Source organism: Streptomyces coacervatus (assembly GCF_029223485.1).
Classification (GTDB): Bacteria; Actinomycetota; Actinomycetes; order Streptomycetales; family Streptomycetaceae; genus Streptomyces; species Streptomyces coacervatus.
Genome location: NZ_JARHTP010000006.1, coordinates 172248 through 228300, shown reverse-complemented (window position 1 = coordinate 228300; position 56053 = coordinate 172248). Strand labels below are relative to the sequence as shown.

Here is a 56053-nt window from a genome sequence, read left to right as displayed (position 1 = left end):
GTCCACCGACGACATGCGCCAGATGCAGCTGGACAACAGCAGTGAGATCGCCAGGCTGCTCGTGCCCGCGCTGCTGAAGATCGACATCAAGGACAAGGACACCAGCGGAGCGAAGGCCGTCCGCGAGGCGCAGGAGCTCCTGGAGGGCTGGGACTACACCCAGGACGCCGACTCGGCGGCGGCCGCCTACTTCAACTCGGTCTGGCGCAACATCCTCAAGCTCGCCTTCGGCAACAAGCTGCCAAAGGAGCTGCGGGTCGAGGGCCAGTGCCTGTGGGTGGACCCCATCAACACCACCGGGCCCGCGGACGAGACCAACAAGGTGCGCGAGTGCGGCCAGCGCGACGCCGACCAGGCACAGCCGGACGGCGGCGACCGCTGGTTCGAGGTCGTCCGGGGGCTCATGGACAACCCGAAGAGCGACTGGTGGTCCACGCCCAAGTCGCTCACCCGGCCGGGCGCGAGCGACAACCGCGACGACCTGTTCAAGCGCGCCATGATCGACGCCCGCTGGGAGCTGACCGCCAAGCTCGGCAAGGACATCGACACCTGGAGCTGGGGCCGGCTGCACCGCCTGTTCCTGAAGAACCAGACCCTCGGCACCGACGGCCCCGGTTTCCTGAAGTACGTCCTCAACCGCGGCCCCTGGAAGCTCAGCGGCGGCGAGGCGACGGTCAACGCCACCGGCTGGAACGCCGCCGGCGGATACGGCGTCGTCTGGGTGCCGTCGATGCGCATGGTGGTCAACCTCGGCGACCTCGACAAGTCGAAGTGGATCAACCTCACCGGTGCTTCGGGGCACGCCTACAGCGCGCACTACACCGACCAGACGAGCAAGTGGGTCAAGGGCGAACTGCTCGACTGGAACTTCTCGGACAAGGCCGTCGACAAGAACACGAGCGACGCCCTGGTGCTGAAGCCATGAACCACCGGCCATAGGTCATCGGCCACGGAAAGTGCCCTCCACGCGCGCGTGGAGGGCACTTCTCATGTGAACCGCCGTACCGCCGACGGTGTCACCACCGCCTGCACCGGCCGGTCATGGGCCTCCTCAGGGACGTGCCCGACGACCTCCGAGTCGTACAGGAGCACCACCAGCGCGGGGTGGGCGTCCGCGCGCTCCAGGCGGGCGAGGACACGGTCGTACGACCCCCCGCCGCGCCCCAGCCGCATCCCGCGCGCGTCGACCGCAAGACCGGGCAGCAGCACGACATCGGCCCCGGTCACGGCGTCCGGGCCGAGACGTTCGCCGAGGGGCTCGAAGAGGGCCATTTTTCCGCCGTGTTGGACGCGCGCGAGGGAGCCCTCCCCGTCGTAGGCGCCCCAGTCGAGATCGTTGTCCGCGAGGAGCGCCGGCAGCAGGACGCGCACGCCCCGCGCATGCAGCACATCCAGCAGCGCGAGCGTCCCCGGCTCGCTCCCCACCGAGACGTACGCCGCCACCGTGCGCGCGTGCGCCAGTTCGGGCAGTTCGAGCGCGCGCCCGGCCAGCGCGGCCGCGGCTTCCCGCACGTCATCGGCCGTCAATCTGTTTCTCACCGCGAGGAACTCTCGCCGCAACATTCGCTTGTCAGGCTCGGCCGCACGTCCGATGTGACTCACAGGTCGCACCCGTACCCTTCCTTATGCGCTCATATGAGAGCCAATTAACCGGAGCTACAGATTCCCTGCAAAGGCACCGGATAAGGTTGCGGCCATGACCCAGTCGCACCCCAGGATCAGCAAGGCTGTCATCCCCGCAGCAGGCCTCGGCACCCGGTTCCTGCCGGCCACCAAAGCCACTCCCAAGGAGATGCTGCCGGTCGTCGACAAGCCGGCGATTCAATACGTGGTCGAAGAGGCCGTGTCGGCGGGCCTCGACGACGTCCTCATGATCACGGGCCGCAACAAGCGCCCCCTGGAGGACCACTTCGACCGCAACTACGAGCTCGAGTCCGCCCTCCAGAAGAAGGGCGACGCGGGTCGGCTCGCCAAGGTCCAGGAGTCCAGCGACCTCGCGACCATGCACTATGTGCGCCAGGGCGACCCCAGGGGCCTCGGCCACGCGGTGCTGTGCGCCGCCCCGCACGTCGGCCACGAGCCCTTCGCCGTCCTCCTCGGCGACGACCTGATCGACCCGCGCGACCCGCTCCTCGCCCGCATGGTCGAGGTCCAGGAGCAGCGCGGCGGCAGCGTCATCGCGCTCATGGAGGTCGCACCCGAGCAGATCCACCTCTACGGCTGCGCTGCCGTCGACCCCACCGACGACGCCGATGTGGTCAAGGTCCACGACCTGGTCGAGAAGCCGGCCGCGGCGGACGCTCCGTCGAACTACGCGATCATCGGCCGCTATGTCCTCGACCCGCACATCTTCGACATACTGCGCAAGACCGAGCCGGGCCGCGGCAACGAGATCCAGCTCACCGACGCCCTGCAGCAGCTCGCCGCGGACGAGAAGGTCGGCGGCCCCGTGCACGGCGTCGTCTTCAAGGGCCGCCGCTATGACACCGGCGACCGCGGCGACTACCTGCGTGCCATTGTCAGACTCGCATGCGAACGTGAAGACCTGGGCCCGGACTTCCGGACCTGGCTTCGCAGTTACGTAGCCGAGGAGATGTAGCAACGTTGAGCAGCGCCGCGCCCCGCACCACCGGCCGGGACCACCTGTGGTCGGTGGACGAACACCTGGAGGACATCCTCACGACCGTCCGCCCCCTGGAACCCATCGAGCTGCAGCTCCTCGACGCCCAGGGCTGCGTCCTGGTCGAGGACGTCACGGTGCCCCTCTCACTGCCGCCGTTCGACAACAGCTCCATGGACGGGTACGCGGTGCGGGTCGCGGATGTCGCGGGCGCGAGCGAGGAGTTCCCCGCCGTCCTGGACGTGGTCGGGGACGTCGCGGCGGGCCAGGCCGAACTGCTCCATGTGGGCCCCGGCCAGGCCGCCCGCATCATGACCGGCGCTCCGCTGCCGCCCGGCGCGGAGACCGTCGTCCCCGTCGAGTGGACCGACGGAGGCCTGGGCGAGGGCCCGGTGACCGGGATGCGCGCCCGAGCCCTGGCCCCCGAGGGCGCCGAGGGGCACGTGCGCGTGCACCGCCCGGCCGAGGCACGCGCGCATGTACGCGCTAAGGGCAGCGATGTGAAGGCCGGGGACCGCGCCCTCGAGGCCGGTACGGTCCTCGGCCCGCCGCAGATCGCCCTGCTCGCCGCGATCGGCCGCGGCACGGTACGGGTGCGCCCGCGCCCGCGTGTGGTCGTCATGTCCACCGGCAGCGAACTCGTCCAGCCCGACGAGGAACTGGGCAGCGGCCAGATCTACGACTCCAACAGCTTCGCCCTCACCGCCGCCGCCCGCGACGCCGGCGCCATCGCCTACCGCGTGGGCGCCGTCGCCGACGACGCGGAAACCCTCCGCAACACCATCGAGGACCAGCTCGTCCGCGCCGACCTCATGGTCACCACGGGCGGCGTGAGCGTCGGGGCGTACGACGTCGTCAAGGAGGCGCTGTCCTACGTCGGCGACGAGGACGAGCCGGGCAGCGGCATCGACTTCCGCAAGCTCGCCATGCAGCCCGGCAAGCCCCAGGGCTTCGGCTCCATCGGCCCGGACCACACCCCGCTGCTGGCACTCCCCGGCAACCCGGTGTCGTCGTACGTCTCCTTCGAGCTCTTCGTCCGCCCCGCGATCCGCACCCTCATGGGGCTCGACGACGTCCACCGGCCGCGCACCCGCGCGACCCTCACCGCCAGCAAGGCGCTGACCTCGCCGAAGGGCCGCAGACAGTTCCTGCGGGGGGCGTACGCCGACGGCTCCGTGACCCCGGTCGGCGGCGCCGGATCCCACCTGGTGGCGGCCCTCGCACAGGCCGACGCGCTGATCGTCGTCCCCGAGGACGTGGAGTCCGTCGAGCCCGGCACCGAGGTCGAGGTCGTCCTGCTCGGCTGAGCGCCCCTGGCCCGCGATACCGTGTCGCGCACAACAACCCCACGCACCGCACCGCGAGGGGCCCGGACCGGGAGCGCCACACAACCAATGAGTACGGACGATCGACTGACGCACATCGACGACGCGGGCGCCGCCCGCATGGTCGACGTGTCCGGCAAGGACGTGACCGCGCGCACCGCCCGCGCCAGCGGACGCGTCCTGGTCTCGCCCCGAGTGGTCGAGCTGCTGCGCGGTGAGGGAGTCCCCAAGGGCGACGCCCTCGCCACCGCGCGCATCGCGGGCATCATGGGCGCCAAGCGCACCCCGGACCTCATCCCGCTGTGCCACCCGTTGTCGGTGACCGGTGTGAAACTGGATCTGTCGGTCGCGGACGACGCCGTCGAGATCCTGGCCACCGTCAGGACCACGGACCGCACGGGCGTCGAGATGGAGGCCCTCACAGCCGTCTCCGTCGCCGCGCTCACCGTGATCGACATGGTCAAGGCGGTCGACAAGGGAGCGGTCATCACGGACGTACGGGTGGAGGAGAAGACGGGCGGCAAGTCGGGCGACTGGAGCCGGACATGACCTATCGCGCTCTGGTGGTCACCGCCTCCAACCGTGCTGCCGCGGGCGTCTACGAGGACAAGGGCGGCCCGCTGATCGCCGACGGCCTGAGGGGCTTCGGCTTCGCCGTGGACGGACCGCAGGTCGTCCCCGACGGCGACCCCGTGGAGGCCGCCCTGCGGACCGGGGCCGAGGCTGGGTACGACGTGATCGTGACCACCGGAGGCACCGGCATCTCACCGACCGACCGCACACCCGAGGCCACACGCAAGGTGATCGACTACGAGGTGCCGGGCATCGCGGAGGCCATCAGGGCGTTCGGACGGGAGAAGGTGCCCACCGCCGCGCTCTCCCGGGGCCTGGCCGGAGTGGCGGGAGGGACACTGATCGTCAATCTGCCGGGTTCCACCGGTGGGGTGCGGGACGGACTGGCCGTCCTGGAGCCCGTCCTGATCCACGCCGTCGAGCAGATCCGCGGCGGCGACCACCCCAGACCCGGCGCCACCAGTGGGGGTGCGAGCTGAACAGCCCATCCTGGCCCGTCGTGCTGACGGACGGCGACATCGTCCTGAGGCCGATAAAGCTGCGCGACCAGCGGGCCTGGCGCGAGGTCAACCGGCGCAACCGGGACTGGCTGCGTCCCTGGGAGGCGACCATTCCGCCGCCCACCCCGAGCGGGCCGATCGCGCACCGGCCGACGTATCGCCAGATGGTCCGGCACCTTCGCTCCGAGGCCGGCTCCGGCCGGATGCTGCCGTTCGTCATCGAGTACCAGGGGCGGCTGGTCGGGCAGCTGACGGTCGCCGGAATCACCTGGGGCTCCATGTGCTCTGGCCACATCGGCTACTGGGTGGACGAGTCGGTGGCCGGACGTGGTGTGATGCCGACCTCCGTGGCACTTGTCGTGGACCACTGTTTCCGGGCCGTCGGACTGCACCGCATCGAGGTCTGCATTCGCCCCGAGAACGGGCCCAGCCGCCGGGTCGTGGAGAAACTCGGATTCCGTGAGGAGGGCCTCAGGCCGCGTTATCTCCACATCGACGGAGCCTGGCGCGACCACCTCGTCTTCGCGCTCACTGCGGAAGAGGTGCCCGACGGGTTGCTCAACCGCTGGCAGCGGGCACGTACTCGGGGTAATCCCGCATAGTCCGGCAGTCCCGGTAAATTGAATATGTGTTCGAAATTGATCGCGCAGCGACCACCTCAAGGCGCTAAATTCACGCCCTCGGTGGGGTGCTGATCGCATCGGTCACAAAAAAAGTTCGAAATATCAGCCAGATCGTGCGACACACCGGCTCAATTGGCAGATGGCCTCACGCAAACCCCTCTACCGTGTGAGGCGTGAGCAGCAGCGGCCTCATCTACGCAGTCATTGTCGGGGCCTGGGCCGCCTACTTGGTGCCGATGTGGCTCCGTAGGCAGGACGAGCTGAACGAGGCCCGTCCGACGGAACGCTTCAGCACCGCCATCCGGCTGCTGTCCGGACGGGCGGGTATGGAGCGCCGATACGCCAAGGACCTGCAGGCGCGCTCCACCGAGGAGGGGGAGTCCAGCGCCGGTCGTCCGGACGCCGTCACCGACTCGGTGGACGTCCGGGCCTTCGCCATGCCTCCGGCCCGCCCTCAGGTGCGCGCGGACGTACCGGCGCAGCCGGAAGGGCGGGCACAACCGGCACGAGAACAGGCGTCGGCCCGAGATCATGCGCCGGCCCGGGAGCAGGCGCCGGCTCGGGAGCAGGCGCCGGCCCGGGAGAAGGCGGAAGCCCCGGCACCCGCACCGGCCCCCGCCCCGGCACGGAAGCGCGTGCCCGTGCCGCGGCGCACGCCCGCGGAGGAAGCGGCGGTGGCGCGCGCTCGGCGCACGAAGGCGCTCGCGCGGCGTCGGCGCACCACCGTGATGCTCTTCGTCGCGTTCACGCTCGGCACGGTCGTCGCCGCGGTCGGGGGGCTCGCGTTCCTCTGGGCGCCCGGCGTGCCCGCCGTGCTGCTCAGCGCGTACATCGTGTACCTGCGCTCCCAGGAGCGACGCCGCTTCGCCTTCCAGATGGACCGGCGCCGCGCCGAGGTCGCCGCCGAGCGGCTCCGGGAGCGCGCCCGCCAGCCGCGTCGGCGCACGGCCGCCACCGAAGCGGACGCCGACGAATCGGACGGCGGACCAGGACAGGACACCGACCCCGGACTGTCCGCGCTCGCCGCCGACCGGCGTGCCCTCGTCGAGCAGACCGACCACGCCGAGTGGGTGGACCAGCAGCGCGAGCGGCAGCGGCGGCCCGGACACGGCGACAGCTGGGATCCGGTGCCGGTGCCGCTGCCGACGTACGTGACCGCCCCGGTCGCTCCGCGGGCCACCTCGGACGTCGACCTCGGAGCGCCCGACGCATGGAGCTCGGCACGGTCGAGTTCCGTGGCCCGGGACCAGGAGACACCGGCCGCCGACGCCGCGGCACCGGACGCGGCAGCCCCCGCGGAGGACAGGGCGGACGACGACGGGCGCAGTGACGCCCGCCGTGCGGCTTCCGCGCGGCGGGCCCGGGAGCGGGGGCGTACGCCGCTGTTCGACCAGTACGAGGACGGCGAGCGGCCGCGGGCCGCCAACGAGTAGCACCCCGCCCACCTGTGCCGCTGCCTCCGCGGCGGGGCGGGAACGGATTTCCAAGCACGCGGATCGGGGTGCTAGAGTTTCACTCGTTGCAAGGGCCTGTGGCGCAGTCCGGTAGCGCACCTCGTTCGCATCGAGGGGGCCAGGGGTTCAAATCCCCTCAGGTCCACCGCAACAACTAACCCGAGGAGACTCGGGGGAGTTGGAAAGATCCCGTCCGATCGGTTGATCGGGCGGGATCTTTGCGTTGTTCCCCGTCCCGCGCCACCGGCGTGTACCGCAGGCCGAGTTGGGACGGCCGCTCGTCAGGAACCGAGCGGCTTCGCGAAGCAGCGGCTGTCGTCGTACGAGCGGTAGTAGCCGAACTTCTCGCAGGGCTCGTATCCGCTGGAGGTGTAAAGGGCTATGGCCTCCGGCTGCTTGGTGCCCGTCTCCAGGACCATCCGTATCCGGCCGGCCGCGCGGGCGTCCTCCTCCAGGGCGGCCAGGATGCGCCGGGCGAGGCCGCGGCCACGGGCCGCCTCCACCACGTACATTCGCTTGAGCTCGGCGTCCCCGTCGACGTTGCCCTCGCCGTTCGTGTCCTGGCTGCGCCAGCCGCCGGTGGCCACGGGGCTGTCGTTCTCGTCGTATGCGATGAAGTACACGCCGTTCGGCGGGTCGAAGTCCGCCGGGTCCAGGGACGTGGCGTCCCCGCCGTCGCCGTAGCGCTCGTGGTATTCGGCCTGGACCTGGTCGTTCAGCTTGACGGCGTCCGGGTGGTCGAAGGAGACACGGCGTATATTCATGTCGAAGATCGTACACCTATGCAGACGGCGGGTCGGGGCTCCGTCCAGTGTGCCGGTATCGTGCCCGCGTGCTCACTGTGACCTCCGTCAATGTCAATGGACTGCGTGCCGCCGCGAAGAAGGGCTTCGTGGAGTGGCTCGCCGGCACCTCCGCCGATGTGCTCTGCCTGCAGGAGGTGCGCGCCGAGCCGCAGCAGCTGCCCGAGCATGTGCGCACGCCCGACGGCTGGCATGTCGTGCACGCGCCCGCCGCCGCCAAGGGCCGCGCCGGTGTCTCCCTCTACACCCGCCGGGAGCCCGACCGCATCCAAGTCGGCTTCGGGGCTGCCGAGTTCGAGACCAGCGGGCGGTACGTCGAGGTCGACCTGCCGGGTGTCACGGTCGCCTCCCTGTACCTGCCCTCCGGCGAGGTCGGCACCGAGCGCCAGGACGAGAAGATCCGCTTCATGGGCGACTTCCTCGTGCATCTGAAAGCGCTGCGGGAGCGGGCCGCCGCCGACGGGCGCGAGGTGGTCGTCTGCGGCGACTGGAACATCGCCCACCAGCAGGCCGACCTCAAGAACTGGCGGGGGAACCAGAAGAACTCCGGGTTCCTGCCGGAGGAGCGGGAGTGGCTGGGGCGGGTCTTCGATGCGGAGGACGGGGGGTACGTCGATGTCGTACGAGCCCTGCATCCCGATGCGGAGGGGCCGTACTCGTGGTGGTCGTACCGGGGGCGGGCCTTCGACAATGACAGCGGCTGGCGCATCGACTACCACGTCTCGACGCCCCGGCTGGCCGCCAAGGCCGTCAAGGGCTACGTCGAGCGGGCCGCCACGCATGAGGAGCGGTGGTCGGACCATGCGCCTGTGACGGTGGTGTACGACCTCTAGTCCGTCCTCTGGTCCGTCCTCTGGTCCGTCTTCTGGTTCTGCTTTCGCAGGCGCCGGTCCAGTGCCAGCGAAAGTTCCGCCTCCACCACGCTCCGCGCCAGTGGCCGCAGCCGCTGCAGGTCCTCCTCGGCGGCGTGGCGCAGGACCAGTTCGGCGAACATCTCCGCCAGGTCGTCCACGTGTTCCCGTACCTGTTTGGCTGCTGCCAGGACCTCCGCGAGGGGGATGCCCTCGCGGACCAGGGCCGAGGAGACGTCCAGGAGGCGGCGGCTGATGTGGACGATCTCGTCGCCGTCGGTGCCGAGGTAGCCGAGGTCCATGGCGGCCCCGAGGTTCTCGGGGGTGACCTCGCCCTCGAAGCGGGCGGCGAGTTCCTCGGGGGTGAGGCGGACCGGTTCCTCCTCCGTCGGTGTCACGCCGAGGACGTCGGCGACGTCGCGGCCGTGGTCGAGGGCCTCCGCCAGTTCCGCGATGCCGCTGAGGGTGTGGCCGCGTTCCAGGAGTGCCGAGATCGTGTGCAGGCGGGCCAGGTGGTGGTCGTCGTACCAGGCGATACGGCCCTCTCGGCGGGGCGGCGGGATCAGTTTGCGTTCGCGGTAGAAGCGCAGGGTGCGCACCGTGATGCCGGCCAGCCGGGCCACTTCCTCCATGCGGTACTCGCGCTTCTCGGTCACGGTCGCAGCCTATGTTGTACCAGCGGTAACTTTCCTTGCCTCCGCCCCCTACCCATCGGTACGGAGCTGCTCTACGCTCCCCATTGCGCCAGTGTTCACTGGCAGAGTCCGAAGAGTGAGGCGTGGAGGCTACGGGATGGCCGAGCACGAACACGAGCATGTGCGGGTGGCGGTGATCGGGTCCGGGTTCGGCGGGCTGGGCGCCGCCGTGCGGCTGCGGCGCGAAGGGGTCACCGACTTCGTCGTACTGGAACGGGCCGACAGTGTGGGCGGTACCTGGCGCGACAACAGTTATCCCGGGTGTGCGTGCGACGTGCCCTCGCACCTGTACTCGTTCTCCTTCGCGCCCAATCCCGACTGGCCGCGCACCTTCTCCGGGCAGGAGCACATCCGTGCCTACCTGGAGCACGTCACGGATGTCTTCCATCTGCGGCCCCACATCCGCTTCGACTCCGAAGTGAAGATGATGACCTGGGACAGCGAGAAGCTGCGGTGGGAGATCGAGACCAGTAGCGGTTCGCTCTCCGCGGACATCGTCGTTTCCGCGACCGGGCCGCTGTCCGACCCGAAGATCCCCGAGATCCCCGGGCTCGACTCCTTTCCCGGTCAGATCTTCCACTCCGCCCGCTGGGACCACGACTACGACCTGCGCGGCAAGCGCGTCGCGATGGTGGGGACGGGCGCGTCGGCCATCCAGATCGTGCCCGCCCTTCAGCCGCAGGTCGACCGGCTCACGCTCTTCCAGCGCACCCCGCCGTGGGTCATGCCCCGCGTCGACCGCGCCATCTCCGGCGCCGAGCGGGCGCTGCACCGCGCGCTGCCCTTCACCACGCAAGCCCGCCGCGGACTGCTGTGGGGGATGCGGGAGTTGCAGGTCCAGGCATTCACCAAGCACCCCGACGAGCTCGGTTTCGTGGAGCAGTTGGCCAAGCGGAACATGGCGCGGGCCATCAAGGACCCGGCCCTGCGCGCCAAGCTCACCCCCGACTACCGCATCGGCTGCAAGCGGATCCTGCTGAGCAGCACCTACTATCCGGCGCTCGCCCGGCCCAATGTGGATGTCGTGGCCAGTGGGTTGAGTGAGATCCGCGGGTCCACCGTCGTCGCCGCCGACGGGAGCGAGGCCGAGGTCGACGCGATCATCTTCGGTACGGGGTTCCATGTCACCGACATGCCGATCGCCGAGCGGGTGGTCGGGGCGGAGGGCAAGACCCTCGCCGAGGCCTGGAAGGGCGGGATGGAGTCGCTGCGGGGCGCGTCCGCGGCCGGGTTCCCCAACTGGATGACCATCATCGGGCCCAACACCGGGCTCGGGAACTCGTCCATGATTTTGATGATCGAGTCGCAGCTCAACTACATGGCCGATTTTGTACGGCAACTCAACGTCCTGGGTGGTCGGGCGGCCCTCGACGCCCGGCCCGGCGCCGTCGCCGCATGGAATGCGCGCGTCCAGGAGCGCATGAAGCGCACCGTGTGGAACACCGGCGGCTGCACCAGCTGGTACCTCGACCCGAGCGGCCGTAACACCACCATCTGGCCCGGTACGACCACCGAGTTCCGGCGGGCCACGCGGCGGGTGGACCTCGCCGAGTACGAACTCCTCCGAGTGCCTGCCGAGAGTGCGGACAAGGTGGACAAGAGCGTGGAGGTGGACGCGTGAGCCGGCTCATGCACGTCAAGTCCGGGCCCTACGCCCCGCCCGCCCCCGTCCGCGAACTCGTCGCCGTCTCGGCCGACGGCGCCCGGCTGCACGTCGAGGTGCACGGGCCCGAGAGCGCGCCCGCCGTGGTCCTCGCCCACGGCTGGACCTGCTCCACCGCCTTCTGGGCCGCGCAGATACGGGACCTGGCCGCCGACCACCGTGTCATCGCCTACGACCAGCGCGGCCACGGACGCAGTCCGGCGGGCCCGGCCTACGGTACGGACGCTCTCGCCGACGACCTCGAAGCCGTACTGGAGGCGACCCTCGCGCCGGGCGAGAAGGCAGTGATCGCCGGGCACTCCATGGGTGGCATGACGGTGATGGCGGCGGCCGAGCGGCCCGGCTTCCGGGAGCATGCGGTGGCCGTACTGCTGTGCAGCACCGGCTCGTCGCGGCTGGTCGCCGAGTCGACCGTCGTACCCCTCGGGCCCGGGCGGCTGCGGACCTGGCTGACCGGGCACATCCTCGGGGCGCGGGCGCCGCTCGGGCCGGTCACGCCCGTTGCGCGGCGGATTCTCAAGTACGGGACGATGGGGCCGGGTTCGGCGCCGCACATGGTGGAGGCGTGCGCGCGGATCGTGCACGCGTGTCCGCGCAAGGTGCGGCACGCCTGGTCGCAGGTGCTCGCTCTGCTCGATCTCGACCATGGCGTACGGGAGTTGAGGGTGCCGACGGCCGTCGTCGTCGGTACGGCGGACCGGCTCACGCCGCCCGTGCAGGCGCGGGCGCTGATCGCCGCGCTGCCGAACTGTGTGGGCGCGACCGAGCTGCCGGGGCTCGGCCATATGACCCCGGTCGAGGCGCCCGAGCTGGTCAGCGGCCGGATCCGGGAGCTCGTGGCGACGTACACAACGATCGGCACGATCAAGGAGGGTGCATGAGCAAGGTCAGCCTCGAAGGACAGGTCGCCGTCGTCACGGGCGCCGCACGCGGGGTCGGTGAGCTGCTGGCGCGGAAGCTGTCGGCGCGGGGAGCCAAGGTGGCGCTGGTGGGGCTGGAGCCGGACGCCCTCAAGCAGGTCTCGGAGCGGCTGCACAGCGACAGTGACCACTGGTACGCCGATGTGACGGACCATCAGGCGATGGCCCGGGTGGCGCGGGAGGTCAAGGAGCGGTTCGGGAAGGTCGACATCGTCGTCGCCAATGCGGGTGTGGCGACGGGCGGGCCTTTCGTGGACTCCGATCCGGAGGCCTGGCGGCGCGTCATCGAGGTGAATCTGATCGGGTCCGCGGTAACTGCCCGTGCTTTCCTGCCTGTTCTGATGGAGAGCCGGGGGTATCTGCTGCAGATCGCCTCCCTCGCCGCGATGACTCCGGCGCCGATGATGAGCGCGTACTGCGCCTCCAAGTCCGGTGTGGAGGCGTACGCGCACAGTCTGCGGGCCGAGGTCGGGTACAAGGGCGTACGGGTCGGGGTCGGTTATCTGTCGTGGACCGACACCGACATGGTGCGGGGTGCCGATCAGGACGAGGTCATGCGGGAGCTGCGGCAGCGGCTGCCGTGGCCGTCCAACAAGACGTATCCGCTGGGGCCGGCCGTCGACCGGATCGTGGCCGGGATCGAGCGGCGCTCCAGCCATGTGTACGGGCAGTGGTGGCTGCGCGGGATGCAGGGCGTGCGGGGGTATCTGCCGGGGCTCATCGGGACGGTGGGGCAACGGGAGATGCAGCGCTTCGGGGCACGCTTGGAGGGCATGCGGTCGGGGCTCGTCGGTGCAGGTGGGGCGGCGGACGAGGAGTCCCGCGCTACGCACCGTAGTTGATCGAAATGCGCGCCGTGGTGGGCCGTGTGAATCTGGGTCGGGGCCCGGTCGAGGGCCTTCCCCCCACCCACTACGGGAGTGAACCCACATGGGTATGAAGGACAAGTTCCAGGACGAGTCGCAGAAGCGGCAGGAGCAGGCCAGGCAGAAGGCCCAGCAGGGTCGTGAGCAGGGTCAGCAGCGTGGCCGGCAGGGCCAGGAGCGGATGGATGAGGAGACGCGGCGGCTCCAGCAGGAGGAGCAGGACCGGTTTGACCAGGACTATGACGCGTAGCCGCTGCGCTTGGCTTTAGCCGGTGAGAGTGGGGTGCCCTGTGTTTTGGGGCACCCCACTTTTGCGTTGACGATTTTTGGGTGCGTTTTCGGGTGCGGGTTTGTGGGGGCTTGTCGCGCAGTTCCCCGCGCCCCTTAAGAGGGGGTTGCCCTCGGCGGGAGTTTGGGACGTGAACGGTCCGGGACATTGCTGTAATCCGGCGGTGTGGCCGGAGGGTTGGTCTCCAGGAGGTCCACTGCCAACTGGACTGCGTCGTCGAGTTGGGCGTGTCTGCCCTCTGCCCAGTCCAGGGGGGTGCGGAGGATCTCCAAATCCGGTGTCACGCCGTGGTTCTCGACGCCCCAGCCGTATGCGTCGAACCAGGCCGCGTTCATGGGGACCGTGATGATCGTGCCGTCGCCGAGGCGGTGGCGGCCGGTCATGCCGACCACTCCGCCCCAGGTGCGCTGGCCGATCACGGGGCCCAGTTTGAGGAGTTTGAAGGCTGCTGTGATCATGTCGCCGTCGGAGGATGTCGCCTCGTCTGCGAGCGCAACTACCGGGCCTCGTGGGGCATTTGAGGCGTACGACACCGGCTGGGCGTTTCTCGTCAGGTCCCAGCCGAGGATCGTGCGGGTCAGTTTTTCCACGACCAGTTCGCTGATGTGGCCGCCTGCGTTGCCGCGTACGTCGACGATGAGGGCGGGTCTCGACACCTCCATGCGCAGGTCCCTGTTGAACTGGGCCCAGCCCGAGCCGCCCATGTCCGGGATGTGTAGATAGCCGCAGCGGCCGCCGCTCAACTCCCTTACGACAGCGCGGCGTTTGGCCACCCAGTCCTGGTAGCGGAGGGGGCGTTCGTCGGTCAGGGGGACCACGGCGACGCGGCGGGAGCGGCCCGCCTCGCCCTCCGCCGGGGTGAAGGTGAGCTCGACCGTGGTGCCGCCCGCACCTGCCAGGAGAGGGTACGGGCCGGTCAGCGGGTCCACCGGGCGGCCGTCGACGTGGGTCAGTACGGCGCCCTCCCTGATGCCCGTGCCGGCCAGCGGTGAGCGCGCCTTGGAGTCCGAGGACTCGCCCGGGAGGATCCGCTTGACCACCCAACCCTCCTCCCTGTGTACGAAGTTGGCGCCCAGCAGGCCCTGCAGGCGCTGGTAGTGGGGCGGGCCCTCGTTGCGGCGGGCGGCGGTGACGTAGGCGTGGGAGGTGCCCAGTTCGCCCACCACTTCGCGCAGGAGGTCCGCGAACTCGTCGGGGGACGCGACCCGTTCGACCAGCGGGCGGTACTGGTCGAGCACCGCGTCCCAGTCGATGCCGCACATCCCCGGCTCCCAGAAGTAGGCGCGGATGAGACGGCCGGCCTCCTCGTACGACTGGCGCCACTCGGCGGCCGGGTCGACCTCGTGCAGGATGCGGCGCAGGTCGATCCAGACGGTCGTGTCGCCGTCGCCGGATTCGGAGGAGGGGACGGCTCGCAGGTCGCCTTCGTCGACCACGACCAGGCGAGTGCCGTCGCCGCTGAGTGCGAACCAGTCCAGGTGCTCCAGGAGTTCGGACTTTTTCGCCTTGCTGATGTTGAAGTGTTCGAGGGTCGGGCGGCCGGTGGTGTCGTCCGGGTTGGCGAACGTCTCGCCGAGCGCCCCCGAGATCGGCCAGCGCAGCCAGACCAGGCCGCCGCCCGCCACCGGGTACAGCGCCGAGTACTTGGAGGCGGCGACCGGGAAGGGGGTGACCCGGTTCTCCAGCCCTTCGACCTCGACGGTCACCGCGCTGTCGCCCTCCTCTTCCTCCACCGGGTCGAGGCCTCCGGCGGCCGGGCGGCCCTCCGGGGTCAGTGCGAAGGGGGAGGGGGTCGCCGAGGACAGGGGGACCAGGTACGGGCGGCAGCCGAGCGGGAAGGACAGGTCGCCGGTGTGGACGTCGTAGACCGGGTCGAAGCCCCGCCAGGACAGGAAGGCGAGATAGCGGCCGTCCCTCGTGAACACCGGGTTCTCGTCCTCGAAGCGGCCGTTGGTCACATCGACGATCAGACGGTCCGCACTTCCCTTCGGGGAAATACGGGCCATCTTGATCTGGCGGAGGGAGCGGCCGATGCCCGGATGGGACCACGTCAGCCACGCCCCGTCCGGCGAGAAGGCCAGGTCCCGCACCGGGCCGTTCGTCGAGTGGATCAGTTCGGTGACCTCGCCGTTGGAGTCCTCGGTTGCGTCGATGAGCAGCAGCCGTCCGTCGTGCGCGGCGATGGCGAGGCGTTCGCCCTGCGGGTCCGACACCAGTTCCAGGACCCGTCCGAGTTCGCCCGAGGCGAGCCTCCTCGGCTCGCGATCGCCGGTCGCGCGCGGTAGGTAGGCGATCTCGACCGCGTCCTCGCCCTCCGCGTCCGTCACATAGGCGACCTGGCCGACGGAGCCGAGCATCTCCGGGAGCCGGACCCGTACACCGGCCGTGTCGGTGATCGTGCGGGCCGGGCCGTCCCGGTGGGTGAGCCAGTACAGGCTGCCGCGTACGACGACGGCGCTCGCGCGGCCCGTCTCGTCCACCGAGATGCCGTCCACGTGCTGGGCGGCCGGGACCTGGTACGTGCGGCGGCCTGCGCGCGGCCCGCTCAGCCGTACGTCCAGGCGGCGCGGTTCGGAGTCGGCGGCCAGGTCGTCGACGATCCACAGGTCGCCGGCGCACTGGTACACCACCCGGGTGCCGTCACTCGCGGCATGGCGGGCGTAGAAGGCGTCGTGGTCGGTGTGGCGCCGCAGGTCGGAGCCGTCGTAGGCGCAGGAGTAGAGGTTGCCGATGCCTTCGTGGTCGGAGAGGAAGGCGATACGGCCGCCGACGAACATGGGGGAATGGAGGTGGCCCTCCAGGTCGGCGAGGAGTCGTTCGCCGTGGAGCCACAGCCTCCCCGTCGCGCCGCCGCGGTACCGCTTCCAGGCGGCCGGTTCGTGCGGCGGGGTGCCCGTGAGCAGGAGGGTCCTGCGTTCCCCGTCGATCTCGGCGACCTGGATGTCGGAGACCGGGCCCCAGGGGAGCTTGCGGCCCGGGTCGCCGTCGGTGGAGACCTTGTAGGCCCAGGTGAAGTAGGAGAAGGGCTCGCCGTGGGAGGCGACGGCGAGGATCGTGCCCCCTTTGTCTCCCTGAGAGGGTGTCCAGCCGCAGACCTGGGTGTCGGCGGAACCCCAGTGGGTGAGCTGTCTGCCCGGGCCGCCGTCCACCGGCACGACATGGATCTCGGGGACCAGACTCCGCCAGCTCGTGTACGCGATCGTGTCGCCGTCCGGCGAGAAACGGGGGTGGCCGATCTTCGTACGGTCGACGGTGAGGCGCCAGGCGCGGCCCGGGCCGTCGAGAGGGGAGAGCCAGAGGTCGTCCTCGGCCACGAAGCACAACAGGTCACCGCTCAGGTGCGGCAGGCGCAGATAGCTCACCTCCCCATGCTTTTCCGGCAAATGGGCCCCAGCAACTTATGTCTCGTTCACCTTCGTGAGCCAAGACACGTACGAAACGGTTTCGTTTCGCTCGTACTCAGGGTATCTTCATGGAGTACGAAGAGGATGCACCCCGAGCGGGAAGGTGAGTCGCATGACTGAGGTCGCAACGGCGCGTCGCAGTCGGATCACGCCCGAGCGTGAGGCCGAGCTGTACGGGGCCGTGCTCGACCTGCTCCGGGAAGTCGGCTACGACGCCCTGACCATGGACGCCGTGGCCGCCCGCACCAAGTCCAGCAAGGCGACGCTCTACCGCCAGTGGGGCGGCAAGGCCGAGCTGGTCGCGAAGGCGGTGCGGCACAACAAGCCGGGTCCCTCGCTGGAGGAGATCGACACCGGGTCGCTCAAGGGCGACCTGCATTCCCTCACGCGGCGTTCGGACGACTGCGATCTGGAGGCGAACTCCGCGCTGATGCGGGGTCTGGCCATGGCGATCCATGGCAACCCGGACCTCCTCAAGGCGTTCCGGGAGCATCTGATCGAGCCGGAGATGGCCGAGTTCCGCCGGGTGCTGCAGCGGGCGATCGACCGGGGTGAGGTCCGTGCGGACAATCCGGCGCTCGACTACATGATCCACATGATGATCGGCGGGTTCGCCGCGCGCTCGATCATCGACGAGCAGCCGCCGACGCAGGACTTCCTTCTTTCGTACATCGACGCAGTGGTCCTCCCTGCCCTCTGCGCCTGATCAATCCCCGCATCTCTCTTACTGCCTGACGTCACCGCTCAAGTCGTCGGGACGGTCACCCCTGCCTCCCCGCCGGGTGATCACCCCTGCCCTGAAATACCCCACGACCTGACCGGGAGTACGCCTCCGTGGCCACGTTCCTCTACAAACTCGGCCGGTTCGCCTTCAGGCGACGGCATTTCGTCGCCCTGTTCTGGGTGGCCCTGCTGACCCTCGCGGGAGTCGGCGCGGCCTCCGCGCCCGCCGCGGGCTCCACCTCCTTCTCGATCCCCGGCACCGAAGCGCAGAAAGCTTTCGACCTGCTGGAACAGCGCTTCCCCGGGATGAGCGCCGACGGCGCGACCGGACGCGTGGTCTTCAAGGCGCCGGCCGGCGAGAAGATGACCGACGCCGACAACAAGGCGACCGTCGAGAAGACGGTGAAGGAGCTGGCCGACGGCTCCGAGGTCGTCTCCGTCGCCGACCCCTACCAGGCGCACGCCGTCAGCAAGGACGGCACGGTCGCCTATGCGTCGGTGAAGTACAAGGTCTCCGGCATGGAGCTCAAGGACGCCTCCCGGGATGCCCTGAAGGCTGCCGCGCAGGACGCCCGCCACGCCGGGCTGAAGGTGGAAATAGGCGGTGACGCGCTGCAGGCCGGGGCCGAGCCGGGAGCGGCCGGCGAGGTCGTCGGCCTCGCCATCGCTGCGGTCGTCCTGGTCATCACGCTGGGCTCGCTGGTCGCGGCCGGACTGCCGCTGCTGACGGCGCTCATCGGCGTCGGGATCGGCGTCTCCACCATCACGGTCCTCGCCAAGTCGCTCGACCTCGGTGACACGACGTCCACGCTGGCGCTGATGATCGGTCTCGCGGTCGGCATCGACTACGCGCTGTTCATCGTCTCCCGCTACCGCAGCGAGCTGGCCGAGGGGCGCGACCGCGAGGAGGCGGTCGGTCGGGCCGCCGGTACGGCCGGTTCGGCGGTGGTCTTCGCGGGCCTCACGGTCGTGATCGCGCTGGCGGGCCTCTCGGTCGTCAACGTACCGATGCTGACGAAGATGGGTCTCGCGGCGGCGGGCACGGTCGTCGTCGCCGTCCTCATCGCGCTGACCATGATTCCGGCACTGCTCGGGTACGCGGGCCGGAAGGTCAAGGCGGCGGGCGAGAAGCGCCGCAAGGGCAGCACCGGTGGATCGGAGAAGCCCGGCCTGGGCGCCCGTTGGGCGAGCTTCGTCATCCGCCGTCCGGCCGCCGTGCTGCTGCTCGGCGTGGTCGGCCTCGGCACGATCGCCGTCCCGGCCACCCAGCTGGAGCTGGGCCTGCCCGACGACGGTTCGCAGCCGACGTCCACGACGCAGCGCCGCGCCTACGACCTCCTCTCGGAGGGCTTCGGCCCCGGCTTCAACGGCCCGTTGATGATCGTGGTCGACGCCAAGGACAGTGCCGCCCCCAAGGCGGCGGCCGCCCAGGTGGCCGACGGCATCAAGGGCCTCAAGGACGTCACGACGGTGACCCCGGCGGTCTTCAACAAGGCCGGCGACACCGCGACGATCACCGTGATCCCGGGTTCCAAGCCGTCCTCGACGCAGACCGAGGACCTGGTGCACGCCATCCGTGACCAGAGCGCCGGCATCAAGGCCGACACGGGCGCGAAGGTACTGGTCACCGGCACCACCGCGATGAACATCGACTTCTCGCAGAAGCTGAACGATGCGCTGATCCCGTATCTGGGCTTGGTGGTGGGCCTGGCCTTCCTGCTCCTGATCGCGGTCTTCCGCTCGATCCTCGTCCCGCTGAAGGCGGCCCTCGGCTTCCTGCTCAGCGTGCTCGCCGCGCTCGGCGCCGTGGTCGCGGTCTTCCAGTGGGGCTGGCTCGGCGGGCTGCTGGGCGTCGAGCAGACCGGCCCGATCATGTCGATGATGCCGATCTTCATGGTGGGCGTGGTCTTCGGTCTCGCGATGGACTACGAGGTGTTCCTCGTGACCCGGATGCGCGAGGCGTACGTCCACGGCGAGACGCCCGGCCAGGCCATCGTGACCGGCTTCCGGCACAGCGCCCGGGTCGTGGCGGCCGCGGCGGCCATCATGATCGCCGTCTTCGGAGGGTTCATCACCTCCAGCGAGTCCATGATCAAGATGATCGGCTTCGGGCTTGCGATCGCGGTGTTCTTCGACGCGTTCATCGTGCGGATGGCGATCGTCCCGGCGGTGCTGGGGCTGCTCGGGAAGCGGGCGTGGTGGCTGCCGAAGTGGCTGGACCGGGCGGTGCCCAATGTGGACGTCGAGGGCGAGGGGCTGAAGACCCTCGGTGACGGTCCCGGTTCCAAGGACGGCGACCCGGACGAGGACCGGGAGCTGGTGCGGGTCTGACGGACCTGACGGTCCGTACTCACTCCTGGGACTACGGGCGGCCTTCCGAGCTGCATGGTGTAGCGCGCTACACCATGGGTTCGGGAGGCCGCTCCCTCGTTGCGGGAGGCGCCGGACGGGATCGTTGAGGGCAGATCGCGGGACTTCCCCGCCGCCTCCTCCCTAAGGAAAACGCCATGCGCTCCCCTTTCGCTGCCGTCAAGAAGTTCGTCACCGACCTCGTCCTGTGGATCTGCTTCGCCGGCGGTCTCACCGCGAGTGCGGGCGCGGGGGCCGTCATCGACGACAACACCCAGAAGAACATCGCCACCGGCGTCGGAGCGGTCGTCGCGCTCCTCGCGGGTGCACGCATCGCGAAGAAGCCGAAGATCAAGGCGTTCCTGGGGCGGCCCGGCACGCTGTGGTTCCTGTTCCTGTTCAACGGCGGGACGGCGGTGGCCATGTACCTCACCATGGACGGCATCAAGGGCATCCTCGCCGCCGCGATGATGGGCGTGGTGTCCCTGGGGGCGGCGGGCGGGCTGGTCGCCGGGCGCCGGAAGCGGGCCGAGGCGGAGCCGATTGTCAGTGGCCGGGTCTAGCCTGCAGGACATGACCACACTGCCTGCACGACCCAACACCGCCCTGCTGGTGATCGACGTCCAGCAGGGCGTCGTGGCGTCCGCGCACGAACGCGACGCCGTCGTGGCAAACATCGGAACGCTGGTCGAGCAGGCCCGCGCGGCTGGGACACCGGTCGTCTGGGTCCAGCACTCCGACGACCACCTCGCGAAGGGCACCGAGGCCTGGCAGTACGTCCCCGAGCTGCCGCGCCGCGAGTCGGAACCGCTGGTGCACAAGAACTACGGCGACTCCTTCGAGGGCACCGATCTGGAGGCGGTTCTCGCCAGGACGGGGATCGGCCATCTCGTCGTCGCGGGTGCGGAGACGGACGCGTGCATACGGTCCACGATCCACGGGGCGTTCGTACGGGGCTACGACGTGACCCTCGTCGCCGACGCGCACACGACGAACGACAACAGCAAGTGGGGTGCGCCGCCGCCGGACAAGGTCATCACCCACACGAATCTGTACTGGCAGTACCACAGGGGGCCGGGGCGGACGGCCGGGGTGGTGGAGACGAAGGACGTGGAGTTCTCCTGAGTCGTCAGGTGTCGTAGACGGTGGAACGGTGTCCGATGTGAACGACCCAGACCACAAGTTCTCCGTTGTCGATCGTGTAGATGACTCGGTAGTCGCCCACGCGGAGACGGCGCCGGTCCGGCTGCGAGACAAGTGCGGTCGTGCTGAAGCCGAGCGGGTCGGTCTCGAGCTCCGTGAGCTTGACCAGGATGCGGAGCGCCATGTCCCGGGGGATCTTGCGAAGCTCGGCCTGAGCCTCCGGCCGGAAGACGGTGCGGTACTTACTCACTGCGCTCCAGCGTCTCCCTCATGACGTCCTCGATCGGGACCCCGGCTGCTGGATTCGCCATGCGTTCGTCGATGATCCGGTTGATTTCGCGCTCTTCCCATTCCTGGTACTTGCGTAGGACCTCGATCGACACGACTGCGGCGACCTGCTTGCCTCGACGAGTGATGACCGTGGGCGTGTCGTCGCGGTCGGCTCGCTCGACCACCTCGGCCAGGTGGGCGCGCACGTCACGGATGGACTCTATGGGCATCTGACTCATGCACCAAGGGTACATCTTGGCTCATGTGTACACCCGGCACACTTCGGCCCAGATCGTCTTGCGCGGATACGGACCCGCTGCCACGCCCCACCTGTCCGCGAGGGCGTTCACCAGCAGTAGGCCCCGGCCCGACTCGGCGTCGGGGTCGCCCTGTGTGAGGTGAGGGAGGGTGTCGGCGCGGGTGTCCGTCACCTCGATGCGGAGGGTGTCGGCGACGACGTAGAGGGTGAGGCGGAAGTCCCGTCCCTGCACGCGGCCGTGTGTTGCCGCGTTGGCCGCCAGCTCGGCGACGATCTGGGTCGCCTTCTCCAACGGGAGCTCCCAGGTGCGGAGTTGCTCCGCGGTGAGGAGGCGGGCGAGGCGGGCGCCGCGGGGGGTGGGGGACAGGAGGACCGTGAAGTTGCGGATGGGGTTGTCGAGTTGGGGGTGGGGCGCGACGGTTTCTTGATTCATGTCACTCAGAGTGGTCCCTTCTGTTTCCCTGGGTGAGTGATCGCGCCCGTGCGTAGCGTGACTGTCTCGGGTTTGTCTCGTGCTGTCTTGGCTGTCTCGGGGGTTGGTACGGGTACGACAGCGCGGTGGAGGTGGGACATGAACGAAGGTGCGGATGAGGCCGGTTGGGATGTGCAGCCGGGGGACGAGATTGCACCGTTGGTGGAGGCCGTGGGGCGCTTGCTCAAAGTCTGCCGGGAGGCTGCGGGGATGCGGGCGGCGGACTTCGGCGACGTCATGGGCTACGGCGAGGACATGATCCGCAAGATGGAACGGGGGCAACGGATTCCCCGGCCGGAGTTCCTGGACAGGGCGGACACGGTGCTCAAGGCGCAGGGGCATCTCAGGGCGTTCATGGAGGACATGAGGAAGGCCCAGTACCCGAAGAAGGTACGAGAGTTGGCAGATCTGGAGGGGCGTGCGGTCGAGTTGTTGATGTACGGCAACCACAACATCCATGGGCTGTTGCAGACGCCGGAGTACGCGACGGCGCTGTTCGAGATGACGCAGCCTCCGCTCTCCCCGAGCGTGATCGAGAGGGAGGTCGGCGCGCGGATGGCTCGCAAGTCGATCTTCGAGCGAGACCCCGCCCCGGCGCTCAGCTTCGTTCAGGAGCAGGTGACGCTGGAGCGTCCGTACGGTGGGGAGGCCGTGCTGCGCCGACAGCTTGAAAACCTCTTGCGAGTAGGGCAGTTGAGGAACGTGACGATCCAAGTCATGCCGACCCAGCGTAGAGAGCACGCCGGAACCCAGGGCTTGATCCAGATGCTGAAGTTCGTTGACGGCACGGGGATCGGGCGTTCCGACGGTGCATTCAATGGCCGCCCGGTTTCAACTCCCCGTGATCTTCGTATCCTGGAACTGCGATATGGGATGATCCGGGCCCAAGCCCTCCCACCGGGAGAGTCGCTGGCCTTCATCGAGCAAGTACTGGGGAGACTATGAGCGCCACCGAACTCCACTGGTTCAAGAGCAGTTACAGCGACAGCGGCGAACCCGGCGAGTGCGTCGAGGTTGCCGTAGCCCGCGCCACGATCCACATCCGCGACTCCAAGACCCCCAACACCCCCCATCTCACCGTCGCCCCCGCCACCTGGTCGGCCTTCCTCACCGGCGCTTGCGCTCAAGTGCACTCCAACTCCTAGCCTGGCGCGCATGCGCTATCGAGTCCTAGGAAAGACCGGTATCGAGGTCAGTACGCACTGCCTCGGCACGATGATGTTCGGTTCCGTCGGGAACCCCGACCACGAGGACAGTGCGCGCGTCATCCATGCCGCGCTCGACGCCGGGATCAACTTCGTGGACACCGCCGACATGTACTCGGCCGGTGAATGCGAGGAGATCGTCGGCAAGGCGCTCAAGGGGCGGCGTGACGACGTCGTGCTTGCCAGCAAGGTGCACTTTCCGATGGGGGAGGGGCGCAACCGCAGCGGCAATTCACGGCGTTGGATCGTCCGGGCCGTCGAGGACAGTCTGCGGCGGCTGGACACGGACTGGATCGATCTCTACCAGGTGCATCGGCCCGACCACACCACCGACATCGAGGAGACGCTGTCCGTCCTCAGCGACCTGGTGAGGGCGGGCAAGATCCGGGCGTTCGGCTGCTCCACCTTCCCCGCCGAGGACCTCGTTGAGGCGCACCATGTGGCGGAGCGGCGCGGGCTGATGCGGCTGCGCACTGAGCAGCCGCCGTACTCGCTGCTCGCGCGTGGCATCGAACGGGCCGTGCTGCCCACCGCGCAGCGCCTCGGCATGGGCGTGCTGACCTGGTCGCCGCTGGCGTCGGGGTTCCTGTCCGGCGCCTACCGCGAGGGGCGGGCCGTCGACCTCACCACCGGCCGCGCCAAGCTCACTCCGCACCGCTTCGATCCTGCCGCCCCGGGCAACCCGGCGAAGTTCGCGGCTGTCGAGCAACTCATCGCGCTCGCCGAGGAGTTGGGCTGCACCCTGCCCGAACTGGCCGTCGCCTTTCCGCTGGTGCACCCTGCCGTCACCTCGGTGATCATCGGTCCACGGACCATGGACCAGCTCACCTCGCTGCTCGCGGGAGCCGACCTGCTGCTCGACGACGCGGTGCTCGACCGTATCGACGAGATCGTGCCGCCCGGCACCGACCTCTATCGCGCCGACGGCGTCTGGCAGCCGCCGTCGGTCACCGAGAGCGCGCTGCGCAGGCGCCCCGCCGGGGAGCGGGCGGCCGCGGGCTAAGGTCGCTGACGCACCAGGTGCCCGGCGACGCTCCGCAGCTTCTCGCAGGTTTCCTCATGCTCCCGTTCCGGGCGTGACTGGCGTACGACACCCGCCCCCGCCTGGAGCCAGCACTCGCCGTCGCGCTCGTACACGCTGCGCAGTACGAGGGCCGCGTCGAGGGTGCCGGAGGCGTCGCAGGTGAGGACCGAGCCGGCGTAGAGGCCCCGCGGGCGGCCTTCAAGGGCGCGGATCAAGGGGTAGGCCGGGGCCTTGGGGATTCCGGTTGCCGTGACCGCCGGGAACAGGGCGGCGAAGGCGTGCCAGGGGCCCAGGCCTGGGCGCAGGCGGCCGGTGACTCTGGACGCCAGGTGCTGGACCGTGCCGCGTTCCTCGACCGTCATGTACTGGTTGACGTAGGTGTCGTCGCAGACCGCGGCCATCTCCTCCACCGCCAGCCGTACCGACACCGCGTGCTCGTGGATCTCCTTCGGGTCGCTCAGCAGCTCGGCGCGGAGGCGGGCGTCCTCGGCCGGCGAGCCCGTACGCGCGCGCGTGCCCGCCAGGGGGTGGGTCCGTACGTGTCCGTCCGACGTCACTTCGACGACCGTCTCGGGGCTGAAGCCGGCCGCGCGGATGCCGCCGAGGTCGAGGAGGAAGGAACGCGCCGGGGTGTTGGCGCGGCGACCGAGGGCGTACGTCGTGATCAGGTCGACCGGCGCGGGGACGGGCACCCGGCGGGACAGGATGACCTTCTCCAGCGGGCCGGGGCCGTTCAGCTCCAGCAGGGCGGCCGCGACGGCGGCGCGGTAGTTGCCGGTGTCGGCAAGAGGGACGTCGATGCTGGCCGAGGGCTCGGGTTCGGGGGCTGCGCCGGGTGTGTCGATGAAGGCGACGATGCGGTCCAGACGGGCCGGGTCCACGCAGCGCACCAGCACGTCCTCGCCGTACATCCTGATCTCGTCGGAGGGGACGATCAGATGGAGGAGGTCCGGGCCGACGCCGGGACCCGGGTCGGCTCCCGCGAGCGCGGCGCCCAGTTCGAACGCGGCCCAGCCGTACGCCCGCCAGCCCGCCACCGGCATCGTCGCCAACCGCTGCTCGACCTCCGACAGATCATGGGCGCCGGGGCCCAGCCGGACCGAGGCCAGCGACCCGCCCGCCAGGGACCAGGCGCCGTCGCGCTCGTAGACGACGTACGGGTCGAACAGGCCGCTGCGGACGAGCCGCACGATCAGGGCGAGGGGGTTCTCGGCGGCGCGGGGCAGGCGGACCTCGCGGTAGCGGAGGTGGGTGGTGGTCATCGGGGCGTCGCCTCCGGGTGCGGGCGGCGGCCGTGGGCGCTGATCAGGGGGTAGGAGTTGACGACGAAGGTCGGGTCCTGCAACAGGGCCTGGAATGCAGTCAGTTCGGGGTCCGTGATGCCGTCCGCGCGCAGGCGGTCCGCGGTCTGTTTGATGTTGACGCCGTGCAGGGCGATGCCCGGGCCCCCGCCCGGCCAGGACTCGGCATATGTCGTCGCCGTGAGGTCCGTGAGCCCGGCGCCCGCCATGGCGCCCAGCACCCGGCGGCCCCACAGCGGGTCGGCCCCCGCCTTCTCCACCTGTGAGTGCAGCGCGGCCTCGACGCGTTCGAAGAGTGCGGCCGATGCCTCGTCGGGGGCCGCGAGCACCGGCGTCCAGCCGCAGTCGAACTCCTCCAGCAGCAGTCGGCCGCCGGGGCGCAGGGCGGTCACCAGCCGGTCCAGCACGCGAAGCCGTTCGGGGAGGTGGAGGAGGACCAGGCGGGCGTGGATCAGGTCGTACGTGTCGTGGGGGAGCGGGTCGGTCACGATGTCGTGGCGCAACAGACGTACGTGCGGCGGGCGTTGAGGTCCGTGCTCGGCCCAGCGGGGGTCGATGTCGGTGATCGTGACCTCGCCGTCCGGGCCGACCCGCTCGCCGAGCCAGTCGCCCAGCGAGCCGCCGCCTCCGCCGACTTCGAGGCATCTCCAGCCCGGCGCCAGGCCGGTCAGCTCCAGCTGGCGGCGGGAGACGGGGTCGTAGCAGGTCTCCAGGGCGGAGAAGCGGCCGGAGGCCTGGGGGGCGGAGTTGTCGAACAGGTAGCGGGACATGGTCTGTCCTTTGGGCCGTCCGGCGGTACGGTCACCATGATCGCGGCGCAGGGCGGCGCAGCGGGAGGGCGCGCCGGGGCGCGGGTCAACTCGGGCGTGTACTGCGTATACGCCCCGCTGGCTTTGCCGAATTGCGGCTCCGCCGCGGGGCGCGATGTGTCGTTGGCCGTCTGCGGCGCCGTCGTGGCTGGTCGCGCCCACGCGGCGGAGCCGCATATCGATACAGCCCCGCGCCCCTTTAGGGCGTTGCCCGTGCGGCAGTGAGCGGGTGCGCCGGGGCTGCACAACTCGGTCGCGTGCCCGGTACACGCGCCGCTAGCGTGCGGTGCATGACTACCGCCGATGCCACCGACAGCTCCGGAGCCAGCCCCCGTTTCGCCGTTGCCCTGCGCGAGATGGGTCTCGACGACCTGCACGCCCGTATCCGCCGCTTCCCGGACGCGACCCGCACCGCCGTCGAGGCGGCGGAGGCTATCGGGTGTGAGCTCGGCCAGATCTGCAAGTCGCTGATCTTCGCGGCGGACGGTGTCCCGGTGCTGGTGTTGATGGACGGGGCGTCGCGGGTGGATGTCGAGCGGGTGCGGGAGGAACTCGGGGCCGAGAAGGTGACTCGGGCCAAGGCGGACGTCGTACGGGAGACGACCGGGTACGCCATCGGCGGCGTACCGCCCTTCGGGCACCGTACGAAGACCCGGGTGCTGGCCGACCGTTCGCTGCTGGAGCACGATCTCGTGTGGGCCGCCGCCGGGAATCCGCACGCCGTGTTCCCCATGGAGCCCAAGGACCTTGTCGCCCACGCGGGTGCCACGCTGGTGGATGTGCGCGAGTCCGCCTCGTGACCCCGCTGGTCGCCGCGGCCGTCCTCCTCGCCGCCGTCACGCACGCCTGCTGGAACGCGATTGCCCACCAGATCACCGACAAGCTGGTCGGGTTCACCCTCATCGCGGGCGGGGGCATGCTCATCGGGCTGGTGATGGTGCCGTTCGTGGCCTTTCCGAAGGCCGCCGCGTGGCCGTATCTCGTCGGCTCCGCCCTCATTCACATCGCGTACTTCGTGCTGCTCATGCGGTCGTTCCGGCTCGGTGACTTCGGGCAGGCGTACCCGATCGCGCGCGGCACCGCGCCCCTGGTCGTCACCCTCCTCGCCGCTCTCTTCGCGCACGAGGTGCCGAACGGTTGGGCCGCCGCCGGTATCGCCCTGTCCTGCGCGGGCCTGACCGGCGTCGCCCTGTGGGGGCTGCGCGGCCGTCGGCCCAACTGGGCCGCGATCGGCGCCGCTCTTGCGACCGGCCTGACCATCGCCTCGTACACGCTGGTGGACGGTCTGGGCGTGCGGGCGTCCGGGTCGTCCCTCGGGTACATCGCCTGGCTGATGGCGGTGGAGGGGATCGCGATCCCGGCGTATGCCGCCACCCGCTGGCGCGGTCAACTGTTCACCGTCCTACGGCCGTTCGCGGGCCTCGGTCTGCTGGGCGCGGCTCTGTCCGTCGCCGCGTACGGGCTCGTCCTGTGGGCCCAGACCAAGGCCGAGCTCGCTCCGATCGCTGCTCTGCGCGAGTCGTCGATCATCGTGGGCGCGGCGATCGGGGCCGTGGTCTTCAAGGAGCGGTTCGGGGCGCCGCGGATCGTGGCGGCCGGGCTGCTGGTGGCGGGCATCGGGCTGATGCTGCACGCCGGTTAGGGCCTGTCCGACGCCGAGCCGATCCGGCTGATCCGCAGGACAGGCCCTGGCCGCGTACCGGGAGATTCCGGGCGGCGCACGTCCGGTCTGCCCAAGTCCGGCCTGAAGTTGCCGAGTCCGGCCTGAAGTTGGCATGTACAGGATTTATCTATGCCTTGACGATCCGTTCCATGAGAGTTCAGTCAGGCGTCTGTGTATGGGGTGTGTGCCGTCCCTAGGGTCCGGTGGGATTTGGGAAGAGGGGGGCTCATGGACACACTCCACGCAGTCCGCGCCAGAGGGATCACCAAGTGTTTCGGCGATGTCGTCGCGCTCGACGGTGTCGACCTGGATGTGACGCAGGGTCAGATACATGGCCTGGTCGGGCCGAACGGCGCCGGCAAGACGACGCTGCTCGGACTGCTGCTGGGCCTGGCCGTCGCCGACAGCGGGCGGCTGGAGATCCTGGGTGCGCCGGTGGGGCGGGCGTTCGACGCCCCGGAGGGTGTCGCCGGTTTTGTCGACGGGCCCGGCCTCTATCCCTCGCTCACCGCGCGGCAGAACCTCGCCGCCCTGGCCCGGCTCCGCGGGCTCGGCGCGTACACCGCGGCGATCGACGAAGCGCTCGACCAGGTCGGGCTCACCGCCGTCGCCGACGACAAGGCCCGCGGCTTCTCCCTCGGCATGCGTCAGCGGCTCGGCCTCGCCGCCGCCCTGCTCACCAAGCCCCGGCTGCTGGTGCTCGACGAGCCCTCCAACGGCCTTGATCCGGCCGGTAAACGACATGTCCACGGTGTCCTGAACCGGCTCGCCGCGGACGGCGCGAGTGTCGTCGTCTCCAGTCACCGTATGGACGACCTGGAGGCGATGTGCTCCGAGGTCACCATCCTTGCCACCGGACGGGTCGTCTTCTCCGGGCCGATCGGCAAGCTCGCCGCCGAGAATCGTGAACTCGACTACCGGGTGCGGACTTCCGACCCGGGGGCCGCGCGGCGGCTGGCCGACGGCATGGCCGGGATACGGGTCGTCGACGACACGCCGATACGGCAGGACCCCGAACTGCTCGTCGTGCGCGCGCTGGTGCCCGCCCTCGACGAACTGGTGGCCGGGCTCGTGAAGTCGGGTGTCGCGGTGCGCGAACTCGCGCCTGTGGTCTCGCCGTTGGAGGCCGCGTTCCTCGCCCTCACCGAGCCGAGCCAGGGGGCCGACCGATGACCACGACCGTCGCCGATGGCGTCACCGACGACAGCGTTGCCAGATCCGGCCGGGTGCCCGTTTCCCGCAGCTACCGCTTCGAGCTGGTCAAGCTCGTCTCGCAGTGGCGGATCCGCCTGCTCGTCCTCGCCTGCTGGATCGCGCCCGCGCTCTTCGTCGCCGGAGTGAGCCGGCAGAGCACGCTGCCCAGCGACACTCTCTTCGGGCGCTGGATGCACGCCACGGCGTGGGCCGGACCGCTGGTGATGCTCGGGTTCGCGGGCACCTGGGCGCTCCCGCTGCTGACTTCGCTCGTCGCCGGTGATGTGTTCGCCGCCGAGGACCGGCTCGGCACCTGGCGCCATCTGCTGGTGGCGGTCCGGTCGCCCCGGCGGATCTTCGTGGCGAAGTCGCTGGCCAGCCTCACCGTCATCCTGCTGCTGGTCGCAGGGCTGGCCTGTTCCAGCGCGGTCGGCGGGCTCGTGGCGGTCGGCAACCAGCCGCTGGTCGGCCTCGACGGCCATCTACTTGCTCCGGGGGATGCCGCCGTCCGGGTCCTCCTCGCCTGGGTCGCGGCCCTCGCCCCGACCCTCGCCCTCGCCGCGATCGGGCTCCTCGGGTCGGTCGCGCTGGGCCGGTCCCCGATGGGGCTGCTGCTGCCGCCGCTCGTCGCGCTCGGCATGCAGGTCGCCCAGATGCTGCCGCTGCCGGTCGCCGTACGCCTCGCCCTGCCCGGCTACGCCTTCATCTCCTGGAACGGCCTGTTCACCAGCCCGGCCCAGCTCGGCCCGCTCCTGATCGGCATCGCGGTCAGCCTGGTGTGGGCCGTACTCGCGACCGCGCTGGCCTATCTGCTGTTCGTACGGCGGGACTTCACCAACCTCGCCTACGACGGTTCCGGGCGCCGAGCGATCACCATCGGTCTGCTGCCCTTGGCCGGACTGACCGTGCTCGCCGTCGCGGCGGTCGCCGTCGCGACCCCATCGACGGGCTCCGGCATCAATCAGGACAAGGTCCAGCGGTCGGTGGCCACCGCCTTCGCCCACCTCTACCGGTTGCAGACCCGGCAGCTGCACCGCCCCGCCGTCACCGAGGCACAGCTGCGGGCCACGGCGGCGTGCACCAAGAGCGACGGCCAGGGCGCACAAGAGGGCGCGGGCAACGACTGGCGGTGCGTCGTCACCTGGCATCTCCCCGGCGTCGCGGTGGCAGGGACGGCCGTCTACCAGCTGGACATCGGATCGGACGGGCGGTTCGTCGCCGACGGCGACGGGCCGAAGGAAGTCAACGGCTACTTCCTGGTGCGGACTTCGACCGGAGACGCGCCGAACCCGCTGTGGCAGTTCGACGGCAACGTCGAGCTGCTCGACACCACCTCGAAGGGATAACTCCATGCAGGTAACACGGCAGCGCCGGGTTAACGAGAAGGAGCAGATCAACCTCTTCGGCAGACGCGTCGGCCGCCGCGCCATGCTGGTCTCGGCCGGCATCGCGGTCGCCCTCGGCGTCACGGGCACCGCGGTCGCCTCGACGTGGCAGTTCGGCACCCAGCAGGTCGCCCAGGAGACCGCAAACGGCCAGGTCATATCCAGCGACCAGTACATCAAGCCCTACGGCGACCGCACCGTCATCAACGACGGCAAGATCATGTCGTCCACGGTCAGCCCGGACGGCAGCCACCTCGCGGCCTCGGTCGCCGACGGCGATGCCTCGCTGATCGTCATGGACCTCTCGACCGGTCAGGTCAAGCAGAAGGTCGGCACCAACGCGGCGGACGACCTGCGCATCAAGAGCGGCTCCGTCGGCCAGGAGGGCCCGACGTACTCGCCCGACGGTACGCAGCTGTGGCTGGGCCAGACCGACGGCTACACCAAGTTCACCGTCAACTCCGACGGCACCCTCGCCAACCCCGTGGCCGTCCCGATCCCGGCCGACGGCACCAAGCACGCGCTCGTGGGTGCTGCGGTGTTCTCCGCCGACGGATCCACCGTGTACTCCGCGGTCAACGGTCAGAACCGGGTCGTCGCCATCGACGCGGCGACCGGAACCGTCAAGCAGAGCTGGGCAGTCGGCAACGCCCCCCGCGGTATCGCCCTGGTCGGCGGAAAGCTCTACGTCAGCAACGAGGGCGGCCGCCCGGCCAAGGACGGCGACACCACCATCAACTCCTACGGCACCCAGGTCCCGGCCAACGCCGACACCGGCGCGACCACCACCGGCACTGTGAGTGTCATCGACACGGCCGACCCGTCCGCCGCCGTCGGCAGCATCGACGTAGGACTGCACCCGACCGCGGTGTACGCGAGCAAGGGCGCGGTGTTCGTCACCAACACCGCCGACAACAGCGTCTCGGTCATCAACACCGCGCGCGGCAAGGTCGTACAGACCATCGCCACCCAGCCGTGGCCGGAGGCGAAGGTCGGCTACGAGCCCAACGACGTGACGCTCACCGACGACGGCCGTCTGCTGGTGACGCTCGGCCGCGCCAACGCGGTCGCCGTCTACCGGTACAAGTCCCCGCAGGAGCCCGCCAGTTACGTAGGCCTGCTGCCGACGGACTACTTCCCCTCGGGCATCGCCACCGTCGGCGACGACGTGGTCGTCTCCAACACCCGTGGCATAGACGCCCGCCGCCCCACCACCGCCGCCGGCCACAACACCCACGACACCACGTCGAGCCTGACGCAGTTCACGCTGCCGGACGACAGCGTCATCAGGTCCCAGACGGCCAAGGTCTTCAAGCAGAACGGCTGGACGCCCGGCTCGGTCACGACGGCGGGCCGCAAGACCTCCGCGAAGGCGCTGCCGGTCCCGCTGCGGCTCGGCGACCCCTCGACGATCAAGCACGTCTTCCTGCTCGTCAAGGAGAACCGGACCTACGACCAGGTCTTCGGCGATCTGCCGCAGGGCGACGGCGACTCCTCGGTCACCACGTTCGGCGAGAACGTGACGCCCAACCAGCACGCCCTGGCCGAGCAGTTCGGGCTCTACGACAACTTCTACGACGTCGGCACGAACTCCGCCGAGGGCCACAACTGGCTGATGCAGTCGGACAACCCGGAGTACACCGAGTCCTCCGCCGGTGAGTACCAGCGCAGCTACGACACCGAGAACGACGCCCTCGGCCACCAGAAGTCCGGCTTCATCTGGAGCGGTGCCCAAGCGGCCGGCAGGTCGGTCAAGGACTTCGGCGAGTTCCAGTCGCTGGAGAGCAAGCCGGCCGACGCCAGCTGGCAGAACCTGTACTGCGACAGCAAGAACATGGAAGCCACGGGCGCGCAGACCGCGTACCCCATCCAGGTGGGCTCGGCGATCCCGTCCCTCAACAACGTGTCGGTGCAGGGCTTCCCGATGTTCGACCTCACCGTCCCGGACATCTACAAAGAGCAGATCTGGAAGCAGGACTTCGAGAAGAACGGTCCGGCGAACCTGAACATGTTCTGGTTCTCCAACGACCACACCGGCGGCCCGGCGAACGCCTCCGCCGAGGTCGCCGACAACGACCTCGCGGTCGGCCGGATGGTCGACGAGATCTCGCACAGCAAGTACTGGAAGGACTCGGCGATATTCGTCGTCGAGGACGACTCCCAGAACGGCCTCGACCACATCGACGGCCACCGCGCCCCGGTCCAGATCATCAGCCCCTGGGCCAAGCACGGCACGGTCGACAGCCACTACTACTCGCAGATCACGATGATGCGGACCATCGAGCAGATCCTCGGGATCCACCCGATGAACCAGAAGGACAGCGCGGCCACCCCGATGTACGGGGCGTTCAGCCTGAAGCCGGACAGCACGCCGTTCACGGCCGAACCCAACCGGACCTCGCTGACCCTCGGCGTGAGCCCCCAGCCCTCCTGCGGCTCGGACACCCCGGCGCCCCAGGACACCAAGGCGGCCGCCGCGCCGACCTCCGCCGCGGTGCCGCAGGCCCAGCAGCAGCTGGCCGCGGACTGGAAGACCTGGGCCTCGCACCAGCGCCTGACCGGCGCGCACGCCGTGCCCGACTACGCCAACGCCGAGCAGATGAACCGCTACACCTGGTACCAGACCCACAACTGGACCAAGCCGTACCCCGGTGACAAGAAGGTCTACGCGCCGAACGACGTACCCGGCGCCTACCTCCCGTCGGCGGAGAACGACGGCTGACGCTCGGTTTCGTAACAGCCGTACGTCATTTCCGGCGGCCACGCGTGATGTGGCCGCCGGACCACCGAGACACCCGACCGGTCTCCTTGCGGTCAGCCGGAGCACACCGCTCCCGCGGAACCGACACCACCCCAAGGAGCCACCATGTCCTTGACCGAGGTCCCGGAGACCCCGCGCGTCAAGCGCCCGCTGTCGTCCCGGCTGAAGGCACACGCCCGCAAGGCCGCGATCCCGGCCATGCTGCTCAGCATCACCATCGGCGGGGTCGGCGTGTCCGCCACCGCGCACGCCGCCGAGGGCCCCAGCTGCGCCAGCCTCCCGGCCCAGACCTGCCCGGCCCAGGCGCCGCAGCGCGGGGCACAGCCGAGCAACGTCTCCGACCAGGACTGGCGCGGGGCCGTCACCGCAGCCGACTTCTGGAACACGCACGGCGTCGACACTTTCCACGGCATGCACGAGCTCGTCACACATGAGAACCAGCACTTCACCGGAGGCTGGCCCGGTGGCACGGGCAGGAGCGACGCGGGCTGGTACCACTTCTACACCGGGTCCTTCTGGAACCGTCAGACCCACTGGATCTGGTACGGCGGTGTGTTCCAGGACCGGGGTGTGCAGCTCCAGCACCTGGAACAGTCCTTCGGCGTCTCGGCAGCCAACGCCAACGGCGGGCACAACGTCTACCGCGAGTACGACATGCTCGCGTACACCGGCGGCGCTGCCCCGGGCTCCGGCCGCCGTGGTACGTACCGGATCGTCCGCAACACCCACACCGGCCACGTCTACGCGACGTTCGACCACTACCGGACCTTCCACTACCTCGGCCGCTGGTAGCCGACGAGCCCCCGCCGCCCGCCGGGCGAACCCCGGCGGGCGCGGCTCCCCACCCCCCACCTTCACCCCCGGAAGAACGACATGAACGCCACTGCACACTGGCTCCGCCCGCTGCCCGCATCCGAAGCCGCCCCCGCCTCGGCGAAGGAGATCCGCGGCACGCACGCCCGCACCACCGTCGACCTGTTCGCCGAGTGGTCCGCGGCCCTCGGCTTCCCGGACTGGTTCGGCCACAACTGGGACGCCTTCGAGGAATGCCTGCGCACCGTGACCGCCCCCGACGAGTCCGGCCCCGTGACGCTCGTCCTCCGCAACGCCGCCCTGCTCCTGGAGGACGAGGACCCGAGGCAGCTCGGCATCCTCCTGGACATCCTGGACGGCAGCGACTTCGGCCTGCTGCTCCTGGACGACTCCGCCGACGACCTGAGTCAGCTGGCTCGGCGCATGACGGCGGCAGGCTTCACCCCGCCGCCGATGCCGGAAGCCTGAGCACCGCCTCCGCGCCGCCCTCCGGATGGTTGCGGAAGACCAACTCGGCGCCCAGCAGCCGGGCCTGGCCCACCGCGATGGTCAGGCCCAGGCCGGTTCCGGTGCCCGGCGCGGTCGTACGGAAGCGCTGCGGGCCGGAGGTGTGCAGCACCGCGAGCAGATCGGGTGGGAAGCCGCTGCCGTGGTCGCGGACCCGTACGACCGGGCCGTCCACCTCCGCCACCACCGGCGCGGCACCGTGCCGCAGCGCATTGCCGGCCAGGTTGGCGAGGATGCGCTCGACGCGGCGCGGGTCGGTCGTCACCACGGTGTCCTCGACGACCCGTACCGCCACCCCGTCCAGCCCGGCGACCGCCCGCCGGACCATCGCACTCATCTGCCGCTCCTCGGCCAGGGGCTGTACGGACCCGGAGTCCAGCCGGGCCACCTCCAGCACGTCCTCGACCAGCCCGCGCAGCTTGCGCACCGAGCCCTGCACGAGGTCCGTGGCCGGACCGGGCGGCAGCAGTCCCACCGCCGTCGACATACCGGCCACCGGGGTGCGCAGTTCGTGCGCGATGTCGGCGGTCACCCGGCGCTCGGCCTCCAGCCGGGCGCCGAGCGCGTCCGCCATCGTGTTCACGGAGGCGGCGAGGCGGGCGATCTCGTCCCGGCCGTCGGGGCGCACCCGGGCATCGAGGTCTCCGTCGGCAATGGACTCCGCGGTACGGGCGGCGGCCGTGGCCCGGCGGCCCGTCCGCACCCCGAGCAGCAGTCCCGCCAGCGACACCAGGACGGTGGCGGCGGCGCCCACGGCGGCCAGGGTCCGGTCCAGCGCGGCCAGCGACCGGGCTTCGGGGGCGTAGGACCGCCTGAGCGCGAGCACTTGGCGGTCGGCGACCTGGGTCGCAGCCCACAGCACGGGGTGCGCGCCGTCCTGCAGATAGGTCACGCGGGTGCCGCCACGCACGGCCTTCGCCACCGCCGTGGGCAGGTCCGCCGGGTTGATCCGCGCCGGGGACTTGCGGGCGGCCGCATAGTCGTACGCCGCACTCATCAGCTGTCCGTCCAACTCGTCGCGGGCGGTGGAGAGTTGGTCGGCGGCGGTGAGCTGATGGACCAGGATCCCGACCGCCGCCGCCACCGACACGGCCGCGGCGGCCACCGCGAGGGCGACCTTCGCGCCGACGTTCACGGACCTCGGCCGCCCGAGAGCCGGTGAAAAAATGCTCTTCACGTGCACAGGCCGCCTCACGCGCGCAGCTTGTAGCCGAAGCCGCGCACCGTCTCGATCCGATCCCGGCCGATCTTGGCGCGCAGCCGCTGCACATGGACGTCCACGACCCGGGTGTCACCGGACCAGGCGTAGTCCCAGACCCGCTCCAGCAGCAGATCCCTGGTGAGGACGGTGCCCGCCGACGCGGTGAACTCCCGCAGCAGCTTCAGCTCGGTCGTGGTCAGGGCGAGGGGACGGCCGTTCAGCCGTACCTCCAGGGTCGTGGGGCAGAAGAGCAGGTCGCCGAACCGGAGCGGACCGGCCGGCCCGGGCGCGTCGGCGCTCGGCTCGGCGGGAGCCGCGCGGCGCAGCAGGCAACGGATCCGGGCGACCAGCACCGAGCCCTCGAACGGCTTGGTCACATAGTCGTCGGCGCCCGCCTCCAGGCCCATCACCACGTCCACCGGGTCGTTGCGCGCGGAGATCAGCAGCACCGGCACCCCGGACTCCTCGCGGATACGGCCGGCCAGGCTCACCCCGTTGAGCCCGGGCAGCATGATGTCGAGCACGGCCACCTCCGGGCGCTGCTCCCGGAACATCGCGAGCCCGGTCACCCCGTCGGCCGCCGTACGGACGCGGTAGCCGTGCGCCTCCAGCGTGAGCCGGGTGGCCTCTCGGATCATCTCGTCGTCCTCGACGAGCAGGATGTCGTGCACAGGAGCTCCTTCCGGTCCGGGCGTTGGCAGGGCTGGCGTTGTCAGGGCTTCGGGACGTGCAGTCGTACGCCGCTGGTGTCCTCCGCCCAGCCGGGCGCGGGCCGTCGTACGGGAGTCACCGACGCGCGGCTGTAGTAGGCCGCGTACTGGCGCTTGACCAGCCCGCTGAAGACGATCGAGACCGAGTAGCTCTTGTAGTCGTGGTGGGCGCAGCCCGACACACAGGCGAAGTCGACCACCTCGCCCGTGCCGGTGGCCCGGGGCCTGCCCCAGTCGTGCCATGCGACGCCGTACAGCACGGTGCGTGAGGTCAGGTCCAGCACGTCCGGGTGCTGCCAGGCCAGGGACTTCCAGTCCAGTACGTACACCGGTCCCGACCAGGGGATCCGGGAGGGCGCCGGGCCCTCGGCGTGGATCCCGCCGACCGTGCCGCCGCACCCGGCGAGGCAGGCCAGCAGACAGGCGGTGAGCGAGGCGTGCAGTGCGAAGCGACGAAGAGCCATGCGCGTCTCCCCCCGGGGCGAGCGGTGGTGGTTGCCGCCAGACATGGTGCATGTCGTTACATGAAATTTCAGCCGACTCGGACCGTGATGTCCGTAACAGCGGGCTTGCGCAACCCTGTGCTGGAATCGTGCATCCGCGGGCCCGCAGGAGCACTCTGGAAGCAGGTCTTCCGGAGGTGATCGTCATGACGCAAACCGCAGTGGGATGGCACATCGAGCTGGAGTTCCAGGAGGACGACACGCACACGCGGGCGGTCGCGCTGGTGCGCCTGTCCGACGGGACCGAGGTAAAGGCCCACGGTCACGCGAGCCGACACCACACCGACGCGAATCAGCCAAGGGTGGGCGAGGAGATCGCCGGCGCACGGGCGCTGAACGAACTCGCCATGCAGCTGCTCACCAAGGCGCACGGGGAGATCGACTCGGCGTCGGGGCGGACGTCGCACTCGATCAACGTCTGAGCCACAGGTTCCCGTTCATGCGAGACAGACGCGCACCGCCCGCACCAGCGCCTGCGCCCGCGGGTCCGCCGTCACGCTCTTCCTGAAACCGTTCGTCACATAGCCGAAGGCGATGCCCGAGTCGGGGTCGGCGAAGCCGAGGGCGCCGCCGCGGCCCGGGTGGCCGAAGGAGGTGGGGGACAGCAGCGGGGACGCCGCCCCGTGCAGCATGTAGCCGAGGCCGAACCGCGTGTTCACGACGAGCACGCGGTCCGGTCCCGCGCTGCGTTCGGTGCGCGCCAGCTCCATCGTCTCCGGCGTGAACAGGCGTGTCCCGCCGTCCAGTTCGCCGATCAGCGACGCGTAGAAACGCGCCAGGCCGTCCGCCGTGGCGATGCCATTGGAGGCGGGGAGGGCGGCGGCGCGGTAGGCGGGGTCGTTCTCGTCGGGCAGCGGCGTGATCGCGGCGAAGGCGCGGCGGGTGAGGGTGCCGGGGTCGGCGTAGGCCTCGGAGACCGCCCGCTTGGGGCGGGTGCGCAGGCCGTGCGGGTCCGCCGGCGGGTCGACCTGCGCCACCCGGCCCACCCGCGCCTGCTCGCCCGCCGGCAGCCCCAGCCACAGGTCCGCCCCGACCGGGCCCGCTATCTCCTCCGCGATCCACTCGCCGACGCCGAGTCCCGTGATCCGCCGCACCAGCTCGCCCGTCAGCCAGCTGTACGTCTGCGCGTGATACCCGTGGTCGGTGCCCGGCTCCCAGACCGGTGCCTGCGCCGCGACCGCCTCGGCGCCGAGGTCGGGGTCCGCGGCCTCGGCGGGCGTGAGGGGACGGTCCAGCACGGGCACGCCCGCGCGGTGCGCGAGCAGATGCCACACTCGCGTCCGCTCCTTGCCCGCCGCCTTGAACTCCGGCCAGTAGTCGCCGACCGGCGCGTCCAGGTCCAGCTCACCGCGCTGCTGCAGCAGCAGGAGTACGGCGGCGGCGACGCCCTTGGTCGCCGAGCGCACGATCTGGGCGGTGCCCTGCTGCCACGGCTCGGTGCTGTCTGCGCCGTCTACGTTCTTCGTGCCGCCCCACAGGTCGACGACCTTGTGCCCGTCCCGGTAGACGGTGACGGCCGCGCCCCGGTCCCCGAGCACCTCGAAGTTCCGTACGAACGCTTCCCTGACCGGCTCGAAGCCCTCGGCCACCGCACCGTTCACGTCCACGCCCGTGCTCCTGTTGCCCGTGAGTACTGCCGGTGAGTACTCCCCACTCACCCAAGCAGAATCGTCACGTCGATGTTCCCGCGGGTCGCGTTCGAGTACGGGCACACCTCGTGCGCGGCGTCCACCAGCTTCGCCGCGACGTCCGGGTCCAGCACCGGGAGCGAGACGCTGAGGGCGACCGCGAGGCCGTAACCGCGCTGCTTGTTGGGGCCTATGCCGACCTTCGCGGCGACCGTGGAACCGGTGAGGTCGAAGCCGGACCGGCGGCCCACCAGTACCAGCGCGTTGTGGAAGCAGGAGCTGTAGCCGGCCGCGAACAGTTGCTCCGGGTTGGTGCCGTTGCCGTCCCCGCCGAGCTCCGGCGGCATCGCGACCCTGACCTCGATCTGCCCGTCCTGGCTGGTGACGTAGCCGTCCCGGCCGCCGTGCGCGGTCGCCTCGGCGACGTACATGATTTTCGTCGGTCGGGTGTCGACGGTTTCGACGGGTTCCATGGGTTCGATGGGTTCGACGGTCGGATCGTCACTCATGGCGCTCATGGTTGGCCCCCCAGAACGAGTGCGCGCAAGTACATCGTGCACAAGGTACTTGCCGGTAGGTCAGTAGCCGTTACCAGGGGGTAGCAACCGTGGGTAACCCGAGATCAGCGCTGTGCGGCCGCTTCGGCCTTCGCTGCCAGCCGCCAGAGATCCTCGCGCAGCCGCGCGACCTCCGGCTCGTCGAGCCCCGTCGCCGCGAGCAGCGCGCCCGGTACGCACGCCGCCCGCTCCCGCAGTTCCTCCCCGCGCCCCGTGCACGCGACCAGCACCGAGCGCTCGTCGTGCGCCGCGCGCTCCCGGCGCACCAGCCCCGCCGACTCCAGCCGCTTCAGCAGGGGCGACACCGTGCCGTAGTCGAGCCGCAGCGCGGTCGCCAGCTCCTTGACCGCGATCTCGCCGCGCTCCCACAGGACGAGCAGCACCAGGTACTGCGGGTAGGTGAGGCCGAGTTCGTCGAGGAGCGGCCGGTAGGAGGACGTCACCGCCCGCTGGGCCGCGTACAGCGCAAAGCACAGCTGGTCGTCGAGCAGCAGCGAGCCCTTGGAGTCTTTCTCGGCCGCCGTATGGTCCTCGTTCGTCACGCGCCCATTGTCACGGACCGCGGGTCGAAACCGAAGGGCAGCTCCAGGCGGTGGGCGCGCATCAGCTCCTCGTCGGAGAGCAGCTCGGCCGTCCTGCCGTCCGCGGCGATCACGCCCTCGCTGAGGACGAGCGAGCGCGGGCACAGCTCCAGGGCGTACGGCAGGTCGTGCGTGACCATGAGGACGGTGACGTCCAACGAGCGCAGGATGTCGGCCAGTTCGCGGCGCGAGGCCGGGTCGAGGTTGGAGGACGGCTCGTCCAGGACGAGGATCTCCGGCTCCATCGCGAGTACGGTCGCCACGGCCACCCGGCGCCGCTGCCCGAAGGAGAGGTGGTGCGGGGGCCGTTCCTTGAACTCGCCCATGCCGACCTGCGCGAGCGCCCGGTCGACCCGCTCCTCCAGCTCGGGCCCCTTCAGCCCGGCCGCCGCCGGCCCGAACGCCACGTCCTCGCGGACCGTCGGCATGAACAGCTGGTCGTCCGGGTCCTGGAAGACGATGCCGACCCGGCGGCGGATCTCCGCCATGTGCTGCTTGCCGACGGGCAGCCCGGCCACCGTGACCGTGCCCGCACCGCCGGTCAGGATGCCGTTGAGGTGGAGGACAAGGGTCGTCTTGCCGGCACCGTTCGGGCCGAGCAGCGCGACCCGCTCACCGCGCCCGACCGTGAAGTCGACGCCGAACAGGGCCTGGTGGCCGTCGGGGTAGGCGAAGGCCAGACCGGCCACTTCCAGCGAAGGTGTCACAGGTGTCACAAGGTCCATCCCAGCAGGCAGACGACAAGGGCGGCGACGGGGAGTGCGAGGGCGTACGACCACTGCGCCCGGTCCGCGGTCACCTCGTCGATCACCGGCATGGAACCGGCGTAACCGCGGCTGACCATGGCCAGGTGGACGCGCTCCCCGCGCTCGTAGGAGCGGATGAAGAGGGCGCCGGCCGACTTCGCCAGCACACCCCAGTGCCGCACTCCCCGCGCCTCGAAGCCCCGCGACTCCCGCGCGATCCGCATCCGCCGCATCTCGTCGGTGATGACATCGCCGTAACGGATCATGAAGGACGCGATCTGGACGAGCAGCGGCGGGAGCTTCAACCGCTGGAGGCCGAGGAGGAGTTCGCGCAGCTCGGTCGTGGAGGCCAGCAGGACGGAGGCGGCGACACCCAGCGTGCCCTTGGCGAGCACGTTCCAGGCGCCCCACAGGCCGTTCACGCTCAGGGACAGGCCCAGGACGTCCACCCGCTCGCCCTCCGCCACGAACGGCATCAGCACGGCGAACGCGACGAACGGCACCTCGATCAGCAGCCGTTTCAGCAGGAATCCGGCGGGCACGCGCGCGTGGCGTGCGACGAAGCCCAGGAGGACGGCGTACAGGCCGAACGCCCACATCGCCTCCCGCGGCGTCGACACCACGACCACCACGAAGGCGAACGCCGCGGCGAGCTTGGTGTGCGGCGGCAGGGCGTGCACGGGGGAGTGCCCGTGCCGGTACAGCCTGTGCGCGTGTCCGGCGCCCATGTCAGACGCCCGTCCCGACGGGGGAGGTGTCGGCCGTACGGCGCCTGCGCACCGCCCAGAACACCGTGCTGCCCGCGACGACCGTGACGCCGACGCCGATCAGGCCCGCGAGGCCCTTGGAGACGCGGCCGTCGGTGATGTCCTTGACGCCGTATCCGGCGAGCGGGGAGTCGGCGGCCGCGTGCTTCTCGGTCTTCTTGTCGATGCCCTGGTCCTGGGCGACCTTCATCAGACCGTCGGGGTTCGTGTTGGCGTAGAAGCTGACGAATCCGGCGAGGACGAGGGAGGTGACCAGGCCGGTGAGCCACAGCCTGCGGCGGGAGGTGCGCGCCGCGACGGGCGCCGGACGGGACGGAGGAGCGTCCACGAGTTCGCCGTTCACGCGCAGCTTGAGCCGCTGCTCCAGGCCGCGCGCGCCGTACACGAGATCCGGGCGTACGGCGATCACCGCGCCGACCGTCAGTGCCGTGATCGCCGCCTCGCCGATCCCGATCAGGACGTGCACGCCGATCATCGCGGTGGCGACCTTGCCGAGGGAGACGTCCGTGGTGCCGCCGACGGCGTAGATCAGCGTGAAGGCGACCGCGGCGGCCGGGACCGAGAGGAGCGCGGCGGCGAAGGAGGCCACGGTCACCGAGCGCCGCTTGCGCGGAAGCACCTTCACCAGGAACCGGAAGACGGCGTACCCGACGACCGTCGTGACGATCGCCATGTCCGTGATGTTCACGCCGAGCGCGGTCAGGCCGCCGTCCGCGAAGAGGATGCCCTGCATCAGCAGGACGACGGACACGCACAGCACCCCGGTGAAGGGGCCGACGAGGATCGCGGCGAGCGCGCCGCCGAGCAGATGGCCGCTGGTCCCCGCCGCGACGGGGAAGTTCAGCATCTGCACGGCGAAGATGAACGCCGCCACCAGCCCGGCCAGCGGCGCGGTGCGTTCGTCCAGCTCGCGGCGCGCGCCGCGCAGACTGACCGCGATGGCGCCCGCGGCGACGACGCCGGTCGCGGCGGAGACGGGGGCATTGATGAATCCGTCAGGCACATGCACCGTTCGATGATAGTGCCTTGTTGCGAACTACTTGCAAGAGCGACCCGCTCGTGCATTGTGCACGGTTTCGCGCGCGTGTGAGATGTCCGACGCCAGGGGGCGTGTTCCGGAATATATGGGACATTGGGAGGGGGTGGGCGCACAGTTTCCACACAGGTCACGCAGCGTGAGAGGCCGGCACGATGTCTGTAGTCGAGCAGTACGCACGAGCCCACCTGGTCACGGATGCGGTCATACCCGAGGACGAGACCGTCCCCGTCGTCCTGCGCTACGACCCCGAGGTCGACCCGCGCGCGGTGCGGGTGGATCTTCCCGGGACGCATGAGTGGAGCTTTTCGCGTTCGCTCCTGGAGCAGGGGTTGCGGGCGCCTGCGGGCAGCGGAGAGGTCCGCGTGTGGCCTTGCGGCCGTGTGCAGGCCGTCGTCGAGTTTCACTCGGCGACGGGGGTTTCGGTTGTGCAGTTCGAGTCGAAGACGCTGCTGAGGTTCTTGCGCCGCACTTATATGGCTGCGGCGCCTGTTGGTCGCTGAGCACTCCGGTCGTCGGTCGTCTGCGGCGCCGTCGTGGCTGGTCGCGCAGTTCCCCGCGCCCCTAAAAACGGGGCGCGCTCAACCGCCCATTTTTAGCAGTGCCGCTACGATCGGGCCCGCTGTGTCGCCGCCGTGGCCGCCTGCCTGGACCACGCCTGCGGCCACCAGGTCGCCGCGGTAGGCCGTGAACCAGCCGTTCGGCTTCTTCTGGCCGTCTACCTCCGCCGAACCGGTCTTGGCGCCGACGTCGCCGGTGACGCCGGACATCGCCTTGGCCGCCGTGCCGTATCCGGCCGTGTACCGCATGACCTCCTTGACCCAGCTCTGGGTCTGGGCCGACATCGTGCGCGAGGCCTTGGCCAGCGTGCGGTTGTCCACCGAGGGGGAGACCAGGTACGGCTGGTGGAAGACGCCCGCCTCCACCGTCGCCGCCACCGACGCCATGTTCAGCGGGTTCATCCGCACCCCGCCCTGCCCGATCAGCGAGGCGCCCATCTGTGCGCCGCTCATCACCGGGATCGAGCCGTCGAAGGTCGGGACGCCGATGGCCCAGTTGTTCATGCCGAGGCCGTAGACCTGCTGGGCCTCCTGCGTCAGATCGCTGTTGGACAGCTTCGGGGCGAAGTTGATGAAGGCGTTGTTGCAGGAGGCACCGAAGGCCAGCTTGAAGGTGCCCTGCTTGATCTCGGAGTCGCCGTCGTTGTGGAAGGTCCAGCCGGCGAGCTTGTACGTCTTGGGGCAGGGGTGCGAGGCGTCCGGGGTGATGAGCTTCTTCTCGAACAGCATCGTCGACGTCACGATCTTCATCGTGGAGCCGGGGGCCAGGGAGCCCTGGAAGGCGACATTGAAGGTGTGGTTCTGGTTCGCCACGGCCAGGATCTCGCCGGTCGACGGACGCATGACCACGACCGACGACCGCTGCTTCGCGGCGACCTGCCGCTCGGCCGCGGCCTGGAACGTCGGGCTCAGCGTCGTCTTCACCTTGCCCGGTGTGCCCTTGGTGAGCGTCAGCAGCGTCTTGTCCGACAGCTTGGCCTTCTGCGACGCCTTGCCGCGCACCACGTCCAGCTCGACGCCCGCCTTGCCGCCGGCGGTCTTGCCGTACTTCTCGCGCAGGCCGTCGAGGACCGGGCCCAGCGAGGGGTACTTCGCGGCGGTCAGCTCACCGCCGTCGCGGTCGTACGCCTTGACCGGCGGGGTCCCGGACTCGCCCGTGACCAGCGTGTCGCCGTCCTTCAGATCGGGCTGGACGACCGCGGAGTGCCAGTCGACCAGCGGCTTGCCGGTCGTCCGGTCGCGCACGACCGTCAGCGAATTCTCGTACGCGAGCGGCTTCTTGATGCCCTTGTACGACACCGTGCCCTTGACGGAGAAGGGGACCTTGTCGCCGGTGCGGGTGCCGGGGGTGAGCGTGACGCCCGTGACATGGGCGTCCTTGGTGTAGCCGGTGAGCAGGGCGGTGGCCGCCGTCGAGTCGCTGGTGACGGCGGCTGCCTGTGCCGCCTTGCCCTGCTGCCAGGACGTGAGGAACTTCGTGGCCGTCGTCTGGACCTCGGTCGCCGACAGCGGTCCGGTCTTGACCTTGGGCTTGTTGTCGGCGGACGAGGACGTCGACGCCCGGTCGTCGGCCGCCGAGCCGCCGGTCAGCGCGTAGACGCCGACGCCGGCGCCGACGATCACCACGGCGATCATCCCGCCGACCACGGCGGGCCTGGTCTTCCGTCGCTCGGCGACGCGCCTTCTGTTGCCCACAGTTCCTTTTCCTTCGCGAATTTCCCCAGGGTCCCCGTTGCCCCCATCCATCCCAACGACGGCAACAGCCTAGAGTCCCGTCCTCAACGGGTGACTTCAGCCTCCGGTTCGTAGCACAGCTGCGACAATCGGGCCCGCCGCCGTGCCGCCGTGGCCGCCCTCCTCGGTCATCGCCGCCGCCGCGATGTCACCCCGGAAGCCTGTGAACCAGCTGTTGGACACGGCCTGTCCATCGACCTCCGCCGAACCGGTCTTCGCGCCGATGTCCCCGCTGAGCCCGGCCATCGCCTGTGTCGCGGTGCCCTGGGTGGCGGTGAGCCGCATCATCTGCTTGAGCTGGGCGGAGGTGGCGGTGGACAGGCCCTTCGCGGTGGCCAGTTGGCGGTCGTCGAGCGTCGGCGACACCAGGTACGGCTGCCGGAACCGGCCGGTGATGGCGGTCGCCGTGACGGACGCCATGTTCAGCGGGCTCATCTGGACCTGGCCCTGGCCGATGGCGTTCGCCGCGCGGTCCGGGCCGCCGACCGCGGGGACCTTGCCGTCGAAGGAGACGATGCCGGTCTTCCAGTCGTCCCGGCCGAGCCCGAACCGGTCCTGCGCCTCCGACGTCAGCGAGGAGTCGGTGAGCGGCTTCTCGTCGATGAGCTTGATGAACGCGGTGTTGCAGGAACGCAGGAAGCTGTTGGCGAGGGTGGCCTTCGGATTGGGCTGCATGCCCTTGAGGTTGGTGAACGTCTGGCTCTTCCAGGTGGCGGTGGGCGTGCAGGGGGCCGGGCCGTTCATCGAGGTCACCCCGTTGTCGATGAGCATCGCGGCGGTGATGATCTTCATGGTGGAGCCGGGCGCGACCTGCCCCTCGAAGGCCGCGTTGAACGCGTCCTTGCGGTTGTTGGCCACCGCCAGCACCTCACCGGTGCTCGGCCTGACGGCCACCACCGACGACTCGGCGAACTTCTTCACCGCGGTCTCGGCCGCCGCCTGCGCACTCGCGCTGATCGTGGTCTGCAGCTTTCCCGCCCTGCCCTTGGCGAGGGTGAGCAGCGAGGTGTCCGCCGCGTCCGGGGACTCATGCCTGATCGACAGCTCGATGCCGGGGGTTCCGCCCGCCTTGTCGCCGTACCGCTTGCGCAGGGCGTCCAGGACCGGGCCGAGCGACGGGTACTTCTCCTTCGTCAGTACGGCCCCACCCCGGCCCAGCGCCTCGATCGGCGGGCTCGCCGCCTCACCGGTGACCAGGGTGTCGCCCTTCTGCAGCTGCGGATGGACCACGGACGGCTGCCAGTCGACCAGCGCCCGCCCGGTGGTCTTCCCGCGCACGACGGTCAGCTCGCTCTTGTACGTCAGGGGCTTGGACTTGCCCTCGTAGGACACCGTTGCCTTGACCGTGTAAGGAATCGTCGCGCCGCTCGCCGTACCCGGCGTGATCTTCACGCCGGTGATGTGGGCGTTGTTGCTGTAGGCGGTCAGCAGGGGTTCGGCGGCCGCGTCGTTGTTCGTGTACGTCGCCGCCTTCGCGCCCTGGCCCTTCTCCCAGGCCGCGAAGAAACTCGCCGACGTCGCCTTGATCTCGTCGCTGCTCGGCGGCCCGGTCTTCACCGACGCCGGCCCGCTCGCCCCCGAACCCCCGTCGCCGTTCAGCGCGGACACGATGTTGTACGCGCCGTATCCGGCGCCGCCCACCATCACAGCGAAGACGCCGCTGATGACGGCGACCTTTCCCTTGCCCATGAAGGGCCCCCTCCCCGTTCCCCGTAGCGGTGCAGGCACTGTATGTGGCCCAAGGGGGAGCTGTGAGGGGTGTTTCCTTATGTTGTCCGATCGGAGATGCAGAAGGACGCAGAAGGTCCGCTACACCCAGGTATCGAGCCACATACGTGAACGCCAGTCGTCGATCGGGATCGCCGTACCGGTGTACAGGGGCCAGAAGTAGATGAAGTTCCAGGCGATCAGCAGGACCAGCACGCCCGCGCCCGTCGCGCCCGCCACCCGGCGGGTGTCGCTCGACCCCGGCGGCCCGATGATCGCGCCCAGCAGCATCGCCACCGCGAGGCACAGGAACGGCACGAAGACCACGGCGTAGAAGAAGAAGATCGTCCGCTCCTGGTACAGGAACCAGGGCAGATAGCCGGCCGCGATGCCGCAGGCGATGGCGCCCGCCCGCCAGTCGCGGCGCAGCAGCCAGCGCCACAGGATGTACAGCACCGCGAAGCAGGCCACCCACCACAGCAGCGGGGTGCCGATCGCGAGGACCTCGCGGGCGCATTTCTGGCCCGCGTCCACGGGGCAGCCGTCCTTGCCGGGCGAGGGGGACTCGTAGAAGTACGAGACCGGGCGGCCGTCGACGAGCCAGCTCCAGGGGTTGGACATGTACGTGTGCGGCGAGTGCAGGTTGCGGTGGAACTCGTAGACCTCGTGCTCGTAGTGCCACAGGCTGCGCCACCAGTCGGGGAACAGCCAGGTCCAGTTGCCGCCCTTGCCGTCGGTGGCGGCCCAGCTGCGGAAGTAGCCGCCCTTGCCGTTGGCGGGGGACAGGATCCAGCCGGTCCAGGAGACGAGGTAGGTGACGATCGCGACCGGGATCGTGGCCACGAACGTGATCGCCGCGTCCGGCAGCACCGCCTTGTAGGGGTTCCCGGCACCCGCCACCTTGCGGGAGCCGATGTCCCACAGGACCGCCATCACGAAGAACGCGGCCGTGATGTACAGGCCGTTCCATTTCGTGCCGATGGCCAGGCCCAGCATCAGGCCCGCCAGCCAGCGCCAGGGGCGCCAGCCCAGGTGGGTCGTCTCGGCGATGTGTGCGTCCGGGCGGATACGGCCGTAGGCGTCGGGCTGGAGCGCGGCCGCGAGTTTCTCGCGGGTCTTGTCGCGGTCGATGACCAGGCAGCCGAACGCGGCCAGCACGAAGAACATCAGCACGCCGTCGAGCAGCGAGGTGCGGGCCATCACGAAGGCCAGCCCGTCGACCGCCATCAGCGCGCCCGCGAGGCAGCCGAGGAACGTCGAGCGGAAGATACGGCGGCCGATGCGGCACAGCATCAGGACCGACAGCGTGCCCAGCAGCGCGGTCATGAACCGCCAGCCGAAGGGGTTGAACCCGAAGAGCATCTCGCCGAGCCCGATCACGTACTTGCCGACCGGCGGATGCACGACATACGCCGCGTCCGTCGGGATCCTGACGTGCCCGTTGGTCGACAGGATCAGGTCGTTGGCGTTCTTGTCCCAGTTGACCTCGAAGCCGCGGTGGACGAGCGCCCAGGCGTCCTTGGCGTAGTACGTCTCGTCGAATATCACCGCCTTCGGGCTGCCCAGGTGCCAGAACCGCATCACCCCCGCCAGCAGCGTGACCAGCAGCGGACCGCCCCAGGCCGACCAGCGCGTGATCCGCTCGGCGAGCACCGGCGGCATCCCGAGCACCTGCCACAACCGCGGGCTGGGCTGCACATACGGCGGCACCAGACGCTCGCGGACGTCGCTTCTCGGCTGCGCGGTGTAGCCGAAACGGCGCAGCCGCTGCTGCCACGACGGCCGCTGGTCCTGCGGGCTCTGGCCTTGCCGGGTGTCCGGGGAGGACGCGGTACTGGTCACCGCGCCATCGTAGGGAACCGTTCTGTGTGAGTCCCGTGCATGGGCGGTACGGGCTTGGATGCGTCCCCTTGAGTCCCGTTGTGTTCGCCCCTGGGAGGATGGGGGGCGTGACCGGAATCCTCGTACTCGCAGGCACCCCCATCGGCGACATCGCGGACGCGCCGCCCCGGCTGGCCGAGGAGCTGGCGGGGGCCGATGTCGTCGCCGCCGAGGACACGCGACGGCTCAGGCGGCTGACGCAGGCGCTGGGCGTCACGCCCAAGGGGCGGATAGTGTCGTACTTCGAGGGCAACGAGTCCGCCCGTACGCCCGAGCTGGTCGAGGAACTGGTGGGCGGCGCGCGCGTCCTGCTCGTCACCGACGCCGGGATGCCGTCCGTGTCCGACCCCGGGTACCGGCTGGTCGCCGCCGCCGTGGAGAAGGACGTCAAGGTCACCGCCGTGCCCGGTCCGTCCGCCGTGCTCACCGCGCTCGCGCTGTCCGGGCTGCCCGTCGACCGGTTCTGCTTCGAGGGGTTCCTGCCGCGCAAGGCGGGGGAGCGGCTGACGCGGCTGAAGGAGGTCGCCGAGGAGCGCCGGACCCTCGTCTACTTCGAGGCCCCGCACCGCCTCGACGACACCCTCGCCGCCATGGCCGAGGTGTTCGGCGCCGACCGGCGGGCCGCCGTCTGCCGGGAGCTGACCAAGACGTACGAGGAGGTCAAGCGGGGCGGGCTCGGGGATCTTGCCGCCTGGGCCGCCGAGGGTGTGCGCGGTGAGATCACCGTCGTCGTCGAGGGCGCGCCCGAGAAGGGGGCCGAGCAGCTCGACGCCGCCGAGCTGGTGCGGCGCGTGCGGGTACGGGAGGAGGCGGGGGAGCGGCGCAAGGAGGCCATCGCGGCCGTCGCCGCGGACGCCGGGCTGCCCAAGAGGGAGGTGTTCGACGCGGTTGTGGCCGCGAAGAACGCCGCTTCCGCGAGTGGTTCGTGAGGACTTCGTGAAGTGCGCCACACCCCCTCTGAGCAGGGCGCATCTCTCCTGAGCAGGCGCCCCACGAGCAGGCAAAGCAAGGTCGTGAAAAGCAAAGCCCAGGGCCCTTTGCGGGGGGTGGTATGGCAAGGAAAATCCAAATCGACTCCAACAGTCGACAGGCCTGATGCATTCGCGCCGGCAGAAGCGTCCACTGGTTGAAGGGACGCACCCGTCCCTTTGTCCAGCAGACAAGAGGAGCTGGCATGAGCGAGATCGCAGGGCAGACCGGGCCCCGTGGCGCGGCGACCGCAGTCGTCCACGAGTCGTATTCCTTCGCCTGCATGCGTTGCGGCAGTGGCTGGGAGCAGTCGTTCGCGATAGAGCACCACCAGGACGCCGAGGGCCACGAGTTCGTCATGTATGTGGCCGACGGCCAGGTCGTTCCGTCTCCGCTGTCCAAGCCGACCTGCCAGAACTGCGACAGTCATGTCGTACGGATCATGCGACCCGGGCAGGTGTCGTCGGTGCGCGACGCGGTGCACAAGCAGCAGCGGCGGACGCCGCAGGCCGAGGCGCCCGAACCCGCAGCCGAAGGCACCGAGGGTGCCGAGGCCGGCGAGCGGGACCACCACTGGCATCTCTCCGATCTCCTGCATCCCTTTCACCGCAAGGCGAGCTGACAGCTCCGGCGGCGGGGCGGGCATGTCCTTTTCGTAGGATCGGGACATGCCTTCCTCCAGCGAGAAGACCGTCGAGAAGAGCGCGCCGCCGCTCCCGGAACCCCTCCGGGTGGCCGTCGCCGACTCCCACACCCACCTCGACATGCAGTCCGGCACGGTGGAGGAGGGCCTCGCGAAGGCCGCTTCGGTGGGCGTGACCACGGTCGTGCAGGTGGGCTGCGATGTGGCCGGCTCGCAGTGGGCCGCCAAGGCGGCGGGACTGTACGACGCCGTCCACGCGACCGTCGCCCTGCACCCCAACGAGGCGCCGCGCATCGTGCACGGCGACCCGGACGGCTGGTCGCGGCAGGGGGCGCGCAAGCCGGGCGGGACGGCGGCGCTCGACGAGGCGCTCGACCAGATCGACCGCCTGGCCGGGCTCACCCAGGTCAAGGGCGTCGGTGAGACCGGCCTCGACTACTTCCGCACCGGTCCCGAGGGCAAGGAGGCGCAGGAGGCCTCCTTCCGCGCCCACATCGAGATCGCCAAGCGGCACGGCAAGGCCCTCGTCATCCACGACCGCGACGCCCACGCCGATGTGCTGCGCATCCTCAAGGAGGAGGGCGCCCCCGAGCGGACGGTGTTCCACTGCTACTCCGGGGACGCCGACATGGCTCAGGTGTGCGCCCGCGCCGGATACCTCATGTCCTTCGCCGGCAACGTCACCTTCAAGAACGCACAGGATCTGCGGGACGCGCTCGCCGTGGCACCCCTGGAACTGGTCCTGGTGGAGACCGACGCGCCCTTCCTCACGCCGGTGCCGTACCGCGGACGGCCCAACGCCCCGTATCTCATTCCGGTCACAGTCCGGGCCATGGCCGCCGTGCGCGGCATCGACGAGGACGCGCTGGCGACAGCCCTCGCGGCGAACACGGCCCGCGCTTTCGACTACTGAGGGTGACTGGTTTGTAACCCTCCAATAACGCCAGGATGGGCTCACTCCCGCCTTTGCTGTAACTCTTCGTAATCACGCCGCTTTGGAGAGTGATACGGGCTCCGCTAGGTTCTGGTGCCCGATCCGGACCCCTCTGGACCCCAACGGCCCCTGGAGCGTGTCGGCGTGAGCAACTCCCAGTACACGCAGCACTCGCAGTTCGAGACGTATGAGGCGTACGGCCCGTATGCGCCGTACCAGCCGCCGGGTTACGGCGGTTACGACCTGCACGACGCGCAGACGCTGGGATACGGGGTGCCCGGGGCGTACGAGGACACGTACCGGCCCGCCTACGAAGCGGCCGAGACGCCCGAGACGCCGCTACCGCGGCAGGCGGGGAGCGCGGCGGGCGAGGATGCGCCCGCGCCCGCCGCGCGCGCCGGAGCCGGAACCGGCAGGAGGCGGCGGGCCGCACGCCGGCGCAAGGCGCGCTACATCGAACTCCCGGACGGCTCGATGCGCCGACTGCTGCCGCAGGCACTGGTCGTCGCCTTCCTCGCCGGCGGCACCACCGCCTTCGTCGCCAAGGACAAGGCCATCGAACTGAACGTCGACGGCAAGCCGCGCACCCTGCACACCTTCGCCGACGACGTGACCGAACTGCTCTCCCAGGAGAACGTCGACGTGGGGGCGCACGATGTGATCGCGCCCGCCCCCGGCACGTCGATCCGCAGCGGTGACGAGGTCGTGGTGCAGTACGGGCGCCCCGTGCGGCTCACCATCGACGGGCACCGGCGCGAGGTGTGGACGACAGCGCACACGGTGCAGGAGGCGCTCGAAGAGATGGGGGTGCGGGCGCAGGGTGCGTACCTGTCGGCCGCGCGCTCCCGGGCCATCGGACGCGCCGGGCTCTCGCTCGACGTGCGCACCGAGCGTTCCGTGACGGTCATGGCCGACGGCCACGCGCGCACGGTCCGTACGAACGCGGCGACCGTGCACGAGGTCGTCGAGGAGGCCGGGATCTCCCTGCGCGGCGAGGACACCACGTCCGTCCCGGCGGACAGCTTCCCGCGCGACGGGCAGACCGTCACCGTGCTGCGGGTCACGGGCACGAAGGAGATCCGCGAGGAGGAGATCCCGTTCAAGACGCAGCGGACGGAGGACCCCTCGCTGTTCAAGGGGACGGAGGTCGTCGACCGGGCGGGACAGCCGGGGCTGCGGCGGATCACCTACTCACTGCGCATCGTCAACGGAGTCAGACAGAAGCCGCGCCTGGCCGGCACCGAGGTGGTGCGCGAGCCGCAGCCGCAGGTGGTGAAGGTGGGCACGAAGTCGCTCCCGACGTCCGTGCGCGGCGCCGACCACCTGAACTGGAAGGGTCTCGCGGCCTGCGAGTCGGGCGGCCGGGCACACGCCGTCGACCCGTCGGGGACGTACGGCGGCCTGTACCAGCTGGAGGCCCGCACCTGGCAGAGCCTCGGCGGCAGCGGGCGGCCGCAGGACGCGTCGGCGGAGGAGCAGACGCTCCGTGCGAAGAAGTTGTATGTGCGGCGGGGGTCCAGCCCTTGGCCGCACTGCGGGGCGCGGCTGCACGGGTAGGCCGTTTTTCGGCTGGGGGCCGGTGGGGGCTGGTCGCGCAGTTCCCCGCGCCCCTAAAAACCGCGTAGCTGCGGGCAGTCGTGCCGCTGGGGCGGCACGGGTGAGCCCCGCCCCTCAAGGGGCGCGGGGAACTGCGCGACCAGCCACTACGAACCCGTAGACGGCCGACGGGCATCACGCCCCCGCGGCGGACCCGCCGATCGTCACAGCCGGCGGAGCGCCCCGTACCCTTGTCGCCGTGAGCAGCAGCCCCGCCCCCGACGCCCTCCTGGGCCCCGCCGACGTCCGTGAACTTGCGGCGGCCCTCGGCGTGAGGCCCACCAAGCAGCGCGGTCAGAACTTTGTGATCGACGCGAACACGGTCCGCCGTATCGTCCGCATCGCCGACGTACGCCCGGACGATGTGGTGGTCGAGGTGGGCCCGGGGCTCGGCTCGCTCACCCTCGCCCTGCTGGAGGCGGCCGACCGCGTCACCGCCGTCGAGATCGACGACGTGCTGGCCGCGGCGCTGCCCGCCACCGTCGCGGCCCGGATGCCGGAGCGCGCCGGCCGTTTCGCGCTGGTGCACTCGGACGCGATGCAGGTGACCGAGCTGCCCGGGCCCGCCCCGACCGCGCTGGTCGCGAACCTGCCGTACAACGTCGCCGTGCCCGTCCTCCTCCACATGCTGGAGACCTTCCCGAGCATCGAGCGCACCCTCGTCATGGTCCAGGCGGAGGTCGCCGACCGCCTCGCCGCCGCGCCCGGTTCGAAGGTGTACGGCGTCCCGTCCGTGAAGGCCAACTGGTACGCCGAGGTCAAGCGGGCCGGCGCCATCGGCCGCAATGTCTTCTGGCCCGCGCCGAACGTCGACAGCGGGCTCGTCTCGCTGGTCCGCCGCACCGAGCCCCTCAAGACCACTGCCTCGCGGCGCGAGGTGTTCGCCGTCGTCGACGCGGCCTTCGCCCAGCGGCGCAAGACGCTGCGGGCCGCGCTCGCCGGGTGGGCCGGGTCGCCCGCTGCCGCGGAGGCGGCCCTCGTGGCCGCCGGGGTGTCGCCGCAGGCGCGCGGGGAGGCCCTGACCGTCGAGGAGTTCGCCCGTATCGCCGAACACGCCGAGAACAAGGAGCCGGGTCAGCAGTGAGCGTCACCGTCCGCGTCCCCGCCAAGGTCAATGTCCAGCTCGCGGTGGGTGCGGCCCGCCCCGACGGCTTCCATGACCTGGCCAATGTCTTCCTGGCGGTCGGCCTCTACGACGAGGTGACCGTGACGCCGGCCGACGAGCTGCGCATCACGTGTGAGGGGTCGGACGCCGAGCAGGTCCCGCTGGACCGTACGAACCTGGCGGCTCGGGCAGCCGTAGCACTCGCCGCGCGACGCGGTATCGAGCCGGCCGTGCACATCCACATCGCCAAGGACATCCCGGTCGCCGGCGGCATGGCGGGCGGCAGCGCGGACGGCGCGGGCGCACTGCTGGCCTGCAACACGCTGTGGCAGGCGGGCGCCTCCCGGGCCGAACTGCTTGCCATCTGCGCCGAGTTGGGCAGCGATGTGCCGTTCAGTCTGGTGGGCGGGGCGGCGCTGGGCACCGGGCGCGGCGAGCAGCTGCGCACGCTGGAGGTCGGCGGCACCTTCCACTGGGTGTTCGCGATGGCCGACCGCGGGCTGTCCACCCCGGCCGTCTTCCGCGAGTTCGACCGGCTGGGGGAGGGGCTCGACATTCCCGAGCCGATCGCCTCCGAGAAGCTCCTCGGCGCCCTCGCCAAGGGCGACCCGGACGCGCTCGCCGCGGCCGTCTCCAACGACCTGCAGCCCGCCGCCCTCTCCCTCTTCCCCGAGCTCGCCGACACCCTCGCCGCGGGCCGCACCGCGGGCGCCCTCGCCGCGCTGGTCTCCGGCTCGGGCCCGACCACCGCGTTCCTCGCCCGGGATCCGGAGTCGGCGGCCAAGGTGGCCGAGACACTGCGCAGTTCGGGCACCTGCCGGACGGTGCGCACGGCTTCGGGGCCCGCGCCCGGCGCGACGGTGCTCAACGGCTGACCTGCATAAATATGCAGGGGCGATGTAAGCTACGCCACAGTAATTTAATGTTCGACAATCGGCCTCATGGTCCCTTTCGCGCCCTCTGTCCCAGGGGGCGGGCTGGCATGATCCAGCCAACCCCGGTCCTCGTTACCGGCGGTACTCCCGAGAGGAATCTCCCATGGGCCACATGAACCACTTCAGCGCCGGATGGGTCACGCCCGTCCTGTCCTATGTGATGGCCTGCGTCGGTTCGGCGCTCGGACTGCGTTGCACGGTCCGGGCGTTGGAGGCGGACGGTGCCTCCAAGCGGAACTGGCTGGTTCTCGCCTCCGTCGCCATCGGCTCCGGCATCTGGACCATGCACTTCGTCGCCATGATGGGCTTCAGCGTCGAGGGCACCCCGATCCGCTTCGACGTACCGCTCACCGTCCTCAGCCTGCTGATGTCCATCGGCGTGGTCGCGGCCGGGGTCTTCACCGCCGGGTACGGGCGTTCGCGCGTGACGTCGGTCGTGTTCGGCGGGCTCGGCACCGGGGTCGGCGTCGCCGCCATGCACTACACCGGCATGGCCGCGCTCAACCTGCACGGCGAGGTGAACTACAACCCGGGGCTCGTCATCGCCTCCGTGGCGATCGCGGTCTTCGCTGCGACCGCGGCGTTGACGCTGACGCTGGTCGTGCGGGGGTCTGTGCTTGCCGCGCTTGCTGCGCTGGTGATGGGGCTTGCGGTGAGCAGCATGCACTACACCGCGATGTATGCCGTGAGTATCGATCTGGCGCCCAGCAGTGCGACGTTGCACGGGGCTACCGCCACCGAGTTCATCTTTCCGCTGGCTGTGGTGCTGGGGTCGTTCCTCTTCCTGGCCTCCGCGTACGTTGCGCTGTCACCGACCGGCAAGCGTCATGAGAACTCTGCCGCTGCTGAGTTGTTGCGTGAGGTTGAGTTGACCACGGCGTAGGTGGTGCCAATTTCTGCCGTCAGCAGTCTGCGGCGCCGTTGTGGCTGGTCGCGCAGTTCCCCGCGCCCCTAAAGGGGCGCTGATGTTCCCCCCTGAACGAGGTCCCTCCCCATGCGTCTTCTCCGTGCGTCCGGTCGGCTGCGGCCCAGATCCGTCCGAGCGAAGATCGTCTCGCTGCTCATGCTGCCCATCGTGTCCCTCATGGCGCTGTGGGGTTTTGCCGCCGTGACCACTGCGTCCAGCATCGGTGCCACCGAGCGTGCCAAGGACGTCAACTCCGAACTCCTCGCTCCTGTCGGCGACTTCGTCACCGCGCTGCAGGGCGAGCGGGCCGCCGCGCTGCGGAACGCCGCCGTGCCGGGTGCCTTTGCGACCGCCCGCAAGGCCACCGACAAGGCCGCCGCCGCCCTGCTCGACGGCATCAATGCCGCCAGTTCCGATGCGGCCCTGCTGAACGCGAGCCTGCCGCGGCGTATCGACCGTCTGAAGTCCGACGCCGCCGCCCTGACCCAACTGCGCACCACGGCAACGGAGAAGGGGGCGGCGCCCACCACCACGTACACGAAGTACTCCGCGATCATCGAGCACGGCTTCCTGGTGACCGGTGCGCTCACCGGGGACCGCTCCACCGATGCCGCGTCCGAGGCGCGCGTGGTGCTCGAACTCGCCCGCGCGCGTGAGGCGGTCGCCCAGGAGCAGGCGCTGCTGGGCGCCGCAGCCGCGCGTGGCTCGCTGACTCAGGCGCAGTACGCGCAGTTCGTCGGCGCGGTCGCCACGCAGCGGGAACTGCTGGAGCCGGCGGTCGCCGATCTCAGGGCCGCGCACCAGAAGGCGTACCGGAAGGTCCTGGACGGCGACGGGTACGCGCGCGTGCAGGCCGTGGAGAACCGGGTGCAGAGCGCCGGGCCGGGGG

General features: G+C 70.2%; 57 protein-coding genes and 1 tRNA gene (2 of these 58 only partly in view). 37 read left to right on the top strand and 21 right to left on the bottom strand.

The genetic code is table 11. The features are described from left to right. Nucleotides 1–925, top strand: partial view of a penicillin acylase family protein gene (locus tag P2Q00_RS17015; RefSeq protein WP_275773378.1) — the 3' end only. The gene continues 1853 nt to the left of window position 1, outside the view; 925 of the gene's 2778 nt are visible here — the last part of the coding sequence; its start codon lies off the left edge, out of view; its stop codon occupies nt 923–925. Nucleotides 926–987: 62 nt separating this feature from the next. Here the strand turns inward: P2Q00_RS17015 and P2Q00_RS17010 are convergent, their stop codons facing one another. Beyond that, nucleotides 988–1602 carry a 5-formyltetrahydrofolate cyclo-ligase gene (locus P2Q00_RS17010; RefSeq protein ID WP_275773598.1) on the bottom strand — a complete coding sequence of 205 codons (615 nt, stop codon included), beginning with the start codon at nt 1600–1602 and terminating at the stop codon, nt 988–990. 94 nt (nt 1603–1696) lie between these two features. On the opposite strand from P2Q00_RS17010, the gene galU reads away from it, so the two are divergent. The 7 genes from galU to P2Q00_RS16975 all read left to right on the top strand — a co-directional run bounded on the left by galU (nt 1697) and on the right by P2Q00_RS16975 (nt 7240). After that, nucleotides 1697–2599 (top strand): UTP--glucose-1-phosphate uridylyltransferase GalU, encoded by a 903-nt coding sequence (gene galU / locus P2Q00_RS17005; protein WP_275773377.1) that lies wholly within the window; start codon nt 1697–1699, stop codon nt 2597–2599. Nucleotides 2600–2604: 5 nt separating this feature from the next. Next, a complete protein-coding gene (gene glp / locus P2Q00_RS17000; protein WP_275773376.1) occupies nt 2605–3927 on the top strand; it encodes a molybdotransferase-like divisome protein Glp in 1323 nt (440 codons plus the stop codon). 87 nt (nt 3928–4014) lie between these two features. Continuing rightward, nucleotides 4015–4494, top strand: a complete 480-nt coding sequence (moaC, locus tag P2Q00_RS16995; RefSeq protein ID WP_275773375.1) for a cyclic pyranopterin monophosphate synthase MoaC — start codon at nt 4015–4017, stop codon at nt 4492–4494. Beyond that, on the top strand, nt 4491–4997 hold the full coding sequence (locus P2Q00_RS16990; RefSeq protein WP_275773374.1) for a MogA/MoaB family molybdenum cofactor biosynthesis protein: 507 nt from the start codon (nt 4491–4493) through the stop codon (nt 4995–4997). Before moaC ends, P2Q00_RS16990 begins: the two co-directional genes overlap by 4 nt. A gap of 20 nt (nt 4998–5017) precedes the next feature. Continuing rightward, nucleotides 5018–5620: a GNAT family N-acetyltransferase gene (locus tag P2Q00_RS16985; RefSeq protein WP_275773373.1), complete on the top strand. Its 603-nt coding sequence runs from the start codon at nt 5018–5020 to the stop codon at nt 5618–5620. 194 nt (nt 5621–5814) lie between these two features. Further along, nucleotides 5815–7074 carry a divisome protein SepX/GlpR gene (gene sepX / locus P2Q00_RS16980; RefSeq protein ID WP_275773372.1) on the top strand — a complete coding sequence of 420 codons (1260 nt, stop codon included), beginning with the start codon at nt 5815–5817 and terminating at the stop codon, nt 7072–7074. A 92-nt stretch (nt 7075–7166) separates the two neighbouring features. Then, nucleotides 7167–7240: transfer RNA gene (locus tag P2Q00_RS16975), tRNA-Ala, on the top strand. 136 nt (nt 7241–7376) lie between these two features. Here P2Q00_RS16975 and P2Q00_RS16970 read toward each other — a convergent pair. Next, nucleotides 7377–7859, bottom strand: coding sequence for a GNAT family N-acetyltransferase (locus tag P2Q00_RS16970; protein ID WP_275773371.1), 483 nt, complete (start codon nt 7857–7859; stop codon nt 7377–7379). Nucleotides 7860–7927: 68 nt separating this feature from the next. Here P2Q00_RS16970 and P2Q00_RS16965 point away from each other — a divergent pair, with 68 nt between their 5' ends. Then, nucleotides 7928–8731, top strand: a complete 804-nt coding sequence (locus tag P2Q00_RS16965; protein WP_275773370.1) for an exodeoxyribonuclease III — start codon at nt 7928–7930, stop codon at nt 8729–8731. On the opposite strand, the gene P2Q00_RS16960 is transcribed toward P2Q00_RS16965, so the two are convergent. Further along, nucleotides 8728–9381: a MerR family transcriptional regulator gene (locus P2Q00_RS16960; protein WP_425579573.1), complete on the bottom strand. Its 654-nt coding sequence runs from the start codon at nt 9379–9381 to the stop codon at nt 8728–8730. The genes P2Q00_RS16965 and P2Q00_RS16960 overlap by 4 nt on opposite strands. Before the next feature lie 160 nt (nt 9382–9541). Here P2Q00_RS16960 and P2Q00_RS16955 point away from each other — a divergent pair, with 160 nt between their 5' ends. From P2Q00_RS16955 to P2Q00_RS16940, 4 genes are all read left to right on the top strand, one after another. After that, nucleotides 9542–11065, top strand: a complete 1524-nt coding sequence (locus P2Q00_RS16955) for a flavin-containing monooxygenase (RefSeq protein WP_275773368.1) — start codon at nt 9542–9544, stop codon at nt 11063–11065. Next, a complete protein-coding gene (locus tag P2Q00_RS16950; protein ID WP_275773367.1) occupies nt 11062–11988 on the top strand; it encodes an alpha/beta fold hydrolase in 927 nt (308 codons plus the stop codon). The genes P2Q00_RS16955 and P2Q00_RS16950 overlap by 4 nt, the downstream gene beginning before the upstream one ends. Then, nucleotides 11985–12869 (top strand): SDR family oxidoreductase, encoded by an 885-nt coding sequence (locus P2Q00_RS16945; protein WP_275773366.1) that lies wholly within the window; start codon nt 11985–11987, stop codon nt 12867–12869. The genes P2Q00_RS16950 and P2Q00_RS16945 overlap by 4 nt, the downstream gene beginning before the upstream one ends. Before the next feature lie 88 nt (nt 12870–12957). Then, nucleotides 12958–13143 carry a hypothetical protein gene (locus P2Q00_RS16940; RefSeq protein ID WP_275773365.1) on the top strand — a complete coding sequence of 62 codons (186 nt, stop codon included), beginning with the start codon at nt 12958–12960 and terminating at the stop codon, nt 13141–13143. A 134-nt stretch (nt 13144–13277) separates the two neighbouring features. On the opposite strand, the gene P2Q00_RS16935 is transcribed toward P2Q00_RS16940, so the two are convergent. After that, the gene (locus tag P2Q00_RS16935; RefSeq protein ID WP_275773364.1) at nt 13278–16544 is read right to left on the bottom strand and encodes a S41 family peptidase; all 3267 of its coding nucleotides are present in this window, start codon (nt 16542–16544) and stop codon (nt 13278–13280) included. Between the two features lie 154 nt (nt 16545–16698). On the opposite strand from P2Q00_RS16935, the gene P2Q00_RS16930 reads away from it, so the two are divergent. From P2Q00_RS16930 to P2Q00_RS16915, 4 genes are all read left to right on the top strand, one after another. Continuing rightward, nucleotides 16699–17292, top strand: coding sequence for a TetR/AcrR family transcriptional regulator (locus P2Q00_RS16930; RefSeq protein ID WP_275773363.1), 594 nt, complete (start codon nt 16699–16701; stop codon nt 17290–17292). Nucleotides 17293–17420: 128 nt separating this feature from the next. Then, nucleotides 17421–19640: an MMPL family transporter gene (locus tag P2Q00_RS16925; protein WP_275773362.1), complete on the top strand. Its 2220-nt coding sequence runs from the start codon at nt 17421–17423 to the stop codon at nt 19638–19640. A 176-nt stretch (nt 19641–19816) separates the two neighbouring features. Further along, nucleotides 19817–20221, top strand: a complete 405-nt coding sequence (locus P2Q00_RS16920; RefSeq protein WP_275773361.1) for a hypothetical protein — start codon at nt 19817–19819, stop codon at nt 20219–20221. Nucleotides 20222–20231: 10 nt separating this feature from the next. Then, entirely contained in the window at nt 20232–20783 is a 552-nt protein-coding gene (locus P2Q00_RS16915; protein ID WP_275773360.1) for a cysteine hydrolase family protein, read from the top strand. 4 nt (nt 20784–20787) lie between these two features. On the opposite strand, the gene P2Q00_RS16910 is transcribed toward P2Q00_RS16915, so the two are convergent. Genes P2Q00_RS16910 through P2Q00_RS16900 form a run of 3 tightly spaced genes read right to left on the bottom strand, consistent with a single transcriptional unit; the run spans nt 20788 to nt 21763 of the window. After that, nucleotides 20788–21051, bottom strand: a complete 264-nt coding sequence (locus P2Q00_RS16910) for a type II toxin-antitoxin system RelE family toxin (protein ID WP_275773359.1) — start codon at nt 21049–21051, stop codon at nt 20788–20790. Further along, complete coding sequence (locus P2Q00_RS16905) at nt 21044–21310, bottom strand: type II toxin-antitoxin system Phd/YefM family antitoxin (protein WP_275773358.1); 267 nt, start codon at nt 21308–21310, stop codon at nt 21044–21046. Before P2Q00_RS16905 ends, P2Q00_RS16910 begins: the two co-directional genes overlap by 8 nt. 21 nt (nt 21311–21331) lie before the next feature. Next, nucleotides 21332–21763, bottom strand: a complete 432-nt coding sequence (locus P2Q00_RS16900) for an ATP-binding protein (protein ID WP_275773357.1) — start codon at nt 21761–21763, stop codon at nt 21332–21334. Nucleotides 21764–21901: 138 nt separating this feature from the next. Between P2Q00_RS16900 and P2Q00_RS16895 the strand changes: the two genes are divergently transcribed. The 3 genes from P2Q00_RS16895 to P2Q00_RS16885 are packed head-to-tail and all read left to right on the top strand — an operon-like array spanning nt 21902 to nt 24010. Next, entirely contained in the window at nt 21902–22747 is an 846-nt protein-coding gene (locus P2Q00_RS16895) for a helix-turn-helix domain-containing protein (protein WP_275773356.1), read from the top strand. Continuing rightward, on the top strand, nt 22744–22947 hold the full coding sequence (locus P2Q00_RS16890) for a DUF397 domain-containing protein (RefSeq protein WP_275773355.1): 204 nt from the start codon (nt 22744–22746) through the stop codon (nt 22945–22947). The genes P2Q00_RS16895 and P2Q00_RS16890 overlap by 4 nt, the downstream gene beginning before the upstream one ends. A 10-nt stretch (nt 22948–22957) precedes the next feature. Then, a complete protein-coding gene (locus tag P2Q00_RS16885; RefSeq protein WP_275773354.1) occupies nt 22958–24010 on the top strand; it encodes an aldo/keto reductase in 1053 nt (350 codons plus the stop codon). On the opposite strand, the gene P2Q00_RS16880 is transcribed toward P2Q00_RS16885, so the two are convergent. Together P2Q00_RS16880 and P2Q00_RS16875 are read right to left on the bottom strand one after the other, a co-directional pair. After that, nucleotides 24007–25293, bottom strand: coding sequence for a salicylate synthase (locus P2Q00_RS16880; protein WP_275773353.1), 1287 nt, complete (start codon nt 25291–25293; stop codon nt 24007–24009). The genes P2Q00_RS16885 and P2Q00_RS16880 overlap by 4 nt on opposite strands. Then, complete coding sequence (locus P2Q00_RS16875) at nt 25290–26102, bottom strand: class I SAM-dependent methyltransferase (protein ID WP_275773352.1); 813 nt, start codon at nt 26100–26102, stop codon at nt 25290–25292. The genes P2Q00_RS16880 and P2Q00_RS16875 overlap by 4 nt, the downstream gene beginning before the upstream one ends. A 329-nt stretch (nt 26103–26431) precedes the next feature. Between P2Q00_RS16875 and P2Q00_RS16870 the strand changes: the two genes are divergently transcribed. The 7 genes from P2Q00_RS16870 to P2Q00_RS16840 all read left to right on the top strand — a co-directional run bounded on the left by P2Q00_RS16870 (nt 26432) and on the right by P2Q00_RS16840 (nt 34425). Beyond that, complete coding sequence (locus P2Q00_RS16870; RefSeq protein WP_275773351.1) at nt 26432–26941, top strand: YbaK/EbsC family protein; 510 nt, start codon at nt 26432–26434, stop codon at nt 26939–26941. Then, complete coding sequence (locus P2Q00_RS16865) at nt 26938–27783, top strand: EamA family transporter (protein WP_275773350.1); 846 nt, start codon at nt 26938–26940, stop codon at nt 27781–27783. The genes P2Q00_RS16870 and P2Q00_RS16865 overlap by 4 nt, the downstream gene beginning before the upstream one ends. A gap of 249 nt (nt 27784–28032) precedes the next feature. Continuing rightward, entirely contained in the window at nt 28033–28977 is a 945-nt protein-coding gene (locus P2Q00_RS16860; RefSeq protein WP_275773349.1) for an ABC transporter ATP-binding protein, read from the top strand. Beyond that, a complete protein-coding gene (locus P2Q00_RS16855; protein ID WP_275773348.1) occupies nt 28974–30344 on the top strand; it encodes an ABC-2 transporter permease family protein in 1371 nt (456 codons plus the stop codon). Before P2Q00_RS16860 ends, P2Q00_RS16855 begins: the two co-directional genes overlap by 4 nt. 4 nt (nt 30345–30348) lie before the next feature. Then, the gene (locus P2Q00_RS16850) at nt 30349–33105 is read left to right on the top strand and encodes a bifunctional YncE family protein/alkaline phosphatase family protein (protein ID WP_275773347.1); all 2757 of its coding nucleotides are present in this window, start codon (nt 30349–30351) and stop codon (nt 33103–33105) included. A gap of 144 nt (nt 33106–33249) precedes the next feature. Then, entirely contained in the window at nt 33250–33936 is a 687-nt protein-coding gene (locus P2Q00_RS16845; RefSeq protein WP_275773346.1) for a ribonuclease domain-containing protein, read from the top strand. Nucleotides 33937–34017: 81 nt separating this feature from the next. After that, the gene (locus P2Q00_RS16840) at nt 34018–34425 is read left to right on the top strand and encodes a barstar family protein (RefSeq protein ID WP_275773345.1); all 408 of its coding nucleotides are present in this window, start codon (nt 34018–34020) and stop codon (nt 34423–34425) included. Here P2Q00_RS16840 and P2Q00_RS16835 read toward each other — a convergent pair. From P2Q00_RS16835 to P2Q00_RS16825, 3 genes are read right to left on the bottom strand one after another with little or no spacing between them, the layout of a single operon-like run. Continuing rightward, nucleotides 34397–35599 carry an ATP-binding protein gene (locus P2Q00_RS16835; protein WP_275773344.1) on the bottom strand — a complete coding sequence of 401 codons (1203 nt, stop codon included), beginning with the start codon at nt 35597–35599 and terminating at the stop codon, nt 34397–34399. The two genes, P2Q00_RS16840 and P2Q00_RS16835, sit on opposite strands and share 29 nt — an antisense overlap. Before the next feature lie 56 nt (nt 35600–35655). Beyond that, nucleotides 35656–36336 carry a two-component system response regulator CseB gene (gene cseB, locus P2Q00_RS16830; protein ID WP_275773343.1) on the bottom strand — a complete coding sequence of 227 codons (681 nt, stop codon included), beginning with the start codon at nt 36334–36336 and terminating at the stop codon, nt 35656–35658. A gap of 41 nt (nt 36337–36377) precedes the next feature. After that, nucleotides 36378–36839: a hypothetical protein gene (locus tag P2Q00_RS16825; RefSeq protein WP_275773342.1), complete on the bottom strand. Its 462-nt coding sequence runs from the start codon at nt 36837–36839 to the stop codon at nt 36378–36380. Between the two features lie 185 nt (nt 36840–37024). On the opposite strand from P2Q00_RS16825, the gene P2Q00_RS16820 reads away from it, so the two are divergent. Then, nucleotides 37025–37300 (top strand): DUF1876 domain-containing protein, encoded by a 276-nt coding sequence (locus tag P2Q00_RS16820; RefSeq protein ID WP_275773341.1) that lies wholly within the window; start codon nt 37025–37027, stop codon nt 37298–37300. A gap of 15 nt (nt 37301–37315) precedes the next feature. On the opposite strand, the gene P2Q00_RS16815 is transcribed toward P2Q00_RS16820, so the two are convergent. The 6 genes from P2Q00_RS16815 to P2Q00_RS16790 all read right to left on the bottom strand — a co-directional run bounded on the left by P2Q00_RS16815 (nt 37316) and on the right by P2Q00_RS16790 (nt 42166). Further along, the gene (locus tag P2Q00_RS16815; RefSeq protein WP_275773340.1) at nt 37316–38485 is read right to left on the bottom strand and encodes a serine hydrolase domain-containing protein; all 1170 of its coding nucleotides are present in this window, start codon (nt 38483–38485) and stop codon (nt 37316–37318) included. 47 nt (nt 38486–38532) lie between these two features. Then, complete coding sequence (locus tag P2Q00_RS16810; RefSeq protein ID WP_275773339.1) at nt 38533–39015, bottom strand: organic hydroperoxide resistance protein; 483 nt, start codon at nt 39013–39015, stop codon at nt 38533–38535. Between the two features lie 113 nt (nt 39016–39128). Then, a complete protein-coding gene (locus P2Q00_RS16805) occupies nt 39129–39605 on the bottom strand; it encodes a MarR family winged helix-turn-helix transcriptional regulator (RefSeq protein ID WP_275773338.1) in 477 nt (158 codons plus the stop codon). After that, the gene (locus P2Q00_RS16800; RefSeq protein ID WP_275773337.1) at nt 39602–40369 is read right to left on the bottom strand and encodes an energy-coupling factor ABC transporter ATP-binding protein; all 768 of its coding nucleotides are present in this window, start codon (nt 40367–40369) and stop codon (nt 39602–39604) included. Before P2Q00_RS16800 ends, P2Q00_RS16805 begins: the two co-directional genes overlap by 4 nt. Continuing rightward, entirely contained in the window at nt 40357–41118 is a 762-nt protein-coding gene (cbiQ, locus tag P2Q00_RS16795) for a cobalt ECF transporter T component CbiQ (RefSeq protein WP_275773336.1), read from the bottom strand. The genes P2Q00_RS16800 and cbiQ overlap by 13 nt, the downstream gene beginning before the upstream one ends. A 1-nt stretch (nt 41119) precedes the next feature. Continuing rightward, the gene (locus tag P2Q00_RS16790; protein ID WP_275773335.1) at nt 41120–42166 is read right to left on the bottom strand and encodes an energy-coupling factor ABC transporter permease; all 1047 of its coding nucleotides are present in this window, start codon (nt 42164–42166) and stop codon (nt 41120–41122) included. A 182-nt stretch (nt 42167–42348) separates the two neighbouring features. Here P2Q00_RS16790 and P2Q00_RS16785 point away from each other — a divergent pair, with 182 nt between their 5' ends. After that, a complete protein-coding gene (locus P2Q00_RS16785) occupies nt 42349–42696 on the top strand; it encodes an SsgA family sporulation/cell division regulator (protein WP_275773334.1) in 348 nt (115 codons plus the stop codon). 78 nt (nt 42697–42774) lie between these two features. Here P2Q00_RS16785 and P2Q00_RS16780 read toward each other — a convergent pair whose 3' ends face one another. From P2Q00_RS16780 to P2Q00_RS16770, 3 genes are all read right to left on the bottom strand, one after another. Next, entirely contained in the window at nt 42775–44448 is a 1674-nt protein-coding gene (locus P2Q00_RS16780; RefSeq protein WP_275773333.1) for a penicillin-binding transpeptidase domain-containing protein, read from the bottom strand. A gap of 96 nt (nt 44449–44544) precedes the next feature. Further along, complete coding sequence (locus P2Q00_RS16775) at nt 44545–46176, bottom strand: penicillin-binding transpeptidase domain-containing protein (RefSeq protein ID WP_275773332.1); 1632 nt, start codon at nt 46174–46176, stop codon at nt 44545–44547. A 120-nt stretch (nt 46177–46296) separates the two neighbouring features. Next, entirely contained in the window at nt 46297–48036 is a 1740-nt protein-coding gene (locus P2Q00_RS16770) for a dolichyl-phosphate-mannose--protein mannosyltransferase (RefSeq protein WP_275773331.1), read from the bottom strand. A gap of 107 nt (nt 48037–48143) precedes the next feature. Between P2Q00_RS16770 and rsmI the strand changes: the two genes are divergently transcribed. The 8 genes from rsmI to P2Q00_RS16730 form a co-directional block, all read left to right on the top strand. Further along, nucleotides 48144–49004 (top strand): 16S rRNA (cytidine(1402)-2'-O)-methyltransferase, encoded by an 861-nt coding sequence (gene rsmI, locus P2Q00_RS16765; RefSeq protein WP_275773330.1) that lies wholly within the window; start codon nt 48144–48146, stop codon nt 49002–49004. A 245-nt stretch (nt 49005–49249) separates the two neighbouring features. Next, nucleotides 49250–49666, top strand: coding sequence for a hypothetical protein (locus P2Q00_RS16760; protein WP_275773329.1), 417 nt, complete (start codon nt 49250–49252; stop codon nt 49664–49666). A 46-nt stretch (nt 49667–49712) separates the two neighbouring features. Further along, the gene (locus P2Q00_RS16755; protein ID WP_275773328.1) at nt 49713–50600 is read left to right on the top strand and encodes a TatD family hydrolase; all 888 of its coding nucleotides are present in this window, start codon (nt 49713–49715) and stop codon (nt 50598–50600) included. Nucleotides 50601–50765: 165 nt separating this feature from the next. Beyond that, entirely contained in the window at nt 50766–52178 is a 1413-nt protein-coding gene (locus P2Q00_RS16750) for a resuscitation-promoting factor (RefSeq protein WP_275773327.1), read from the top strand. Nucleotides 52179–52416: 238 nt separating this feature from the next. Continuing rightward, nucleotides 52417–53301, top strand: coding sequence for a 16S rRNA (adenine(1518)-N(6)/adenine(1519)-N(6))-dimethyltransferase RsmA (gene rsmA / locus P2Q00_RS16745; protein WP_275773326.1), 885 nt, complete (start codon nt 52417–52419; stop codon nt 53299–53301). Then, complete coding sequence (locus tag P2Q00_RS16740) at nt 53298–54197, top strand: 4-(cytidine 5'-diphospho)-2-C-methyl-D-erythritol kinase (protein WP_275773325.1); 900 nt, start codon at nt 53298–53300, stop codon at nt 54195–54197. The genes rsmA and P2Q00_RS16740 overlap by 4 nt, the downstream gene beginning before the upstream one ends. Nucleotides 54198–54360: 163 nt before the next feature. Then, the gene (locus P2Q00_RS16735; RefSeq protein WP_275773324.1) at nt 54361–55140 is read left to right on the top strand and encodes an MHYT domain-containing protein; all 780 of its coding nucleotides are present in this window, start codon (nt 54361–54363) and stop codon (nt 55138–55140) included. Between the two features lie 111 nt (nt 55141–55251). Then, nucleotides 55252–56053, top strand: partial view of a sensor histidine kinase gene (locus P2Q00_RS16730; RefSeq protein WP_275773323.1) — the 5' end (the start) only. The gene runs 1190 nt beyond the window's last position; 802 of the gene's 1992 nt are visible here — the first part of the coding sequence; its start codon is at nt 55252–55254; its stop codon lies off the right edge, out of view.

Coding starts and splice junctions, on each gene's coding strand:
- P2Q00_RS16820 (WP_275773341.1), top strand. CDS start 37,025: ATGACGCAAACCGCAGTGGGATGGCACATCGAGCTGGAGTTCCAGGAG.
- P2Q00_RS16970 (WP_275773371.1), bottom strand. CDS start 7,859: ATGAATATACGCCGTGTCTCCTTCGACCACCCGGACGCCGTCAAGCTG.
- P2Q00_RS16810 (WP_275773339.1), bottom strand. CDS start 39,015: ATGAGTGACGATCCGACCGTCGAACCCATCGAACCCATGGAACCCGTC.
- P2Q00_RS16870 (WP_275773351.1), top strand. CDS start 26,432: ATGACTACCGCCGATGCCACCGACAGCTCCGGAGCCAGCCCCCGTTTC.
- P2Q00_RS16775 (WP_275773332.1), bottom strand. CDS start 46,176: ATGGGCAAGGGAAAGGTCGCCGTCATCAGCGGCGTCTTCGCTGTGATG.
- P2Q00_RS16855 (WP_275773348.1), top strand. CDS start 28,974: ATGACCACGACCGTCGCCGATGGCGTCACCGACGACAGCGTTGCCAGA.
- P2Q00_RS16885 (WP_275773354.1), top strand. CDS start 22,958: ATGCGCTATCGAGTCCTAGGAAAGACCGGTATCGAGGTCAGTACGCAC.
- P2Q00_RS16785 (WP_275773334.1), top strand. CDS start 42,349: ATGTCTGTAGTCGAGCAGTACGCACGAGCCCACCTGGTCACGGATGCG.
- cbiQ (WP_275773336.1), bottom strand. CDS start 41,118: ATGGGCGCCGGACACGCGCACAGGCTGTACCGGCACGGGCACTCCCCC.
- P2Q00_RS16735 (WP_275773324.1), top strand. CDS start 54,361: ATGGGCCACATGAACCACTTCAGCGCCGGATGGGTCACGCCCGTCCTG.
- P2Q00_RS16955 (WP_275773368.1), top strand. CDS start 9,542: ATGGCCGAGCACGAACACGAGCATGTGCGGGTGGCGGTGATCGGGTCC.
- P2Q00_RS16850 (WP_275773347.1), top strand. CDS start 30,349: ATGCAGGTAACACGGCAGCGCCGGGTTAACGAGAAGGAGCAGATCAAC.
- P2Q00_RS16840 (WP_275773345.1), top strand. CDS start 34,018: ATGAACGCCACTGCACACTGGCTCCGCCCGCTGCCCGCATCCGAAGCC.
- P2Q00_RS16930 (WP_275773363.1), top strand. CDS start 16,699: ATGACTGAGGTCGCAACGGCGCGTCGCAGTCGGATCACGCCCGAGCGT.
- P2Q00_RS16890 (WP_275773355.1), top strand. CDS start 22,744: ATGAGCGCCACCGAACTCCACTGGTTCAAGAGCAGTTACAGCGACAGC.
- P2Q00_RS16825 (WP_275773342.1), bottom strand. CDS start 36,839: ATGGCTCTTCGTCGCTTCGCACTGCACGCCTCGCTCACCGCCTGTCTG.
- P2Q00_RS16895 (WP_275773356.1), top strand. CDS start 21,902: ATGAACGAAGGTGCGGATGAGGCCGGTTGGGATGTGCAGCCGGGGGAC.
- P2Q00_RS16915 (WP_275773360.1), top strand. CDS start 20,232: ATGACCACACTGCCTGCACGACCCAACACCGCCCTGCTGGTGATCGAC.
- P2Q00_RS16940 (WP_275773365.1), top strand. CDS start 12,958: ATGGGTATGAAGGACAAGTTCCAGGACGAGTCGCAGAAGCGGCAGGAG.
- P2Q00_RS16760 (WP_275773329.1), top strand. CDS start 49,250: ATGAGCGAGATCGCAGGGCAGACCGGGCCCCGTGGCGCGGCGACCGCA.
- P2Q00_RS16905 (WP_275773358.1), bottom strand. CDS start 21,310: ATGAGTCAGATGCCCATAGAGTCCATCCGTGACGTGCGCGCCCACCTG.
- moaC (WP_275773375.1), top strand. CDS start 4,015: ATGAGTACGGACGATCGACTGACGCACATCGACGACGCGGGCGCCGCC.
- P2Q00_RS16755 (WP_275773328.1), top strand. CDS start 49,713: ATGCCTTCCTCCAGCGAGAAGACCGTCGAGAAGAGCGCGCCGCCGCTC.
- P2Q00_RS16945 (WP_275773366.1), top strand. CDS start 11,985: ATGAGCAAGGTCAGCCTCGAAGGACAGGTCGCCGTCGTCACGGGCGCC.
- P2Q00_RS16900 (WP_275773357.1), bottom strand. CDS start 21,763: ATGAATCAAGAAACCGTCGCGCCCCACCCCCAACTCGACAACCCCATC.
- P2Q00_RS16845 (WP_275773346.1), top strand. CDS start 33,250: ATGTCCTTGACCGAGGTCCCGGAGACCCCGCGCGTCAAGCGCCCGCTG.
- P2Q00_RS16880 (WP_275773353.1), bottom strand. CDS start 25,293: ATGACCACCACCCACCTCCGCTACCGCGAGGTCCGCCTGCCCCGCGCC.
- P2Q00_RS16920 (WP_275773361.1), top strand. CDS start 19,817: ATGCGCTCCCCTTTCGCTGCCGTCAAGAAGTTCGTCACCGACCTCGTC.
- P2Q00_RS16875 (WP_275773352.1), bottom strand. CDS start 26,102: ATGTCCCGCTACCTGTTCGACAACTCCGCCCCCCAGGCCTCCGGCCGC.
- P2Q00_RS16860 (WP_275773349.1), top strand. CDS start 28,033: ATGGACACACTCCACGCAGTCCGCGCCAGAGGGATCACCAAGTGTTTC.
- P2Q00_RS16800 (WP_275773337.1), bottom strand. CDS start 40,369: ATGGACCTTGTGACACCTGTGACACCTTCGCTGGAAGTGGCCGGTCTG.
- P2Q00_RS16990 (WP_275773374.1), top strand. CDS start 4,491: ATGACCTATCGCGCTCTGGTGGTCACCGCCTCCAACCGTGCTGCCGCG.
- P2Q00_RS16960 (WP_425579573.1), bottom strand. CDS start 9,381: ATGGAGGAAGTGGCCCGGCTGGCCGGCATCACGGTGCGCACCCTGCGC.
- galU (WP_275773377.1), top strand. CDS start 1,697: ATGACCCAGTCGCACCCCAGGATCAGCAAGGCTGTCATCCCCGCAGCA.